This window comes from Arthrobacter sp. FW305-BF8 (assembly GCF_021789315.1).
Classification (GTDB): domain Bacteria; phylum Actinomycetota; class Actinomycetes; order Actinomycetales; family Micrococcaceae; genus Arthrobacter.
The window spans coordinates 457,640-513,432 of record NZ_CP084561.1; the positions used below are offsets into that span (position 1 = coordinate 457,640).

General features: G+C 66.0%; 54 protein-coding genes, 1 tRNA gene and 3 pseudogenes (2 of these 58 running past the window's edge). 32 read left to right on the forward strand and 26 right to left on the reverse strand.

Annotated elements, in window-relative coordinates:
- Positions 1-47, reverse strand: the beginning of a protein-coding gene (locus LFT45_RS02055) for a D-TA family PLP-dependent enzyme (RefSeq protein ID WP_236806294.1). Its footprint begins 1,081 nt before the window's first position; the window shows 47 of its 1,128 coding nt (coding positions 1-47); its start codon is at positions 45-47; its stop codon lies off the left edge, out of view.
- Positions 44-640 carry a TetR/AcrR family transcriptional regulator gene (locus LFT45_RS02060; RefSeq protein WP_236806295.1) on the reverse strand — a complete coding sequence of 199 codons (597 nt, stop codon included), beginning with the start codon at positions 638-640 and terminating at the stop codon, positions 44-46. Before LFT45_RS02060 ends, LFT45_RS02055 begins: the two co-directional genes overlap by 4 nt.
- Positions 641-761: 121 nt before the next feature.
- Between LFT45_RS02060 and LFT45_RS02065 the strand changes: the two genes are divergently transcribed.
- Both LFT45_RS02065 and LFT45_RS02070 read left to right on the forward strand, forming a co-directional pair.
- The gene (locus LFT45_RS02065; protein ID WP_236806296.1) at positions 762-2,711 is read left to right on the forward strand and encodes a primary-amine oxidase; all 1,950 of its coding nucleotides are present in this window, start codon (positions 762-764) and stop codon (positions 2,709-2,711) included.
- Between the two features lie 10 nt (positions 2,712-2,721).
- Complete coding sequence (locus LFT45_RS02070; RefSeq protein ID WP_236806297.1) at positions 2,722-3,156, forward strand: hypothetical protein; 435 nt, start codon at positions 2,722-2,724, stop codon at positions 3,154-3,156.
- A gap of 66 nt (positions 3,157-3,222) precedes the next feature.
- Here the strand turns inward: LFT45_RS02070 and LFT45_RS02075 are convergent, their stop codons facing one another.
- Complete coding sequence (locus LFT45_RS02075; protein ID WP_236806298.1) at positions 3,223-3,774, reverse strand: flavin reductase family protein; 552 nt, start codon at positions 3,772-3,774, stop codon at positions 3,223-3,225.
- A 260-nt stretch (positions 3,775-4,034) separates the two neighbouring features.
- Between LFT45_RS02075 and pstS the strand changes: the two genes are divergently transcribed.
- From pstS to pstB, 4 genes are all read left to right on the forward strand, one after another.
- On the forward strand, positions 4,035-5,156 hold the full coding sequence (pstS, locus tag LFT45_RS02080; protein ID WP_236806299.1) for a phosphate ABC transporter substrate-binding protein PstS: 1,122 nt from the start codon (positions 4,035-4,037) through the stop codon (positions 5,154-5,156).
- Between the two features lie 121 nt (positions 5,157-5,277).
- Complete coding sequence (gene pstC / locus LFT45_RS02085; RefSeq protein WP_236806300.1) at positions 5,278-6,210, forward strand: phosphate ABC transporter permease subunit PstC; 933 nt, start codon at positions 5,278-5,280, stop codon at positions 6,208-6,210.
- Positions 6,211-7,323 carry a phosphate ABC transporter permease PstA gene (pstA, locus tag LFT45_RS02090; RefSeq protein ID WP_236806301.1) on the forward strand — a complete coding sequence of 371 codons (1,113 nt, stop codon included), beginning with the start codon at positions 6,211-6,213 and terminating at the stop codon, positions 7,321-7,323.
- A gap of 99 nt (positions 7,324-7,422) precedes the next feature.
- A complete protein-coding gene (gene pstB / locus LFT45_RS02095) occupies positions 7,423-8,202 on the forward strand; it encodes a phosphate ABC transporter ATP-binding protein PstB (protein WP_236806302.1) in 780 nt (259 codons plus the stop codon).
- Between the two features lie 148 nt (positions 8,203-8,350).
- On the opposite strand, the gene LFT45_RS02100 is transcribed toward pstB, so the two are convergent.
- From LFT45_RS02100 to LFT45_RS02115, 4 genes are all read right to left on the reverse strand, one after another.
- On the reverse strand, positions 8,351-9,367 hold the full coding sequence (locus LFT45_RS02100) for an inorganic phosphate transporter (RefSeq protein WP_236806303.1): 1,017 nt from the start codon (positions 9,365-9,367) through the stop codon (positions 8,351-8,353).
- Between the two features lies 1 nt (position 9,368).
- Positions 9,369-9,986, reverse strand: a complete 618-nt coding sequence (locus LFT45_RS02105) for a DUF47 domain-containing protein (RefSeq protein ID WP_236806304.1) — start codon at positions 9,984-9,986, stop codon at positions 9,369-9,371.
- Between the two features lie 256 nt (positions 9,987-10,242).
- Positions 10,243-10,902: a hypothetical protein gene (locus tag LFT45_RS02110; RefSeq protein ID WP_102972823.1), complete on the reverse strand. Its 660-nt coding sequence runs from the start codon at positions 10,900-10,902 to the stop codon at positions 10,243-10,245.
- Positions 10,903-10,911: 9 nt separating this feature from the next.
- Positions 10,912-11,058, reverse strand: coding sequence for a hypothetical protein (locus tag LFT45_RS02115; RefSeq protein WP_236806305.1), 147 nt, complete (start codon positions 11,056-11,058; stop codon positions 10,912-10,914).
- Between the two features lie 90 nt (positions 11,059-11,148).
- Between LFT45_RS02115 and LFT45_RS02120 the strand changes: the two genes are divergently transcribed.
- Positions 11,149-11,221: transfer RNA gene (locus tag LFT45_RS02120), tRNA-Lys, on the forward strand.
- A 102-nt stretch (positions 11,222-11,323) separates the two neighbouring features.
- Here the strand turns inward: LFT45_RS02120 and LFT45_RS02125 are convergent.
- Complete coding sequence (locus tag LFT45_RS02125) at positions 11,324-12,661, reverse strand: glutamyl-tRNA reductase (RefSeq protein WP_336885610.1); 1,338 nt, start codon at positions 12,659-12,661, stop codon at positions 11,324-11,326.
- Between the two features lie 500 nt (positions 12,662-13,161).
- Here LFT45_RS02125 and LFT45_RS02130 point away from each other — a divergent pair, with 500 nt between their 5' ends.
- The 10 genes from LFT45_RS02130 to LFT45_RS02175 all read left to right on the forward strand — a co-directional run bounded on the left by LFT45_RS02130 (position 13,162) and on the right by LFT45_RS02175 (position 21,204).
- Positions 13,162-14,181, forward strand: coding sequence for a LacI family DNA-binding transcriptional regulator (locus LFT45_RS02130; RefSeq protein ID WP_236806307.1), 1,020 nt, complete (start codon positions 13,162-13,164; stop codon positions 14,179-14,181).
- Between the two features lie 77 nt (positions 14,182-14,258).
- On the forward strand, positions 14,259-14,828 hold the full coding sequence (locus LFT45_RS02135) for a cysteine hydrolase family protein (RefSeq protein WP_236806308.1): 570 nt from the start codon (positions 14,259-14,261) through the stop codon (positions 14,826-14,828).
- A 78-nt stretch (positions 14,829-14,906) separates the two neighbouring features.
- Positions 14,907-15,209 (forward strand): urease subunit gamma, encoded by a 303-nt coding sequence (locus LFT45_RS02140; protein WP_214857918.1) that lies wholly within the window; start codon positions 14,907-14,909, stop codon positions 15,207-15,209.
- A gap of 9 nt (positions 15,210-15,218) precedes the next feature.
- Positions 15,219-15,572 (forward strand): urease subunit beta, encoded by a 354-nt coding sequence (locus tag LFT45_RS02145; protein WP_236806309.1) that lies wholly within the window; start codon positions 15,219-15,221, stop codon positions 15,570-15,572.
- Complete coding sequence (gene ureC, locus LFT45_RS02150) at positions 15,569-17,326, forward strand: urease subunit alpha (RefSeq protein ID WP_236806310.1); 1,758 nt, start codon at positions 15,569-15,571, stop codon at positions 17,324-17,326. Before LFT45_RS02145 ends, ureC begins: the two co-directional genes overlap by 4 nt.
- A gap of 8 nt (positions 17,327-17,334) precedes the next feature.
- Complete coding sequence (ureE, locus tag LFT45_RS02155; RefSeq protein WP_236806311.1) at positions 17,335-17,811, forward strand: urease accessory protein UreE; 477 nt, start codon at positions 17,335-17,337, stop codon at positions 17,809-17,811.
- On the forward strand, positions 17,792-18,475 hold the full coding sequence (locus tag LFT45_RS02160) for an urease accessory protein UreF (protein ID WP_236806312.1): 684 nt from the start codon (positions 17,792-17,794) through the stop codon (positions 18,473-18,475). Before ureE ends, LFT45_RS02160 begins: the two co-directional genes overlap by 20 nt.
- A 46-nt stretch (positions 18,476-18,521) precedes the next feature.
- Positions 18,522-19,139, forward strand: a complete 618-nt coding sequence (gene ureG / locus LFT45_RS02165; protein WP_236806313.1) for an urease accessory protein UreG — start codon at positions 18,522-18,524, stop codon at positions 19,137-19,139.
- A 185-nt stretch (positions 19,140-19,324) separates the two neighbouring features.
- Complete coding sequence (locus tag LFT45_RS02170; RefSeq protein WP_336885599.1) at positions 19,325-20,149, forward strand: urease accessory protein UreD; 825 nt, start codon at positions 19,325-19,327, stop codon at positions 20,147-20,149.
- The gene (locus LFT45_RS02175; protein ID WP_236806314.1) at positions 20,149-21,204 is read left to right on the forward strand and encodes a HoxN/HupN/NixA family nickel/cobalt transporter; all 1,056 of its coding nucleotides are present in this window, start codon (positions 20,149-20,151) and stop codon (positions 21,202-21,204) included. The genes LFT45_RS02170 and LFT45_RS02175 overlap by 1 nt, the downstream gene beginning before the upstream one ends.
- A gap of 53 nt (positions 21,205-21,257) precedes the next feature.
- Here the strand turns inward: LFT45_RS02175 and LFT45_RS02180 are convergent, their stop codons facing one another.
- From LFT45_RS02180 to LFT45_RS02195, 4 genes are all read right to left on the reverse strand, one after another.
- Positions 21,258-22,232: a carbohydrate kinase family protein gene (locus LFT45_RS02180; RefSeq protein ID WP_236808863.1), complete on the reverse strand. Its 975-nt coding sequence runs from the start codon at positions 22,230-22,232 to the stop codon at positions 21,258-21,260.
- Between the two features lie 160 nt (positions 22,233-22,392).
- Entirely contained in the window at positions 22,393-23,187 is a 795-nt protein-coding gene (locus LFT45_RS02185) for an ATP-binding cassette domain-containing protein (RefSeq protein WP_236806315.1), read from the reverse strand.
- Positions 23,184-24,230, reverse strand: coding sequence for an ABC transporter permease (locus tag LFT45_RS02190; protein WP_236806316.1), 1,047 nt, complete (start codon positions 24,228-24,230; stop codon positions 23,184-23,186). The genes LFT45_RS02185 and LFT45_RS02190 overlap by 4 nt, the downstream gene beginning before the upstream one ends.
- Positions 24,231-24,251: 21 nt before the next feature.
- Positions 24,252-25,370 carry a substrate-binding domain-containing protein gene (locus LFT45_RS02195; RefSeq protein WP_111903268.1) on the reverse strand — a complete coding sequence of 373 codons (1,119 nt, stop codon included), beginning with the start codon at positions 25,368-25,370 and terminating at the stop codon, positions 24,252-24,254.
- A 165-nt stretch (positions 25,371-25,535) separates the two neighbouring features.
- Here LFT45_RS02195 and LFT45_RS02200 point away from each other — a divergent pair, with 165 nt between their 5' ends.
- Complete coding sequence (locus LFT45_RS02200; protein WP_236808865.1) at positions 25,536-26,534, forward strand: LacI family DNA-binding transcriptional regulator; 999 nt, start codon at positions 25,536-25,538, stop codon at positions 26,532-26,534.
- Between the two features lie 45 nt (positions 26,535-26,579).
- The gene (locus LFT45_RS02205) at positions 26,580-26,873 is read left to right on the forward strand and encodes a putative quinol monooxygenase (RefSeq protein WP_236806317.1); all 294 of its coding nucleotides are present in this window, start codon (positions 26,580-26,582) and stop codon (positions 26,871-26,873) included.
- 100 nt (positions 26,874-26,973) lie between these two features.
- On the opposite strand, the gene LFT45_RS02210 is transcribed toward LFT45_RS02205, so the two are convergent.
- Positions 26,974-29,616 carry a GH32 C-terminal domain-containing protein gene (locus LFT45_RS02210; RefSeq protein ID WP_236806318.1) on the reverse strand — a complete coding sequence of 881 codons (2,643 nt, stop codon included), beginning with the start codon at positions 29,614-29,616 and terminating at the stop codon, positions 26,974-26,976.
- Positions 29,617-29,971: 355 nt separating this feature from the next.
- On the opposite strand from LFT45_RS02210, the gene LFT45_RS02215 reads away from it, so the two are divergent.
- Together LFT45_RS02215 and malQ are read left to right on the forward strand one after the other, a co-directional pair.
- Complete coding sequence (locus LFT45_RS02215; protein WP_236806319.1) at positions 29,972-30,310, forward strand: hypothetical protein; 339 nt, start codon at positions 29,972-29,974, stop codon at positions 30,308-30,310.
- 157 nt (positions 30,311-30,467) lie between these two features.
- Positions 30,468-32,696, forward strand: a complete 2,229-nt coding sequence (malQ, locus tag LFT45_RS02220; RefSeq protein WP_236806320.1) for a 4-alpha-glucanotransferase — start codon at positions 30,468-30,470, stop codon at positions 32,694-32,696.
- An 84-nt stretch (positions 32,697-32,780) separates the two neighbouring features.
- Here malQ and LFT45_RS02225 read toward each other — a convergent pair whose 3' ends face one another.
- Positions 32,781-35,660: an alpha-amylase family glycosyl hydrolase gene (locus LFT45_RS02225; protein ID WP_236806321.1), complete on the reverse strand. Its 2,880-nt coding sequence runs from the start codon at positions 35,658-35,660 to the stop codon at positions 32,781-32,783.
- Between the two features lie 156 nt (positions 35,661-35,816).
- The gene (locus tag LFT45_RS02230) at positions 35,817-36,860 is read right to left on the reverse strand and encodes a lactonase family protein (RefSeq protein WP_236806322.1); all 1,044 of its coding nucleotides are present in this window, start codon (positions 36,858-36,860) and stop codon (positions 35,817-35,819) included.
- Between the two features lie 211 nt (positions 36,861-37,071).
- On the opposite strand from LFT45_RS02230, the gene LFT45_RS02235 reads away from it, so the two are divergent.
- Complete coding sequence (locus LFT45_RS02235; RefSeq protein ID WP_236806323.1) at positions 37,072-37,893, forward strand: putative protein N(5)-glutamine methyltransferase; 822 nt, start codon at positions 37,072-37,074, stop codon at positions 37,891-37,893.
- 56 nt (positions 37,894-37,949) lie between these two features.
- On the opposite strand, the pseudogene LFT45_RS23410 reads toward LFT45_RS02235, so the two are convergent.
- The 5 genes and pseudogenes from LFT45_RS23410 to LFT45_RS02260 form a co-directional block, all read right to left on the reverse strand.
- Positions 37,950-39,089, reverse strand: a pseudogene (locus LFT45_RS23410) (DUF222 domain-containing protein); the annotation flags it as partial.
- 98 nt (positions 39,090-39,187) lie between these two features.
- Positions 39,188-40,039, reverse strand: a pseudogene (locus tag LFT45_RS23415) (DUF222 domain-containing protein); the annotation flags it as partial.
- Between the two features lie 385 nt (positions 40,040-40,424).
- Positions 40,425-40,838, reverse strand: coding sequence for a hypothetical protein (locus LFT45_RS02250; RefSeq protein ID WP_236806324.1), 414 nt, complete (start codon positions 40,836-40,838; stop codon positions 40,425-40,427).
- Positions 40,839-40,951: 113 nt separating this feature from the next.
- Positions 40,952-41,215: a GlsB/YeaQ/YmgE family stress response membrane protein gene (locus LFT45_RS02255; RefSeq protein ID WP_236806325.1), complete on the reverse strand. Its 264-nt coding sequence runs from the start codon at positions 41,213-41,215 to the stop codon at positions 40,952-40,954.
- Positions 41,216-41,362: 147 nt separating this feature from the next.
- A complete protein-coding gene (locus LFT45_RS02260; protein WP_236806326.1) occupies positions 41,363-42,193 on the reverse strand; it encodes an aldo/keto reductase in 831 nt (276 codons plus the stop codon).
- Positions 42,194-42,361: 168 nt separating this feature from the next.
- Between LFT45_RS02260 and LFT45_RS02265 the strand changes: the two genes are divergently transcribed.
- Entirely contained in the window at positions 42,362-43,078 is a 717-nt protein-coding gene (locus LFT45_RS02265; protein ID WP_236806327.1) for a CDP-alcohol phosphatidyltransferase family protein, read from the forward strand.
- A gap of 137 nt (positions 43,079-43,215) precedes the next feature.
- Positions 43,216-43,461 (forward strand): hypothetical protein, encoded by a 246-nt coding sequence (locus tag LFT45_RS02270; protein ID WP_236806328.1) that lies wholly within the window; start codon positions 43,216-43,218, stop codon positions 43,459-43,461.
- A 27-nt stretch (positions 43,462-43,488) separates the two neighbouring features.
- On the opposite strand, the gene LFT45_RS02275 is transcribed toward LFT45_RS02270, so the two are convergent.
- The 3 genes from LFT45_RS02275 to LFT45_RS02285 are packed head-to-tail and all read right to left on the reverse strand — an operon-like array spanning position 43,489 to position 46,342.
- On the reverse strand, positions 43,489-44,478 hold the full coding sequence (locus tag LFT45_RS02275; RefSeq protein WP_236808867.1) for an NAD-dependent epimerase/dehydratase family protein: 990 nt from the start codon (positions 44,476-44,478) through the stop codon (positions 43,489-43,491).
- A gap of 53 nt (positions 44,479-44,531) precedes the next feature.
- Positions 44,532-45,503: an aldo/keto reductase gene (locus LFT45_RS02280; RefSeq protein WP_236806329.1), complete on the reverse strand. Its 972-nt coding sequence runs from the start codon at positions 45,501-45,503 to the stop codon at positions 44,532-44,534.
- 17 nt (positions 45,504-45,520) lie between these two features.
- Positions 45,521-46,342: an aldo/keto reductase gene (locus LFT45_RS02285; protein ID WP_236808873.1), complete on the reverse strand. Its 822-nt coding sequence runs from the start codon at positions 46,340-46,342 to the stop codon at positions 45,521-45,523.
- Positions 46,343-46,561: 219 nt separating this feature from the next.
- Between LFT45_RS02285 and LFT45_RS02290 the strand changes: the two genes are divergently transcribed.
- A complete protein-coding gene (locus LFT45_RS02290) occupies positions 46,562-47,506 on the forward strand; it encodes a helix-turn-helix transcriptional regulator (protein ID WP_236806330.1) in 945 nt (314 codons plus the stop codon).
- Between the two features lie 459 nt (positions 47,507-47,965).
- Here the strand turns inward: LFT45_RS02290 and LFT45_RS02295 are convergent, their stop codons facing one another.
- Complete coding sequence (locus tag LFT45_RS02295) at positions 47,966-48,178, reverse strand: dodecin (protein ID WP_111903282.1); 213 nt, start codon at positions 48,176-48,178, stop codon at positions 47,966-47,968.
- A 75-nt stretch (positions 48,179-48,253) separates the two neighbouring features.
- Entirely contained in the window at positions 48,254-48,955 is a 702-nt protein-coding gene (locus tag LFT45_RS02300; protein ID WP_236806331.1) for a FadR/GntR family transcriptional regulator, read from the reverse strand.
- Between the two features lie 153 nt (positions 48,956-49,108).
- On the opposite strand from LFT45_RS02300, the gene LFT45_RS02305 reads away from it, so the two are divergent.
- From LFT45_RS02305 to LFT45_RS02330, 6 genes are all read left to right on the forward strand, one after another.
- Positions 49,109-50,584, forward strand: coding sequence for a four-carbon acid sugar kinase family protein (locus tag LFT45_RS02305; RefSeq protein WP_236806332.1), 1,476 nt, complete (start codon positions 49,109-49,111; stop codon positions 50,582-50,584).
- Positions 50,585-50,667: 83 nt separating this feature from the next.
- A complete protein-coding gene (locus tag LFT45_RS02310; RefSeq protein ID WP_236806333.1) occupies positions 50,668-51,576 on the forward strand; it encodes an NAD(P)-dependent oxidoreductase in 909 nt (302 codons plus the stop codon).
- Complete coding sequence (locus LFT45_RS02315; RefSeq protein ID WP_236806334.1) at positions 51,576-52,445, forward strand: class II fructose-bisphosphate aldolase; 870 nt, start codon at positions 51,576-51,578, stop codon at positions 52,443-52,445. The genes LFT45_RS02310 and LFT45_RS02315 overlap by 1 nt, the downstream gene beginning before the upstream one ends.
- Before the next feature lie 142 nt (positions 52,446-52,587).
- The gene (locus tag LFT45_RS02320) at positions 52,588-53,901 is read left to right on the forward strand and encodes an acyltransferase family protein (RefSeq protein ID WP_236808875.1); all 1,314 of its coding nucleotides are present in this window, start codon (positions 52,588-52,590) and stop codon (positions 53,899-53,901) included.
- The gene (locus LFT45_RS02325) at positions 53,898-54,251 is read left to right on the forward strand and encodes a GNAT family N-acetyltransferase (RefSeq protein ID WP_236806335.1); all 354 of its coding nucleotides are present in this window, start codon (positions 53,898-53,900) and stop codon (positions 54,249-54,251) included. The genes LFT45_RS02320 and LFT45_RS02325 overlap by 4 nt, the downstream gene beginning before the upstream one ends.
- A gap of 168 nt (positions 54,252-54,419) precedes the next feature.
- Positions 54,420-54,746 (forward strand): hypothetical protein, encoded by a 327-nt coding sequence (locus LFT45_RS02330; protein WP_236806336.1) that lies wholly within the window; start codon positions 54,420-54,422, stop codon positions 54,744-54,746.
- A 68-nt stretch (positions 54,747-54,814) separates the two neighbouring features.
- Here LFT45_RS02330 and LFT45_RS02335 read toward each other — a convergent pair whose 3' ends face one another.
- Positions 54,815-55,327 carry a hypothetical protein gene (locus LFT45_RS02335; RefSeq protein WP_236806337.1) on the reverse strand — a complete coding sequence of 171 codons (513 nt, stop codon included), beginning with the start codon at positions 55,325-55,327 and terminating at the stop codon, positions 54,815-54,817.
- Between the two features lie 300 nt (positions 55,328-55,627).
- Here LFT45_RS02335 and LFT45_RS02340 point away from each other — a divergent pair.
- A pseudogene (locus LFT45_RS02340) lies at positions 55,628-55,793 on the forward strand (pyridoxal phosphate-dependent decarboxylase family protein); it runs 1,502 nt beyond the window's last position.

A 55,793-nucleotide genomic window follows, 5' to 3' on the forward strand; every position in this document is an offset into this window, starting at 1 on the left:
TCGTGCGGGATGGTCACTGCCGGCGTCTCCTGGTTGTTCTCGCTCAATGCTGGCCCGTCAGCAGGGCAAGGAATCCCTCGAGCTGCCCGTCCAGGCCGAGCTCCGTCTCGCCCTCCGGAAGCAGCGCGGCCGCGATCTGGGCGCCCAGCAGCATGTTGAGCAGCTGCCCGGCCAGGCTGTCGTCGTCGACGGCGGTACTCACGTCGCCGCTGTCCCGGGCCTCCCCGAGATAGCGCCGGATGGCATCCCGCCACTGCTGCATCGATTCCCGGTGGATCTGCGCCTTGCCGGGGTCGTTGATGGCCTTCTGCCAGAAGGGGATGACGATCCGGGCTTCGTTGATCCGTTCCTCATCGAGCGGGAGCACTTCGACGCAGAAGGCCCGCAGGGCCGCCAGTCCCGAAAGTCCCGCGGTGACTTCGGCGATGCGTTCGTTGGTCCGGTTGAAGACGTGGCCGAAGGCGAAGGTCAGCAGCGTGTCCTTGGTGGGAAAGTACGGTTTCAGGGCCCCGTTGGCGAAGCCCGCCTCCGTGGCGATTTCCCGCATCGTGGCGCTCTCAATGCCCATCCGGGCGATGATCCGCCAAGTCGCATCCACCAGTTCCAGGCGGCGCTCATCGTGGTCAACAATCTTTGGCACGCGGCCACTCCCAGTAAATATTTTTCGCCCAGACTCTTGTGAGCCATCTTACGTTCGCTTATTCTCTACAACTATAGAAAAATAAACATCCGACCCGCCAGGGTCATGGACAAAGGCCGCTATGACGCTCTCCACCACAGAAACAGCCAGCCCGTTCCGCCTTGCCTCAGCCGCGGAGATCAGCGAGGTGCAGGGCATTCTCCGCTCGGGGGGTCTCCTTGGTCCGGAGAAGCGCATCGCCTACCTGGGCCTCCTTGACCCTGCCCGGGGAACCGGCCCTGACCGGGGAACCGGCCCTGCCCGGGGAACCGGAACAGAGTCGGACCGCCGTTTCCGGGCCTTCATCCACGACGTTTCGGGCGGCCGGCCCCAGGACGTCACCGTCTCGGTCACCAGCGGCACGGTTATCTCCGTCGTCGAACTCGACACTGCTGCCACCGGCGAACTGCCGGTCCTCGAAGAGGAGTTCGAGGTGGTGGAGCAGCTGCTGGCCACCGACGGGCGGTGGCTGAAAGCCCTTGCCGCACGGAACCCGGACGTCAGCAAGGTGCGCGTCGCACCGCTGTCCGCCGGCGTCTTCGAATACGCGGAGGAGAAGGGCCGCCGGATCCTGCGCGGGCTCGCCTTCGTGCAGGAGTTTCCGGAGGACAGCGCCTGGGCCCACCCGGTTGACGGGCTCGTGGCCTACGTGGACGTGGTCAGCAAGGAAGTCACCCAGGTGATCGACACGGGCGTGTTCCCCATCCCGGCAGAGCACGGCAACTACACCGATCCCGAGCTCACGGGCCCGCTCCGCACCACCCAGAAGCCCATCAGCATCACCCAGCCCGAAGGCCCCAGCTTCACGGTGACCGGCGGCAACCACATCGAGTGGGAGAAATGGAGCCTGGATGTTGGATTCGACGTCCGCGAGGGCGTGGTGCTGCACAACATCGGCTTCCGGGACGGGGACCGGCTACGGCCCATCATCAACCGCGCGTCGATCGCCGAGATGGTGGTCCCGTACGGTGACCCGTCCCCGATCAGGTCCTGGCAGAACTACTTCGATACGGGGGAGTACCTCGTGGGCCAGTTCGCCAACTCCCTCGAACTCGGCTGCGACTGCCTCGGCGACATCACCTACCTGAGCCCCGTCATCAGCGATGCCTTCGGCAACCCCCGCGAGATCCGCAACGGCATCTGCATGCACGAGGAGGACTGGGGCATCCTGGCCAAGCACAGCGACCTCTGGTCCGGCATCAACTACACCCGGCGGAACCGCCGCATGGTGATCTCCTTCTTCACCACCATCGGCAACTACGACTACGGCTTCTACTGGTACCTCTACCTCGACGGCACTATCGAATTCGAAGCCAAGGCCACCGGCATCGTCTTCACGTCCGCATTCCCGGAAGGCGGCTCGGACAACATCTCCCAGCTCGCACCGGGGCTCGGGGCCCCGTTCCACCAGCACATCTTCAGCGCCCGCCTCGACATGGCCATCGACGGCTTCACGAACCGGGTGGAGGAAGAGGACGTGGTCCGGCAGGCCATGGGCCCGGGCAACGAGCGCGGCAACGCCTTCTCCCGGAAGCGCACCCTGCTGACCCGCGAGTCCGAGGCTGTCCGCGAAGCTGACGCCCGCACCGGGCGTAGCTGGATCATCTCCAACCCCGAATCGCGGAACCGCCTGGGCGAGCCGGTGGGCTACAAGCTGCACTCCTCCAACCAGCCCACGCTGATGGCGGACCCAGAATCCTCCATTTCCCGGCGGGCCGCCTTTGCCACCAAGGACCTGTGGGTCACCCGCTACGCCGAGGACGAGCGCTACCCGACCGGAGACTTCGTCAACCAGCACGCCGGCGGCGCGGGCCTGCCCGCCTACATCGCCCAGGACCGCGACATCGACGGCCAGGACATCGTGGTGTGGCACACCTTCGGCCTGACCCACTTCCCGCGGGTGGAGGACTGGCCCATCATGCCGGTGGACACCGTCGGCTTCAAGCTCCGCCCCGAAGGCTTCTTCGACCGCAGCCCGGTCCTGGACGTCCCGGCCAACGCCAGCCAGTCCGGCCCTCACTGCCACGGCTAGGTTCCCCGCCGTGACCGCTGTGCAGCTCCACTCCCGCACGGTCTCTGCGGTGACCGCCGCGTCCTGCGTGGTCCACCTGTGGCTTGTGGCCGGAAACCACCACGGCCCGTGGTTAAACATCATGATGCTCGCGATGGTCGGGGTCTGCCTGCCGTGCGCTGGGCACCTGTGGCGCGGCAGCCGGGAGCGTGCCCTGCGTCAGGTGATGGGCTGCGCCCTGGCAATGACGGCATTACATGCGGTCCTGCTGCTGGGGGCGCAAGCCTTCGCCGGGGGCGGTGCGCCCGGCCACACACATTCCGGAGCAGCGGCGACGGCGCCTGGCACGGGCTTGTTTGGATCGGACGCTGAAGGCCTGCTGGCCGTCGTCGTCCTGGAAATTACGACGGCGTTCCTCGCCGCGACGCTGCTCGCCCGCCTTCGTTCGGTCGCAAATCCCAAGTGAGTAGCAGCACAGGGCGTTCCCAGCGCTGGGAACGCCCTGTGCTGCTACTGAGTTGGGGGCGGAGGCTTACGGCGCCAGCCGGCGGAACTCCGAGCCGAAATGCACCAGCGGATCCGGAACCTCGGACGGTGCGGCCCCACTACCCATCGCCACCACCTCGCCCACAACAAGCAGGTGGGTGGCGGCAGGATGGACAGAAACGGTGCGCAGCTCAAAATAGGCCAGGCAGCCGTCAATGATCGCCGATCCCGTGGCCGGCCCGCGCCGGAAAGGCACCTGCGCGAGCAGTCCGTGCAGCGGCGTCCCCGGACTCGCCAGCCACGTCGCCGTGCCCTGGTGCTTGCCGGACAGCACGCTGAGTGCCCACGTCCCCGCTTCCTCCACCGCTTCACCAATGCGGGATTCCGCGAACAGGCTGACCAGCATGGTGGGCGGGTCGTAGGACACCGAGAGGAAGCCGCTGACCGTCGCGGCGTAGTCCCTGTTCCGCAGCCGGGTGGAAACCACGGCGACGCCGGCGGTGAGGTCCGAACTCAGCCTGCGGTACAGGTCCACGTCGGAATCCGACGGCGGCCCCTCGCCCAATTGCCGCGCGTCCAGCGGCCCCGAAGTTTCCATGACGCCAATCGTGCCACGTGGGGCCACTGTTATCCCTGTTGACCATGTGGCGGATCCACTACGGCTGTGGCGGAGCTAACGCAATGGCAACCCAGCATCTGTAAGCCAATGGCCCGCCGTCGTTAACCCTGCGTTCACCTCCGACCCCAAAACTTGTTACCTGCGGCCCATAACTTCATTGAAGGTACAAAAAGTACGAATCTCCCGTACGGACGTCTCCGGTCCGCACCGCATCAGAAACCCTGGAAGGGGTACACCCAGTGAAGGCACTCCGCTTCGGCCGCCACGCGGCAATCGCTGTCATCGCCGCTGGCGCACTCGCGCTCACCGCCTGTGGTTCAGACAACGCCACGAACACCGCCCCGGCAGGCAGTTCCTCCGCCGCCGGCACCAAGGTCACCGGCACCCTGACCGGCATCGGCTCCTCCGCGCAGGGCGCGGCCATGGACGTGTGGAAGACCAACTTCGCCTCCGCGAACCAGGGCGCCACCGTGCAGTACTCCCCGGACGGCTCCGGCGCCGGGCGCAAGGCCATCGTCGACGGTTCGGCTCAGTTCGCCGGTTCCGACGCCTACCTGAAGGACGAGGAACTGGCTGCGGCCAAGAAGGTGTGCGGTCCCGCGGGTGCCATCGAGATCCCCGTCTACATCTCGCCGATCGCCATTGCCTTCAACCTGCCGGACATCACAGAGCTGAAGCTGGACGCCCCCACCGCGGCCAAGATCTTCCGTGGCGAGATTGCCAAGTGGAACGACCCCGCCATTGTGGCCCTGAACCCGGACGCCAAGCTCCCGGACCTCGCCGTCACCCCGGTGAGCCGCTCTGACGACTCCGGCACCACCAAGAACTTCACCGAGTACCTCTCCGCCGCGGCTCCCGATGTCTGGAAGGACAAGGCCGACGGCATCTGGCCTGCATCCCTCAAGGGCGAGAACGCCAAGGGCACGTCCGGCGTCGTCAAGACCGTCACCGACACCCCGGGCGCCGTGGCCTACGCCGACGACTCCGCCGTTGGCGGCAAGCTGGGCATCGCCCAGATCAAGGTCGGTTCCGAGTTCGTCAAGATCTCCCCGGAAGCTGCTTCCAAGGCAGTCGACGCCGGCAAGCCCGTTGAAGGCCGCGCCGACACCAGCGGCGCCATCAAGCTCGACCGCACCACCACCGAGGCCGGTGCCTACCCGGTGGTCCTGGTTTCCTACCACATCGTCTGCTCCACCTACGACAAGCAGGAAACCGTGGACCTGGTCAAGGCTTTCGAGACCTACGTAGTGTCCGAAGAGGGCCAGAAGGCTGCCGCCGAGTCCGCCAAGTCGGCTCCGATCTCCGCCACGCTGGCCGAGAAGGCTGTCAAGGCCATCGAAACCATCAAGGTCAAGTCTTAACGACTCGCCTGTTAGCCGAGGTTCCCCGCCCAGCCGCCAGGCAGGGCGGGGAACTTAGCCGTGTAAAGCGCGGTTTCAGCACGATCCACATTTCTGCACCACCAACACCGAAGGGCCGGGTATGACCACCACCTCCCTGACCAGTTCCCGAGGCGCCGGCCGCGCCGGGGACAAAGTCTTCTCCGGAGCGGCCCTGGCGGCAGGCTGCCTGATCCTTGCCGTTCTTTTCGGCGTGGCGCTCTTCCTTGTCATCCAGGCGATTCCCGCCTTCACCGCCCCCGCCGCGGACATCCAAGGCGGGGAAGGCTTCTTCGCCTACATCTGGCCAATCGTCGTCGGCACCCTCATTGCTGCCATCATCGCCCTGGCCATCGCCACGCCGGTGTCCATCGGAGTTGCCCTCTTCATCTCTCACTTCGCCCCTCGCGGCCTCGCGTCCGGCCTCGGCTACGTCATTGACCTGCTCGCCGCGATCCCCTCCGTGGTTTACGGTGCCTGGGGCGCGGCCTTCCTGGCCCCCCAGATTTCGCCCGCGTACGGCTGGCTCGCCACCAACATGGGCTGGCTGCCCATCTTCCAGGGACCTGCCTCCGCCACCGGCAAAACCATCCTGACAGCCGGCATCGTGCTGTCCGTCATGGTCATCCCCATCATCACGTCGCTGTCCCGCGAGATCTTCCTGCAGACCCCCAAGCTTCACGAGGAAGCGGCCCTCGCACTGGGCGCCACGCGCTGGGAAATGATCAAGATGTCGGTGCTGCCCTTCGCGCGACCGGGCATCATCAGTGCCGTCATGCTGGGCCTCGGCCGCGCCCTGGGCGAAACCATGGCAGTGGCGCTCGTGCTGTCCTCCGGCGCACTCACCGCCAGCCTGATCCAGTCCGGCAACCAGACCATCGCCGCCGAGATCGCCCTGAACTTCCCCGAGGCCAGCGGCCTCAAGGTGAGCACCCTGATCGCCGCGGGCCTGGTTCTGTTCGTGATCACCCTCGCCGTCAACATGCTCGCCCGGTGGATCATCAGCCGGCACAAAGAATTCTCGGGAGCCAATTAAATGACCTCCACCCTGACCCCGGTCCGCAAGCGGTCAGCCCTGACCAAGGGCCAACTGCCCAAGTACGCCCCTTACGTGGTCCTGGGCGTCGCGTTGGTCCTCGGAGCGGCCATCCTCGCCCTGATCGGCTTCAATGCCTTCGGCTGGGGAGTGGTCTCCGCCATCCTGTTCGCCGCAGGACTCGTCGCCTGGAGCGCCGCGGTTGAGGGGTCGCGCAAGGCCAAGGACAAGCTAGCCACCTGCCTCGTGGTGGGCGCATTCCTGATCGCCCTGCTGCCGCTGATCTCCGTCATTTGGACCGTCATGGTCAACGGCATCCCGGGCCTGCTCAACCCCGGCTTCCTGGGGACGTCGATGAACGGCGTCACCGGCGTGTACGACAACAGGGCGGCTGAAGGCACCGGGCCCGTTATCGGCGGCATCTACCACGCCCTCATCGGCACCCTGCAGATCACCCTGCTGGCCACCGTCATCTCCGTTCCGGTGGGCCTCCTGACGGCGATTTACCTCGTCGAGTACGGCAACGACCGGCCGCTGGCCCGCGCCATCACGTTCTTCGTGGACGTCATGACAGGCATCCCGTCCATCGTCGCCGGCCTCTTCGCTGCCGCGTTCTTCTTCGCGGTGGTGGGTCCCGGCACCAAGACCGGCGCCGTCGCCGCCGTCGCGCTGTCCGTGCTGATGATCCCGGTGGTGGTCCGCTCCAGCGAGGAAATGCTGAAGATCGTGCCCAACGAGCTCCGCGAGGCGGCCTACGCCCTGGGCGTCCGCAAGTGGCGGACCATCCTCAAGGTGGTCATTCCGACGGCGATCTCCGGCATTGCGTCCGGCGTCACCCTGGCGATCGCCCGGGTCATCGGCGAGACCGCGCCCATCCTGGTGACCGCAGGGTTTGCGACGAGCATCAACAACAACGTGTTCGGCGGGTGGATGGCGTCCCTGCCCACGTTCATCTACACGCAGATCCTGAACCCCACCTCCCCGTCCAACCCCGATCCGTCGTCGCAACGGGCATGGGGTGCGGCCCTGGTCCTCATCATCCTGGTGATGCTGCTCAACCTCGGCGCCCGCCTCATTGCCCGGGTCTTCGCCCCGAAGACAGGCCGCCGCTAGTACGGACCGGCTATACCGGACCGGCCATACCGGACCGTATTTCGGCTCGAGAAGCCGAGATCTAGACTTCATTTCATACCAGCAAGTTAAAGGAACATCATGTCCAAGCGCATCGACGTCAAAGACCTGAACGTGTACTACGGCAATTTCCTGGCCGTGGAAGACGTCAGCATCAACATCGAGGCCAAGTCCGTCACGGCTTTCATCGGTCCCTCGGGCTGCGGCAAGTCCACCTTCCTGCGCACGCTCAACCGCATGCACGAGGTGCTGCCCGGCGCACGCGTCGAAGGTGAGGTCCTGCTCGACGGCGACAACCTGTACGGACCCGGCGTGGACCCGGTGACCGTGCGCTCCCAGATTGGCATGGTGTTCCAGCGGCCCAACCCGTTCCCCACCATGTCCATCCGGGACAACGTCCTGGCCGGCGTGAAACTGAACAACCAGAAGATCTCCAAGGGCGAGGCCGATGCCCTGGTGGAGCGCTCTCTCCTCGGCGCCAACCTCTGGAACGAGGTAAAGGACCGCCTGGACAAGCCGGGCTCGGGACTGTCAGGCGGCCAGCAGCAGCGCCTCTGCATCGCCCGCGCCATTGCCGTGGAGCCGCAGGTGATCCTCATGGATGAGCCGTGTTCCGCCCTGGACCCGATCTCCACCCTGGCCGTTGAGGACCTCATCAACGAGCTCAAGGACCAGTACACCGTGGTGATCGTGACCCACAACATGCAGCAGGCGGCCCGCGTCTCGGACAAGACGGCGTTCTTCAACATCGCCGGCACCGGCAAGCCGGGCAAGCTCATCGAGTTCGCCGAGACCAGCACCATCTTCAACAACCCGAGCCAGAAGGCCACCGAGGACTACGTCTCCGGCCGCTTCGGATAGTCCCCACCGACCGGTTCTCTACACCAACGCGGGGTCACTTATCGCCCTATTCGGACCTCCGAATGGGCGCTAAGTGTCCCCACCCGCTCCCTAGCCTCGCAAGCTCAGCCAGGGAACCCTGCGGGCGTGGGCCCCCCGCGTTGCTGTTTCAGACGCCGATCAGTGGGGAGAGCGCCAGCTCCAGGACGAAGGCGCCCGCGGCGGTGGCTGCCGGCGTCAGGACCCACAGCGACAGGATCCGGGTGACCAGCTTGCGGTGGCTGGTGGCGAACTGCTGGTTTTCCCCCGCGCCGAGCACGGCGGACGTGACCGTGTGGGTAGTGGAAACCGGCCAGTGGAGCCCGATGGCGCCAATAAACAGCAGGAGCGCGCTGAAGCCCTGGGCCACCACGCCGCGCAGCGGATCGATGCGCGTGAGCCGGTAGCCAATGGTGTGCGAGATGCGCCAGCCGCCGAACAGCGTGCCCACCGTGATCATCACTGCGGAGAGCAGGGCCACCCACATCGGAAGCGAGCCGCCGTCGGAATAGCCGGCCGCCAGCAGTGCCAGGATGAGCACTGCGCTGACCCGCTGGCCGTCCTGCAGGCCGTGGCCAAAGGCCACGGCGCCGGCGGCGATCGACTGCGCAGCCCGGAAACGCTTGTTGACCACGCTCGGCTGGGTGTAGCGCGCGGCCCAGGTCACGGGAAAGACCAGCAGGTAGGCGGCGATGAAGGCTACAACCGGCGAGAGGGCCAAGGGGAGGATCACTTGGAAGAGGAGTGACTGGTCCACCCCGCCCACGGAGTTGCCGCCCACCACCGCGCTGGCGGTTCCGGCACCCGCAAGTCCGCCCACCAGGGCATGCGTGGAGGAGGACGGAACGCCACGCCACCACAGGAAAATACCCCAGGCACACGCACTGGCGAGGCCGGCGGCGATGATGGTCAGGCCGCTGTTCCCGGGAGGAAGGGCCACCCAGTTCTGGCTAATCGCCACGGCCAGTCCGGCGCTGAGCAAGGCGCCTATGAGGTTGAAAAGGGCGGCCAGCAGGACGGCGATGGTGGGGGTCAGGGCACGCGTCCGCACGGCCAGGGCAACGGACGTGGACACATCCCGGAAGCCGTTGATGAAGGCAAATGCCGCGCTGAGGAGAACCACCAGGACGAAGATGAACAGCGTCACCTCAGGATTCCTTGACGATGATGCTGCCCACCTGAGTGGCGATCCGGCGCATGTCCTTGGTGACGTCGACCAGCTGGTTGGCGATGTCCCGGTTGCGGGCATACTGAGCTGATTTCATTTCCTTGAGCATGTCCGCGACCCAGACACGGTGCGTGCGTTCGGCCCGCTTGGCCAGACGAAGGACCTCGATCCAGTAGTCCTCAAGGTCGTCCAGATTGTTCAGGCGGCGCATTGCGTCAGCCGTCAGCTCGGCCTGGCGGCTGATGATTTCAAGCTGGTCGGCCGCGCGTTTCGGCAGCCGGTCCAGGTTGTAGAGCGCCACCAGCTCGGCGGCGGCGTCCAGCTTTTCAATGGCTTCGTTCAGGCTTTGCGAGAGGGCATACATGTCCTCGCGGGGGAGCGGATTCACAAAGCTGGTGCGCATGTGCGTCAGGAGGGCGAAGTGCAGCTCGGCCGACTTTGCCTCGTGGTTGTGCATGTCCTCCACCAGCCGGTGGTGCTCGGTGGCCGGCGCGCCGAGGATTTCCGCCATGGTGGCGCTGGCGAAAACTATCTGCCGGGCCAGCTGCGAAAGTAGGTTCAGGCCTGCGGGCTCCTGGGGAAAAAGGCGCAGCTTCATCAGTACCGGTCTCCGGAGGATCGTCAGGGCGGGACGCCGCGGGAGTTTTTGACTTGACGTCCGAGCCGCAGCTAGTCAGTACTTTACCGGCACCTGCGTTGGGGCATAAAAATGGTGCCGAACCGGATACGCCTCTCGGCGGTAGGCCGCTCTAGGCGGCTAAATGTTGAAGCCCGGGGGTTTCGCGGTTCGGCACCTATTTCAGTGTTCTACTTTGGCTGGGCCAAGTCAACATTGACAGATTGGGCCTGATGGGTCAGTCAAGCTCGCCCAGCCGCCAGGCGTTGGCGGCGTGTTCCAGGTCCTCTGCGGTCTTCACGAGCAGGTGCGAGTTGCGCGTCAGCTTGCGCGCGTGGCTCTCGTTGGAATGCTCCGCGCCGTCCGCCAGCGTGGCCTGGCCGAGTGCCACCACGCGGCAGAAAGCGGCAGAGCGCTCCAGCGCAACATCGAACTCTCCGTCGAAGGCCCCGGACAGGATCGCGTCCGCCATTGTCTTCATTTCATCGGCGCCCGGCGGTTCGGCCGCGCCGGCCACCACATGGGAGACCTGGGCGGTGTCCTTGCCGGCCTTGAAATAGACGGAGATGCGCTCGGGATCCTGCACAGTTGCCGCACGAAGTGCGTACAGCCGCCACAGTGCGCCGGGCAGCGAGCGAGCCGGGCTTTCCGCCCACATCTCCGCTATTGCCTCAAGGCCCTGCTCATCGGCCAGCTTCACGAGCCGTTTGGTGATGACGGGATCATCGCTGTCCCGCCCGTGGCGCACAAGGGCCTGGGCGGCCAGGTGCGCAGCTTCTGAGACGCGCGCCGGATCGGCACCGCCTGCAAAAGGTTCGAAATCAATGGGCGCAAAAGGCTTCGGTTTGTGGTGCCGCTCCGCCCCGCCCGGGCCGCTGGTTCCTGCGTTCTGGCTCATGGTCCCACGCTACTCCTGCAGGGAACCGGAATCGAGCGTCCCTTCCAGTGCCTGCATTTCCCGGAAGCGGCATCCATCGGGCACCTGAAGCCCTTGCTGGCGGCCGTCAAAGACACGTTCGACGGCGTCGGCGGGGCGCCGTGCTGAAGTCGCCACCGTCTGGGGTACAGTATTAAACGTTCAGAAATGGACTGGAACTGTTTCGCGTTTGCAGGCTTTTGTGGCCCGCATTCCAGCAGGCAGTTTGGGCCTTTAGCTCAGTTGGTAGAGCATCGGACTTTTAATCCGTGGGTCGTGGGTTCGATCCCCACAGGGCCCACTCTTTTAGCGAAGAGTGGAAAGTCCCCGGCTTCCTGGCAACAGGAAGCCGGGGATTTTTTATGTGCGGGATTATCGGAAACGGATCAATAGGAAACGGCGGCTAGCTTGCTGCCGGCAGGGCGTCCTCCGTGGCCACAATGCCTTGATGCTCCCGTGCCGGGCAGCCCAGCGTGCCCGTTTTCACTTCCGGGAAGGCGCCCTTTGCTGCGGCCTGCGCTTCCGCCCCTGCCGTCAGGTCGAGCCCGAACAGCGTTTCGAGGGCAGCCATGTACTCGTCCTGCCTGCCGGCTGCCGCCAGTTCGCGCCCCCGCGAGGTTGGCACATGCAGGAGCTGCCGCACTACCCGCCGGAGGGCGAATTCGACCGCTTCCGCCGTGGCCGTGCAGCCGTGCTGGTTCTTCACCCGCGCCACTTCATCAGCCAGTACCGACTGCATGTGTCCACGCAGCGCTACGATCGCGGGATCCAGAAGCCGCGCCTGCCGGTCCTCCTCAAACCTCATGGCGGCCTGCCGGACAAGCTCACCGGCCTGGTGGACGACGTCGGTTTGTTCACGCGGCGAGGCCAGCCGCACATGCTCCAGCGTGATGAGGTCTAGCCCGGGCAGTTCGCCTACTTTCGGCTCAAAGTCCCGGCTCAGGGCGAGATCGACGACGACGAGCGGGGCGGGAACGCCCTGCCGGAAGCTCCGAAAGTCCTCCGGGCTGAGCCTGGGGCCGCGGCCGCTGCAGCCGATCACCACATCCGCTCCACGGACGGCAGCGGGCAGATCCTCGGGGGCCAGGCCGGTGGCGCCCCGGGCTGACGCGAAGGCCTCGGCCCGTCCGGACCAGGAAAACACGGAGACCGCAGAACACGCCCTTGCCGCCAGGAGCGCAAGGGTAGAGCCGGCGTAGGCCCCGGTGCCGATGACCACCACGGACAGTCCGGAAAGGCCCTGGCGTTCGAGCTTGGATTGGGTGAGGTCCAGTGCAACGGACACCATGGAGCGGCCTGCCTCACCCAGGGCCGTCAGCGAGCCAACTTCGCGGGCGGCGCGGGAGGCCGCCTGGAAGAGCCGGACCAGGGCGCCGCTGGCCGCTCCGTCCTCCTGTGCGGAGGCCAGGGAGCGGCGCAGTTGGCCGGCGATTTCGCGTTCGCCCACTACTGCCGAATCGAGGCCGGCGCCCACCGAGAAGAGATGCTCGGTCATGGCGGTGCCGGTCAGGCAGTCAAGGGACCGCTCGAGTTCCACGGGCGAAATGCCTGAACATGTGCTGATGACACCCAACACGCGCTTCCTGGTGATGTCCGGATCCGCGGCCGGAGCGACGTCGCAATAGACTTCGAACCGGTTGCACGTGGCGAGCACCACTGCTCCCGCAACGCCGTCCACGTCCGCAATAGCGCCGGAAGTAATACGGACGGGTCCCGAACCGAGCCGGGCCAGGAACTCCAGGCCGGATCCCCGGCCTTCCTCGCCGCCAACCGGTCCGGGACCCCCGTCTCCGTACCGGGGCAATGAACCCCGGTACGGTGTGCGGGCATGACGGGAAACCACAAGACCAAACTGCCGTTCTGTCGGGGGTAATCCTTCTATGGACCCCCCTGCACCCTGCAACAATTCGGCCCCCTTCTGCCGCAACGTTCCCCACCCTGTCCTGCCGCGGACGCTTGGTTGCCGCCCCGGGTGGTGGCCGCCGCTTAACGCCTAAGAGGCCACCGTTTGCCGGACCGGTCCCGCCAGTGGCCGCCGCTTAGAGGACACTGCCAGTTTGTCGCTGGGGCCAGGCGCCGTTGCCTGGCCCCAGAGCCAAGAGACCTTGCAGAAAGGATGGGGTACCCACCTTGGAAAATTCTTGGCGGGCGGGGCGCCCTGCATTCTGCAACGATGTAGCAAAGAGGAATGTAGCTGAGAGATATACCCGGGGGAAAAGTGTGCCGTGAAAGGGGCTTTGCATGGCCGTGACAATGAACGAGGTTGCCCGCGCGGCCGGAGTTTCCCTGAAAACTGTGTCGAACGTGCTCAACAACTATGAGTTCATCAGGCCAGCCACACGGCAGAAAGTGCTGGACGCCATCGCCGAGCTCGGGTACGAGGCTAACCTGACCGCGCGGAGCCTAAGGTCCGGAAAGTCCCGCATGCTGGGCCTGGTGGTGTCCGACCTTTCCGTGCCCTATTACGCGGAGCTCGCTTCCCGGCTGATGACGGTGGCAGCAGCCCGGGATTACCGCGTGCTGGTGGAGCAGTCGGCGGCGGCTCGGGCCAACGAGCTGAGTGCCCTGCAGGGATCCCTCAGCCAGCTGACGGACGGGCTCCTGTTCACTCCGTTGGTGCTCGACGCGGACGCTGTGGCCGCGGCCCGGCGCGGCACCAAGCCCCTCGTGATGCTGGGCGAACACATCGACGACCCCCGGTTCGACCAAGTCACCATGAAGAACGTGGGAGCGGCAAGGGCCATGACTGCACACCTGCTGGCGGGGGGCCGGCGTCGTATTGCGGTGATAGGTGCTTCCCCTGGGGACCGTGCCGGTTCGCCCGGCCTTCGGCTGGCCGGATACCGGGAGGCGCTGGCCGAGGCTGGAGTCGACTTTGACCCGGCCCTGATTGTGCCTGCCGAGTGGCGCCGTGACGGGGGCGCATCCGCGGTGGCCAGGCTGCTCGAAGGCGGCCAGCCGTTCGACGCCGTCTTTGGACTCAACGACGCCCTGGCCCTGGGTGCGATGCACGAACTGCTGCTCCGCGGCGTGAGGGTGCCCGAGGACGCCGCCGTGGCCGGGTTCGACGACATCGATGAGGCGCGGTTCTCGTCCCCGTCGCTGACCACTGTTGCTCCCGGCATGAACGAGATCGCTGAGCGGTCCGTGCAGCTGCTGATCGACCGGATCGAGGGGACCGAGAAGGCCGCCGGGGGCGTGCACGCGGAAGCGGAATTCGAATTGCGAATCCGGGCCTCGGCCCCCCTAGAGCCGCGGTAGGGTTTCGCATTCCGGGTTTCACAGGCTCCGCGAACGGGTACGTCACCGTCACCGGCACAGTGAAGGGAAGGTGCACCATGATTGCTCTGCTCGTTATTGACATGCAGAACGCGTACTTCGAAGCGCCGGAACTGGCAGCCCAGCAGGAGCGGCTGGTCACCTCATGCAACAGGCTGCTGGAGGGCTTCACCTCCAGCGGACACAAGGCGCTGCTGGTTGGCACCGAACACGAGCGGGACAAGTCAACGTGGACGCTGAGCATGCTCGACGACGACCAGGGCTTCATTTTCCGCGGCAGCGAGCAGGCAGAGGCTGTGCCAGGCCTGGCCACAGACGGCCTGCCCCAGCTGAGCAAAACGCGGGACAGCGCCTTTGTTGGCACCAACCTGCTGTCCCGGCTGCGGAACTGGGGCGCCGACGAAGTGGTGCTGGCCGGGGTCTCCACGCACAACTGCATCGCCCAGACCGGAGCGGACGCTTTCGCCCACAACATCCGGGTTACGTACGCGGAGGACGCCATGGCGTCGGAGGACAGCCAGGACGCCAAGGACATGCTGCGCATCCTGTCCACCACGTATCGCCAGCCGGTCCGGTCGAGCGACGAGATCCTTGCCCGGCTCAGCGGCACCGCTAAGAGCCGGACCTGACTCTGCCGAAACGTGGTGGAAACGTAGGGGGCCTACTCTGGGTCCCACGCAGACCCGCCGGCCGTCGAAGGGATCCTCATGCATCTGCTGCCCCGTGAGCAGGAAAAGCTCATGATCGTGGTCGCCGCCGACCTCGCCCGCAGGCGCCAGGGGCGCGGGCTCAAACTGAATTACCCGGAGGCCGTGGCCATCATCAGCTACGAGCTGATCGAGGGTGCCCGGGACGGCCGCACCGTGGCCGAGCTCATGAGCTACGGCACCACGCTGCTCAGCCGCGACGACGTCATGGAGGGCGTGCCGGAGATGATCCACGATGTCCAGATCGAGGCCACTTTTCCTGATGGCACGAAGCTCGTCACAGTCCACAACCCCATCCGATAGGGGTGCGCCATGATTCCCGGAGAGTACGTCCTGCGTCCTGAACCGCTGGTGGTTAACGCGGGCCGCGAGGCGGTCGACGTCGTTGTCCTCAACACCGGTGACCGGCCCGTGCAGGTGGGCTCGCACTACCACTTCGCGGAGGCGAACCCGGCGCTGGAATTCGACCGCGACGCCGCCTACGGGCGGCGCCTGGACATTCCTGCCGGCACCGCAGCGCGGTTCGAACCGGGCGACGGGAAGACTGTCCGGCTGATCAGGCTGGCCGGAAGCCGGGAGGTCTACGGCCTGAGCAACGCGGTGAACGGCAGCCTCGGCGACGGCGCTGGCCATGCCGGCATTGACCGGGACGGGGGAGACCGATGAGTTTCGAGTTGTCCCGCAGGCAGTACGCGGACCTTTACGGCCCGACGACGGGAGATGCCATCCGTCTCGCCGACACCGATCTGTTCCTGGAGATCGAGAAGGACCTCACGAACTATGGCGAGGAAGTGGTCTTCGGCGGCGGCAAGGTCATTCGGGATGGCATGGGCCAGAACGGCCAGTCCACCCGGGACGGAGGCATTGACGGTGGCGTGCCGGATACCGTCATCACCAACGTCGTGGTGCTGGATTACACGGGCATCTACAAGGCGGACGTGGCCCTGAAGGACGGCCACATCTTCCGCATCGGCAAGGCCGGAAACCCGCAGATTGCCGACGGCGTGGACATCATCATCGGCGCCAGTACGGAGATCATCGCGGGGGAACGCAAGATCCTCACCGCCGGGGGAGTGGACTCGCACATCCACTTTATTTCGGCGGACCAGGTGGCCACCGCCCTATGCAGCGGCGTGACCACCATGGTGGGCGGCGGCACCGGACCCGCCGAAGGCACCAAGGCCACCACCGTCACCCCGGGAAAATGGCACATCCACCGCATGCTGCAGGCAGCCGAGGGTTTTCCGGTCAACATCGGGCTCCTGGGCAAGGGGCACGCCTCCGCCGTCGAACCGTTGGCCGAGCAGATCCGCGCGGGCGCGGTGGGCCTGAAAGTCCACGAGGACTGGGGTTCCACCACGTCATCGATCGACACCTCACTAAAGGTTGCGGATGAGTATGACGTCCAGGTGGCCATCCACACGGACACGCTGAACGAATGCGGCTTCGTGGAGGACACCATCCGGGCCATCGACGGGCGCGTCATCCACACGTTCCACACCGAAGGCGCCGGAGGCGGGCACGCGCCGGACATCATCAAGATCGCCGGCCTGCCGAACGTGCTTCCCGCCTCCACGAATCCCACGCTGCCCTACACTCGGAACACCATCGAAGAGCACTTGGACATGCTCATGGTGTGCCACCACCTCAATCCGGACATCCCGGAGGATGTGGCCTTCGCAGATTCCCGCATCCGCGCCGAGACCATCGCGGCGGAGGACGTCCTGCAGGACCTCGGGGTCTTCGCCATCACGTCGTCGGACTCCCAGGCCATGGGGCGCGTGGGCGAGGTGATCACCCGTACCTGGCAGGTGGCGGACAAGATGAAGAAGCAGCGCGGCGTCCTGAAGGACCCCGACGGCGGGACGCACGGCTCCGCTGCGGGTTCGGGTGCGGAGAGCGACAACTTCCGGCTGAAGCGCTACGTGGCGAAGTACACCATCAACCCGGCCATCGCCCAGGGCATGGCTGGTTCCATCGGCTCCGTTGAGGAGGGCAAGTTCGCCGACCTGGTGCTCTGGGATCCGGCGTTCTTCGGTGTGAAGCCCGAACTGGTCATCAAGGGAGGCCAAATTGCCTATGCCCTGATGGGCGACGCCAACGCCTCCATCCCCACACCCCAGCCGCGCACCATGCGGCCCATGTTCGCTGCCCACGGGAAGGCCCTGCAGGAGTCGTCCATCACCTTTCTGTCCCAGGCGGCCATCGACGCCGGCGTGCCGGAGGATCTGGGCCTGGAGAAGGTCATCCGGCCCGTCACCGGCATCCGGACCCTGACCAAGGCCGACCTCAAATACAACGACGCCACGCCTGACATCCAGGTGGACCCGGAAACGTACGCGGTGACCGTGGACGGGGAAGAGGTCACCTGCGAGCCATCGGACGTATTGCCCATGGCGCAGCGCTACTTCCTCTTTTAGGAGTTCAGATGATCATCGAGAAAGTCCTCGGCAACCTGCACGACCAGCCTGCCGAATCCTACTCCGGCCTGCACCGGGAGAAGGTGGTGCTGCCGAGTGCCCAACTGGTCAAACGGATCCAGCGCGTCACCACCGACCACGGCAAGGAGATCGGCATCAGGCTTCCTGCCGGATCGGCTGACCTCCGCGATGGCGACGTGCTGCACGTGGCTGAGACGAACATGATCGTGGTCTCCGTGCTGCCCACCGACGTCCTGGTGATCGCACCACGGAGCATCCACGAGATGGGCATAGTGGCGCATTCCCTCGGCAACCGGCACCTGCAGGCACAGTTTTTCGACGCATCGTCCGAGTACGGCGCCGAAGTCATGGTGTGCGCCTACGACCACACCGTCGAGGACTACCTCAAACACGTAGGAGCGCCCTACGACCGCCAGGAACGCGTCATGCCAGTGCCTTTCCGCCATGCCGAACACTCGCACTGACACCTATCAGCTGGCGCTTCGGCAGCTGACTGATTCCTCGCTTCCTACTGGGGCGTTTGCTCACTCGTTGGGGTTTGAGACCTATATCGAGCGGGGGGCCGTTCGGGATGAGGAGTCCTTTGGGGTGTGGCTGGCTGCTTTTCTGGGGCAGCAGCTGACTTATTCGGATGCCTTGGCTATCCGGTTTTTGTACGAAGGTGTTCCCGTCCTTGAGCTGGATGAGTTGCTTACTGCGCAGCTTTTGCCTCGGCAGGTGCGGGAGGCGAGCGTCAAGATGGGCGGGCGGTTGATTGAGATCGGTGCGGGGGTTTTCCCCTCTCTTGAACTGTCGGAGTACCGGGCGCTGGTGAGCGGGGGCCGGGCCGCCGGCCATCAGCCGCTGGCGTTCGCCGTCGTCGCCCGTTCACTGGGGGTTCCGCAGGCGGAGGCGACCGCCGCCTACCTTTTCGCCGCCGTCACATCGCTGACGCAGAACGCCGTCCGGGCCATCCCGCTCGGGCAGAACGCCGGCCAGCGGGTGCTGCGGAAAGCGCACGACGGCGTTGCTTCCGCGGTCGAGCGGGCCGCCCGCCTGACGCCGGACGACTTCGGGGCGGTCAGCCCCGGACTGGAGATATCGCAGATGAGGCATGAGCGCCAGCGTGCCCGCATGTTCATGAGCTAACTGTGCTTTTGATTTAGAACTGTGCTTTTTGACTTAGGAGGACAACATGACTGAGCCCATCAAGATCGGCATCGGCGGCCCCGTCGGCGCCGGAAAGACCCAGCTTGTGGAACGGCTCACGCGCCACATGAGCGCGGAAATCTCCATGGCCGCCATCACCAATGACATCTACACTATCGAGGACGCCAAGATCCTGGCAGCCAACGGCATCCTGCCCGAGGACCGCATCATCGGCGTCGAAACCGGTGGCTGCCCGCACACCGCCATCCGTGAGGACACATCCATGAACACGGCCGCCATCGAGGAACTCAAGCAGCGGCACCCAGACCTGCAGGTGATCTTTGTGGAGTCCGGCGGCGACAACCTGTCCGCCACCTTCAGCCCCGAACTGGTGGACTTCTCGATCTACATCATCGATGTGGCGCAGGGCGAGAAGATCCCCCGCAAAGCCGGCCAGGGCATGATCAAGTCCGACCTCTTCATCATCAACAAGACAGACCTCGCCCCGCACGTCGGCGCCGACCTCGCCGTCATGGAACGCGACTCCAAGGAATTCCGCGGTGCCAAGCCGTTCTGCTTCACGAACCTCAAGACGGACGAAGGCCTCGAGCACGTCATCGAATGGATCCGCCGCGATGTCCTGATGCTCGACTTAACGCAATGAGCACGACGACGGCAGTGCCACCGGCGGCTTCACCGGATGTAAGGGGCCGTGCCCGTCCCCAGGCGCTCCCAACCCTCGCAAGCTCGGGTTGGGGCCCTCGCGCCAGTGGGCCCCCCGCGCGGCCCGCCACGCCGCGGCCCTTAACATCCGGCTCCGCCGCCTCTGCGGTCAGGTCGCCTCGCGGTGTGCTTGAGCTGGTCATCAGCGAACGCGGAGGGCGTTCCATTGCGTCCCGGCAATTTCATGAAGGTGCGCTTCGCGTACTGCGACCTCATTATTTGGATGACTCGGGGCAGGTTTGCTATGTCGTCGTCAATCCTGGCGGGGCATATTTGGGGGCCGACCTTTACGTCCTGGACGTGGAGGTGGGGGACGGGGCCGACCTGCTGCTCACCACTCAGTCCGCGACGAAGATCTACCGGACCCCGGAATCGTTTGCCGAGCAGCGGATGACCGTCCGGCTCGGGGAAGGGTCACGGCTGGAGCTGGCGCCGGACCAGGTCATCGCCTACCGGGACGCCAGCTACCGGCAGAACACCCACATCACGGTGCGGCCGACGTCGAGCCTGGTGATGGCCGAGGTGATCACGCCCGGCTGGTCACCCGACGGGGCCTCATTCCGGTACGAGGAGTTGCGGCTCCGCAACGAGATCCACGTGCAGACGGACGGCGGCACCCGGCTGCTCGCCCTGGACAACCTGCTGATCCGCCCGCCCCTCGACGACATCACCGGCACGGGCTTCATGGAGGGCTACAGCCACCTGGGTTCGCTGGTGGTGGCGGACGCGCGGGTGGACCAGGCGCTCGCCGATGAGCTGCACCAGCTCGCGGAAAAGTTCGACGCCTACACAGGAATCTCGCTCAGTGCCACAATGGACGGCATCACGGCACTGGTGCTCCGGTCCCTGTCGAACAGCACCGAAAAACTCAATACGCTACTGGGTGGCTGCAGTGGCCTTCTCCGTCAACGCTGGTACGGCCAGGCGCCCCTGAACCTGAGGAAGTACTAATGACTACCTTGACCCAGTTCGCCGCCATGTACCGCGAGCGGGAGCAGTTACCGCTCCGGACACGCCTGCTGGCCACCTTTTCCGCGGTGGGCATCCTGCACCTTGCCGCCGTCGTTCTTCTGGTCGCCGGTACCGCGGCGTCGGGGCAGCCGCTGGCGTTCGGGCTGGTGCTTACGGCGTACCTGGCGGGCATCAAGCACAGTTACGACTGGGACCACATCGCCGCGATCGACAACTCCACCCGGAAGTTCGTGGCGCAGCGGCAGGATCCCACCAGTGTGGGATTCGCCTTCAGCCTGGGGCACAGTTCGGTGGTGATCCTGGCCGGCGCCCTGGTGGTCTCCGGGGTATCGCTGGTGGGCAGGTTCATGACCGAGGGCAGCACCGGAAACTTGGTCCTGGGGCTGATCGGCAGCGGGGTTTCCGGCCTCTTCCTGCTGGCCATGGGGCTCTTCAACGGGTCGGCGTTTCTCGGTGCGGCCCGGCACTACCGCAGGGTCCGCGGCGGCGGCACGGTGCTGCCGGAGGATCTCGAAGCCAAGGGCTTTGTGGCCCGCCTTCTGGCCCGGCCGCTGTCAAAGGTGCGGCGGCCCAGGAACGTGTACGTGATCGGCTTCCTGTTCGGGCTCGGTTTTGATACCGCCACCACCATTGGGCTCCTGGTCATGACGACGGCGGCCTCCTTGGCGGGCGTTTCGCCGGTCGCGCTGCTGGCTCTGCCACTCGCGTTCACCGCCGCCATGACGCTGTGCGACACCACGAACGGCGTTGCCATGATGCGGATGTACAAGTCGGCCATCCACGACCCCCTGCGCAAACTTGGTTTCAACGCGGTTATCACGGGGCTCTCGGCCCTCTCCGCGCTGTTCGTTGCCGTGATAACCCTTGGCGGTTTCCTCAACGCGGCGTTCGGGCTGAAGGACCCGCTCACCGCCTGGCTGGGCGCCATCGATCTGGGCGATGCCGGACTGCTGCTGGTTGCTGCATTCCTGGCGCTGTGGGGTGCGGCGTCGTTGCGTGGGCGCCGGCGGGCTGTTTCCCAAGCCCGCGCCTAGCCGCGCAAGCTCCGCGGCCAGGCGTACGCCCCAGCTGTCATAGCCGCGATCTCTCAGGCGATCGCGGCGGCCGGCACATCCTCAGGCGCCGCCGCGTCCTCCGGCAGGTCCGCGAGGAGTTCGGCCGCCGTGGGCGGGTTGGCTCCCGGGCGGCGCACGGTGATCGCGGCGGCCTTCGAGGCAGTGCGTCCCACGGTTTCCAACACGGCCGGTGCCAGGCCGTCCGCTCCGCGCGCAAGCAGCCCGTAGATCAGCGCCGCCATGTACGAATCCCCGGCGCCGATGGTGTCCGCCACTGCGGACCGGACGGCCGGTACCACCAGCTGCAGCTCCGGGGTGGCCAGCAGTGACCCCTCGGAACCGCGGGTGACCACCGCGAGCCCCGCACCCAGCTCGAGGATCCGCGCCGCGGCGTCCTCCAGCCGCAGGCCGGGATAGAGCCAGCGGGCATCCTCGTCGCTCAGCTTGACCACGTCGGTGAGCGGTACCAGCTCCTCGAAGATGCTCCGGGCCTCGGCATGGCTGCCGAGGAGTGCCGGGCGGATGTTGGGATCGTAGGTGACCACGCATTCGCGGTGCGACTGCTCCAGGAGGGTCCTGACAGCTGCTGCGCCCGGAGCCAGGAAGGTCGCGATGGAGCCGGTGTGGAGCACCTTGGGAAGGGATGCCGGTGCCACCGGCGGCAGTTCCCAGCGGATGTCGAAGTCGTAGGTGGCGGAACCGTCGGCGGCCAGCGTCGCCGTGGCCGTCGCCGTCCTGCCCGGTGTCCTCGAACCGGGCAGGAGCGCGACGCCGGCACGCTGCAGGTGCGCCTCGATGGCCCGCCCGCGGTCGTCGTCGCCGATCGAGGTGAGGAGCGCGGTCCGGATGCCGAGCCGGCCCAGCCCGTAGGCGACGTTCGCCGGCGATCCGCCGGGGTGCTCGACGGTTCCGTGTGCGGACGCGACGACGTCCACCAGGGCTTCACCGATGACGATGACTTCCGGGCTTGCCGCGCTGGATCCGCAGCTGGCAGGTCCTGTGTTCACGGTGCCGGGGGTGCCGGTGCCTGCGTTCGGGGTGCCGGGGGTGGAGGTTGGATTCACGGTGGGGCCTTTCATGGAGCCGTCCGCGGGCCGGTTTCGGCCCGCGGACGGATGTGGGGAGTGCTGTGTTGCTGGTGGTGCTGGTTCTGGGAGGCGTGCCCGGTCAGGCCGTGGCGGCACCGGTCATGATCGCCACAGCATCGGTCATGCTGTGCGACTGCGGCGTGATGGTGGCCGCGCACTTTCCGAGCCGCTGGATGTGGATCCGGTCCGCCACGTCAAACACATGCGGCATGTTGTGGCTGATCAGGATCACCGGCAGCCCCCGGTCCCGGAGGTCGCGGACCAGTTGCAGGACCTGGTTCGATTCCCGGACGCCGAGTGCGGCCGTCGGCTCATCGAGGACGACCACCTTGGAGCCGAATGCCGCGGCGCGGGCCACAGCCACCGCCTGGCGCTGGCCGCCGGACAGGTTCTCCACCGGCACTGTCACGTCCTGGAGTGTCGAGATGCCCAGCCGGGTCAGCTCTTCCTTGGCCTTGCGGCGCATTCCCTTGGTGTCCAAGACGCGGAAGAGTTTGCCCAGCGGGCCGGCAAGCCGTTCTTCACGGCCCAGGAACAGGTTGGAAGCAACGTCCAGCGCGGGTGAGACCGCAAGGTTCTGGTAGACGGTTTCGATGCCGTGGGCGCGGGCGTCCTGCGGCCGCTTGAAGTGCACGGTCTGCCCGGACACCTTCAGCTCGCCGGAGTCCGGCACCTCGGCGCCGGTGAGGCACTTGATCAGGGTGGACTTGCCTGCGCCGTTGTCGCCGATGACGGCGAGGACTTCACCCGGGTAGAGGTCCAGGCCGACGCCATCGAGGCCCACTACGCGTCCGAAGGTCTTGACGAGGTTCCTGGCCTGCAGGATCGGCTGCCGCACCGCCGTGCCGGACGGCTGCATTTCAGTGGCGGTCATGATTTCACCTTTCGGATCCACTGGTCGATGGACACAGCGAGGATGATGAGGACGCCCACGGCGAGGGTCTGGTACAGCACGTCGAGTCCCGCCAGGGACAGGCCGTTGCGGAACACGCCCACGATCAGCGCACCGAGGAGGGAACCCCAGACGGAGCCGCGGCCGCCGAAGAGGCTGGTTCCGCCAATCACGACGGCGGTGATGGAGTCGAGGTTGAGGTCCACGCCGGCGTTGGGGCTGGCTGCGTTGGTGCGGCCGATCTGGAGCCAGGCACCCATGGCTAGGACAGCCCCGGCGGCCAGGTAGACGCTCATGAGGACGCGGTTAACGGGAATGCCGGCTAGGCGGGCGGCTTCCTTGTCATCCCCGACGGCGTAGACGTGCCGGCCCCAGGCTGTCTTGCCCAGGATGAACGCCACGGCGCCGTAGAGCAGGAGCATCATGATCACGCCGGTGGAGATGCGCACGGGGCCCAGCGGGAAGGTGCTTCCGGTCCAGGTGAGCAGGCCCGGCATGCTGGAGCCGCGGACGGTGGAACCGCCGGAGTACAGCAGCGTGACGGCGATGAAGATGTTCAGGGTTCCGAGCGTGACGATGAACGGCGGGAGTTTGAACCTGGTGACGAGGAAGCCGTTGAGGGCGCCTGCCCCAAGGCCCACCACGAGGCCGGCCAGCAACGCCAGCGGGCCGGGAATGCCGCTGCTCACGGCCAGCTGCGCCACCACCATGGACGAGAGGATCATGACAGCGCCGACGGAGAGGTCGATGCCCGCGGTGAGGATGATGAGTGTCTGCGCGATCGCCAGGGTTCCCACCACGGAGACCTGCTGGGTGATCAGCGAGAGGTTTTCGAACCGCAGGAACCGGTCGTTGAGGAGCCCGAAGACCACCACCGCCACGAGCAGCACAATCGCCGGGCTGAGCGCCGGGTACCGGTGCAGGATGTTGCGGATGCGGCTGAGCGGTGTCTGGCGGTCGAGGAATTCCCCGGCCAGGTCGGCGTGCCCGGTGGCGGGCGGGCCGGCTGTCTGTTGCTGGGCCATGTTTGCTCCTGTCATGTCCGGTTACTTGCCCCAGCAGATCTGGGAGGCGTCCGACGTCGTGATGCTCTTGACGCCGTCGGCGGCCTTGTCCGTGACGAGTTCCACGCCGGTGTTGAAGAAGTCCAGGCCCTCGGAGTTGGACGGCTTCTGGCCGGTCTTGGCGAGGTCGACGATCGCCTTGACTCCGAGCTCGGCCATCTTCACCGGGTACTGCTGGGCGGTGGCGCCGATGATGCCGGACTTGACGTTGTCAACGCCGGTGCAGCCGCCGTCCACCGATACCACCAGGACGTCCTTCTCCTTGCCGGCGGACTTCAGGGCTTCGAAGGCACCGGCCGCGGCGGGCTCGTTGATGGTGTAGACAACGTTGATGTTCGGGTTCTTGGCGAGCAGGGTCTCCATGGCCGTGCGTCCGCCGTCCTCGGCGCCCTGCGAAGCCTGGCTGCCGACGATTTCGTAGTCGCCGCCCTTGCCGCCCGTGTACTTGCCGGTCTTGGCTTCGTCGCCGTTCTTCTTCTTGTCCGCGGTGTCGATGCCGAGACCGGTGAGGAAGCCCTGGTCGCGGTTGTAGTCCACCGAGACCACCTTGTCGTCGAACAGGTCCACGAGGGCAATGGTGGCCTTCTTGCCGTTCAGCTGGGCGGCCGTCCACTTGCCGATCAGCTCACCGGCCGCGAAGTTGTCCGTGGCGAACGTGATGTCCGCGGCGTCTGCGGGGTCCGGCGGGGTGTCGAGCGCGATGACGAACAGCCCCGCGTCCTTGGCCTTCTTCAGCGCGTCGACCACTGACGGGCCGTTGGGGGTGATCAGGATTCCCTTGTCGCCCTTGGAGATGGCATTTTCGATGGCCTGGATCTGGGTGTCCTCATCGCCGTCGGCTTTGCCGGCCGCGAGCTTCAGGTCGACGCCGTCGGCCTCGGCAGCTTTCTTGGCTCCGTCCTGCATGGAAACGAAGAACGGGTTGGACGTGGTCTTCACGATCAGGGAGACGCCGACCTTTTCGGACGAGGAGCCGCCGGTGGTGGAGGTGGCGGTGGAACTTCCGCCGCAGGCGGTGAGGCTGAGCGTGCCGAGGGTCAGGACTGCGCCGATGGCGAGCAGGCGGTGGGTGACTGTCCGCGGGGCTTTGGAACTCAACATTGAATCTCCTGGGTTTCAGGGCATCTGGTGTGCCTGACAACGATGTCAGGCATCATGTAATCAGCGTCACAGGGTAGAGTCAAGGCAAATGCAAAGATGAAGGACGGATTAATGACAACGATGTCTAATCGTTACCAGGCCGAGGGGGCCAAGAGCCGGCCCACCATGCGCCATGTGGCGGCGCTGGCCGGCGTGGGGATCAAGACGGTGTCGCGCGTCATGAACGACGAGCCCGGCGTCTCGGAAGCCACACGGCAGCGTGTGCTTGGTGCCTCACAGCAGCTGAACTACCAGCTGGACATGGCGGCGGGAAGCCTTAGGCGCGCCGGCCGGCAGACACTCTCGGTTGGGCTCCTGCTGCCGAGTGTTGCCAACCCGTTCAGCAGCGAGATCCACCGCGCCATGGAGGATGCCCTGGCTGCCCGCGGAATCGCGGTCTTCGCAGCCAGCCTGGACGACGACGCCGAGCGCGAGAAGGCCCTGGTGACTGCCTTCCTCGGCAGGCGCGTGGACGGACTGGTGCTCACTCCCATCGCCAAGAGCCAGGCATACGTCATTCCCGAACATTCCCGCGACCTGCCCATCGTGTTCATTGACCGCGAGCCCGTGGGCATCGAAGCGGACGCGGTGGTGACGGACAACGCCGTCGGCGCCGCAAAGGCGGCGGCACACCTGATTTCGCACGGCCACACCCGGATCGCGTACATGGGCGACCGCACCGACATCCAGACGGCCCGGGAACGGCGCCGCGGGTTTACCGAGGAACTTGGCCGGGCGGGCATAGCGACCTCCACGGTTCCGGTCCGCGAGGGGCTCCATGATGAGGAGTCGGCGCGTCTGGCCACCCTGGAGCTGCTCCGGGCTGAAGAGCCGCCCACAGCTATTTTTTCCAGCCAAAACCTGGTGACCTTCGGCGTCATGCGGGCCCTGAAGGAGCTGGGCCTGAACAAGCGCGTCGCCCTCGTGGGCTTCGACGACTTCACCCTGGCGGACATGATGGAACCGGGTGTGACCGTCATCGCGCAGCACCCGGACCGGATTGGAAAACTGGCCGCCGAGCGCCTGCTGGCCCGGATCGACGGCGACCACGGCGCGGCGCAGACCTACGTTGTCCCCTCCGAGCTCATCACCCGCGGCTCCGGCGAGCTCCGCCCGCCTGAATAATCCCCCAACTACCGACCCCTCACAACCCACCCCGACAGGAGAACCATGACCAAGACGCTTTACGCCGAATTCACCGTTAAGCCCGGCAGTGAGGCCCGCGTTGCCGAAATGATGCGTGAACTCACCGAGCAGGTGCGCAGCGAGCCCGGCAACCAGCTGTTCCTGCCGTACACCCGGGAAAATAATCCCCGCGAGTACTTCGTGTTCGAGGTGTACCGGGACGCGGAGGCCTTCCAGGAACACATCACGGCGGACTACGGTGCCGTGTTCAACGGCGAGCTCGCGGAGCACATTGAGGAGGAAGGCTCGGTGCTGACCTGGCTGCAGCCGGTCCACTAGGCCAGATCCAGCGCCGCATTCAGCACGAAAGAAGGCCGGTGGCCGCAGCATCTGCGGCCACCGGCCTTTCCCTCCGTCTGCCTTGTCCCGACGCCCGCCCTTACTTCCTGTTCTTGGCCGGCACCTGCGCGGCCTGGAACATGGACTGGCTGAGCGGCCTGACCGTCAGCGACTTCAGCCGGGCGGTACCACCTTCGGCGAAGAGCGCCACCTGGTTGGCGCCCTGCTCCGGGAAGACCTGGTCCGTGATGGTCCGCAGGCCGTTCTGCGCGAACACCTCCACCGAGGACCTGTCGACGTAGATGCGCAAAGTCACGTTGCCGCTGGCATCCACGGCCACGGGTGCGGAGTCAACCGAGGCGAAGAGCGGGTGGAAGTCAGTCATGCCGGAGTTGCTCCGGTCGACGTACACCTCGCCCGAGGCCTTGTCGTAGCCGATGACTGTCGACTTGCTGCCGTTCCCCAGTACGGTGATTCCGGCCTTGGTTGCTGAACCGGGGGCGAAAGTCACGTCGATCCGCTGCGCGTCGCCCGCGGCCGTGGACGGCAGAACGTGGGTGCCGGCCGGAATGTTCCGCACCCGCTTTTCGGCGTAGCTTTCCTTCCCGGCGAGGCCATCCACCTGCTGGGCGGCCTTTTGCGTCAGCCGAGGACCGCTGGCCGTCTGCGTCAGGGCCACTTCGCGCGGCAGGGACATTGCGCCGCGCCAGGGAGAAGTAGGAATGTTGTTGGCGTAGTCCCAGTTGTTCATCCAGCCGAGCATGATCCGCTTGTTCTGCGGCATGTTGCTGAAGGATACGGACGCGTAGTAGTCCCGGCCGTAATCCAGCCAGTCGTACGTCTGCACCCGGGGGGTCGCCGGACGCGGTGAGGCGACGAACTCGTCCGCCAGGATGTGGCCCCAGCCAAAGCGGTTGTTGTCCACCACGCGGATGCTGGCCTGCTGCCCCTTGAACTCGGAGACGTTCCACGACGCCCAGTCCAGGACCTCGCTGTTGGCCCCGGTGGCCGTCCTGACCACCTTGCCGTCCACCACGAGATTGACGGTGGTCTCATCGGAACGCGGCACGGCGGCCTGGTCGGTCAGCATGACGTGGTCCAGAGTGAGGTGACCCCAGCCGCCGGTGGCCTGGTCCACGACCCGCAGCTGTGCCTGCTGCCCCGCGAACTCGGACACGTCCCAGCCCTTCCAGTTCAGGGCGCCCGCGTCGTCCCCGGCGAGGCTGCGTACAACGTTTCCGTTCACCAGCAGCTGGACTTCCAGCGTCTGCCCGGAGCCCGCTGTGCGGTGTCCGCCGCCCACCAGCATGCTCATGAAGTTCCGGTTCACCGTGAACGACGGCGACGTCAGGCTTCCCTGCCTGTCGTCGCCCGGCGCTCCTCCCGTATCGAACGTGTTAATCCGCTTGGCGCCGATATAGAAGTCGCCGCCGGAGGTTGCGGGCTGGAACACCGGTGCCAGATCCCCGGTTCCTGTCCACCCGGCGTCGGCCATGCTGGAGCCGTCGGGTACCTCAAAGCCGTTGAACAGCAGGTCCCCGGCCGGAGGGGTGTTGTCCAGCTTGTCCGAAACCCGCGGATGCTGTCCGCCGCCCACCAGGAAGTTGAGGTAATCGCTGGCCACGGTGAACTGCGGCGAGTTCATCGAGCCCACCGGCCAGTCGCCGTCGTTGAAGGAATTGATCAGGCCGGCGCCGGCAAAGCCGGTGACGCCGTTCTGGCCGGGGAGGGTGCCGGCCGCGGGTGCCCCGGCGAAGGGCCCGTCCTTCGGGTTGCCGGGTTCGTTGTTTACCGTCCAGCCGCTGTATGTGCCGTCGTTGAAGCCTGCCAGGGGAGTGCCCGCGGGCAGGGCGTCGCTGGCCTTCGTGGTTTCTGATGTGAAGGTGGTGCCGTCAAAGTCGCCCACGAAATACTGCCCGGCCGAGCCTCCCGCCACGCCTCCTGGGTTGATGTTGACCACCATCACCCATTTGGCGTTCGCGGGGTCGCCGTCGACCGCAAGCGGGAACAGGTCGGGGCATTCCCAGAGCCCGCCCGTGGCATTCGCCGGGCCGAACTCGCTGAGCTGCGTCCAGTCCTTGAGGTTGCCGGACTTGTACAGCACCACCTTGTGCTCGGTGGCCTCGACGGCGGCCATCACCCAGTAGCCGCCCCCGCCGGGGGAGTCGTACCAGAACACCTTCGGGTCGCGGAAGTTTGCCGAGTTGCGGTTGAGCACCGGGTTGCCGCTGTACTTGGTCCAGGTTTTGCCCTCGTCCAGGCTGTACGCGAGGGATTGGGCCTGCAGTCCCTTATAGGGCGAGGCGTCCTTGTAGGCACTGGTGAAGATGGCCACCAGCGGAGGGTTCTCTGGCGTGCCGAGGCCGGAGCTGTTGTTCTTGTCCACCACCACGCTGCCGGAGAAGATGTCCTGCTGGTCGTCAGTGGCGATGGCCAGCGGCTGCTCCTTCCAGTGCACCAGGTCTGTTGAGGTGGCATGGCCCCAGGACATGTTGCCCCACTGATTGCCGGACGGATTGTGCTGGTAGTAGAGGTGGTAGACGCCCTTGTAGAACACCATTCCGTTGGGATCGTTCATCCAGTTCTGCTGTGGCGTGTAATGGTAGGCCGGCCGGAACTGCTCGTCGCCGGAGGTCCCGGCAGCCGTCGCTGTTCCGGTTCCGGCCAGAACCGAGGCCAGGCTGAGACCTGCCACGGTCAGCGCAGTGCATAGCTGGAGCCTGCTGAATTTTCTCTGGTGCATAGTGCTGGTATCGCCCTTCATCGCGCGTGCCTTCTGCCCTCCCCCAAACCGGCGGGCAGGTAGACAACGTTGTCAGTGACTGGAACGCTAGGGGATGTCCACAAGACAAGTCAACGGATTCGACGGCAGTGCCTGGATCCTGTGTTTTGACCCTGCGGCCTCCGTGAACTGCCGCTTGGATCCCGCCTGTCAGCCCCGGGTTGAGGTGCGTTGACCATGCGGGGTTGGCGGTACTTCGCTGTGGGAGGAGGTTGAGACACCGTTGTCAGCGTCTAACGAGCCCTGAGCGTGGCGGGCGCCGAGCGCAGCAGTCGGCCGTCGGAGTTCCCCCGGGCACCGTTGCTAGGCTGGGATCATGAAACGCACCTTCCTCGCCATGTCCATGCTTCCTGTTGTTGTCCTGCTGGCGGGCTGCGCCCAGGCCGAGGAGGCAGCCCAGAACGCGGCGAGCTCGGCGGTCTCCCAGGTTGCCAATGCCGCGGCCGAGCAGGTGAAGGGCCAGATCTGCAACTTGATCGAAGACGGCCTAGTCAGCGCCTCGGACAAGGCAGCACTCGGGGGCCTCGTGGCCGGCGCCGAGACCGCTGGCGTCCCCGCCGAAATCACCGGGTCCCTGAAAGCGATCGCGCAGGCCGGTGACCAGGTCCCCAGCGATTCTGTCCGCGAACTTCAGAAGGCGTGCACTGCCGCTTGAGGCCTGGCCCCCACGACACCCACCAGGCTCTCTGCCCGGGACAGCCAACGTAGCCTGCAATAATCGGAACCAGCAGTTGCGGGGGTTGCTGAAAACGGCCGGCCGCGACGGGCAGCAGCGTTAGTTTCGGGCCGATTACAGCAGACGAGGCGGATATATGAAGGCTCCCAGCCAGCAGCACGCGACTTCCCCTGAAGCCTCCCCTGAGCCCTCTCCCTCCGAAACGCCGGCGGGCAGCGGAGCGCCGGTAACCAACACCGCGGTCAATCCCGAGCTGCTGCGATGGCTGGCGGAGGCGTACGGCGTTGGCACGTCCTACCAGGGGTGGGACGGGGAGCCGCATGACGTAGCGGCCGGCACCCTGATCCGCGTCCTGGCCGCGCTGGGCGTCGACGCCCATACGGACCAGCTGATCGAGCACGAACTGGCCGAGGCAGAATTGGCGCCGTGGCGCCGGATGCTGCCGCCCGCCGTCGTGATCCAGGATGGGACTCCGGGGCAGGTGAGCGTCCATGTTCCGCACGGTGCGCCAGTCCGGATGTGGGCCGTCACGGAGGACGGGCGAGAGCTGGAGGCCGTCCAGGAGGACGTCTGGGTGGAACCCCGCGAGGTCGACGGCACCCTGACCGGCCGGGCCACATTCGCTGTGCCCCAAAACACCGGCCTGGGATGGCATACCCTGCGCGCCGAGGCAGCCGGAGTGGTTGCGGAGGCCACACTGGTGGTGACTCCAGCCAGGCTGTCCACAGCGGCCGACCTTGAGCAGCGCCGGGGCTGGGGACTGGCGACGCAGCTTTACTCCGTCCGTTCCAAGCGGTCCTGGGGCGTGGGCGATTTTGCCGATCTGGCCGAGCTCGCGGCGGTGGCCGGAGCGCGCGGGGCCGACTACGTGCTGGTCAATCCGCTACATGCGGCCGATCCCGTGCCGCCCCTGGAGCCGTCCCCGTATTCGCCGTCGACCCGCCGGTTCTTCAACCCGCTCTACCTGCGGATCGAGGCCATTCCGGAGCTGGCGTACCTGAAGCCGAAGAAGCAGTCCCTGGTCCACAGCCTCATGAAGCAGGCGCGGAAGCTGAACAAGGACGCCATCAGGCTTGACCGGGACAAGGTCTACTCCGCCAAGCTGGCCGCGCTGGAGCTGATCTTTGCTGTCCGCCGTTCGCCGTCGCGGCAGCTCGCGTTTGAGGACTACTGCCGCCGGGCCGGCGCCGGCCTGGATGACTTTGCCCTCTGGTGCGCGATCCGTGAGGATCTCGACGCCGATGACCCGTTTTGGGCCGACCCAACGGCTGCGCTCGGCTCGCCTTTGGCGGAGAAGCTCAGGGGCGAGCTGGCGGAACGGATTGAGTTCCACCGCTGGCTGCAGTGGCTCTGCGATGAGCAGCTCGAATCCGCCCAGCATGCGGCGCGCAACGCCGGCATGCGCCTGGGCGTGGTGAACGACCTTGCCGTCGGCGTGGACCTTCAGAGTTCCGATGCCTGGACGCTGCAGGGCGTCCTCGCACCCGGCGTCAGCGTCGGAGCGCCGCCGGACATGTACAACCAGCTGGGCCAGGACTGGCACCAGCCGCCATGGCACCCCACCCGACTTGCCGAGGCCGGCTACAAGCCGTTCCGGGAGATGCTCGCAACGGTGCTGCGGCATTCGGGCGGCATCCGGGTGGACCACATCCTCGGCTTCTTCCGGCTCTGGTGGGTGCCGGAAGGGAACTCGCCGGCGGACGGCGCCTACGTCCGGTTCGACCACGATGCCATGATCGGCATCCTCGCCCTGGAAGCGCACCGTGCCGGCGCCGTGGTGATCGGTGAGGACCTTGGCACCTTCGAGCCGTGGGTCCGCGATTACCTCGCAGCGCGGGGCATCCTAGGCACCTCGATCCTGTGGTTTGAGAACGACGGCGACGCCCCGCTGCCGCCCGAACGGTACCGGCTGCAGGCCCTCTCCAGCGTGAACACGCACGACCTGCCGCCTACCGCCGGCTACCTCGCCGGCGACCACGTGACGCTGCGCAACGCTCTGGGGCTGCTGGAACGTTCTGCCGAGGACGAGCGCCTGGAGCACAATGCCAAGCTGGAAAAAATGATGGACCTGCTCCGGCAGCGCGGCCTCCTTTCGGCCGGCGACGCCGGCTCGGAACAGGAACGGATCGAGGCGCTGCACCGACTGCTCGCGCAGACCCCGTCCGTCCTTCTTGGGGTGGCCCTCGTGGACGCGGTCGGCGAACGGAGGGTCCAGAACCAGCCCGGAACCACCTCGGCCCAGTACCCCAACTGGCAGGTGCCACTTGCCAACTCCGACGGCGACTCCGTGCTGATCGACAGCCTTGAGGGTGACGACCGGTTCAACTCCCTGCTCGCGGCGGTCGAGAAGGCCATGCGCGCCTGAGCCTGAGCCGCCCTGCAGGGTGTGAACCTGGGCCTGAGCCCGGGGCTACTGCCTGGCTGGCAGTAGCCCCGGGCGGTGGGCAAGCTAGCTGGCCGTGATGACGTGGGTGGTATGGCTGTACCGGAAGGTGACCGGGCCGCCGTCGTGATTCAGCACGATATTGGAACCGTTCGGCGCGCCGTCCTGGCCGTAGTTTTCATCCCAGGAGCCGTTGATGGCTGCCTTGAATTCATACTGCCCGGCCGGAAGCTCTGCCGTGAGTTTCCACTGGCGGTCCGCCGCATCAAAGGTCATGAACGCCGCCTGACACGCCGGCTGCCAGTCATCCGCGCAGCCCATCTCGCTGTTCAGGCTTCCCGCCACCGTGACCGAGTCGGGCTGTGGTGCGGCGCCCACCACCACCGTCCGGACATTGCTCACCACATTTGATCCGTCCAGCCTTGCCCGGTACTTCACGTCGGTGCCGTCGTCGAGGCCCAGGGCGCCCAGGTCGTCCGCCACCGTGTAGGCGGGCGACGAATCATCGGCTGAGCCGATGGCTGTCCACGCCCCGCCCGCGACGCTGCGCTCAAACCGCACCACGTGGCTGGCCTTCTCCGGGTCCGCCGTGGCAACCACTTCCACGTTCCCCTGGACGGTGCTGCCCTCGGCCGGCTGCTGGATGGTCAGCGCCGGGTCCGGTACCACGGCGGACCGGGAGGCGCTGACAGACGTGCGGCCGGCGTTGTTCAGGACGACGGCCCGGTACTCCACGGCAGTGCCGGCGTTCAGTCCCGAAACGTCGTGGAAGACCCGGTAGGGTGCGGTGTCGTCGGTGCCCACACGCCCCCATTTGCCGCCCGGCGTCCGGGCCTCAAAGGTGACCTCGTAGAACGAGCTGCCGTCGACGTCGGCCGCCACCTGGATGCGGCCGTTATCCCCGGCGGATGTGGCCGTAGCCGCAGCCGAAACGGGAGCTTGCAGCTCGACGGCCGGTGCCGCCTTCTCGCGGGGGATCCGGCCCGAGGACCGGTAGACGACGGCGGACAGTGGCGGCACCGTGACGGTCAGCTTGCCGTCGGCTGAGGTCTTGGAGTTTTCGGCGGCGTCGCCATAGATGAGGTTGTAATTGCGCTTGGCGATGTAGGTGGGAACTGCGGCGGTCTGCGGTTCCTCGCTGTTGTTCAGCACCACCACGTACTCACGCTGGTCCTTGGCGCCGGTGCGCGAGAACGCGTAGATGCCGGGCCCGTCCGACGCGTAGCGGTGCTGGTGGGCGCCGTTGCGCAGGGCGGGGTGCTCCCTGGTCAGCTGCGCGAGTTCGCGGATCTTGGCGTAGAGGGGATGCCCGGTGTTGAAGTTGTCCGTGGCGTGGGTGGCGTCCGTGCCGAGGAGATCGTCGTCGAGATAGTCGGGTACCTTGCTGGCGAACAGGGTCTGGCGGGCGTCCTGGTCCCCGCCGGGCCCCGTGAAGCCCTGCTCGTCGCCGTAGTAGACCACGGGGTTTCCGCGGGAAAAGTACATGAGCTCGTGGGCGAGTTCGTCGCGGGCCACGCGTTCGGCGTCGTCCGCGTCCGGGTTGTCGGTGCTGATGAAGCTGCCGATCCGGCCCATGTCGTGGTTCCCCAGGAACGTCGGCAGCTGGTAGACGTTGGAATCCGCGTCCGTGTACCAGTCGTCGGCGGCGAAGAAGGTTTCCAGCGCTTTGGCGTTCTGGCTTTTCGAGGCGAAATTGCGCGCGGCGTCCTGGAACGGGAAGTCGAGGACCGCCTGCATCCTGTTGCGGGTGGTGAACTGGCTCGTGAAGCTCTTGGAAGTGTCGAAGACTTCGCCGAACATGAAGAACTCGTCCTTGCCGTGCTCCTTGGCGTAGGCGAGAACGTCCGGCCCGAACTGCTGCCAGAATTCGTCATTGACGTGCTTCATCGTGTCGATGCGGAACCCGTCCACGCCGAAGTCCCGGAGCCACGTCTCGTAGATGTCCGTCATGCCGGCCACGACCGTCGGGTGTTCGGTGAACAGGTCGTCCAGGCCGAAGAAGTCGCCGTAGAAGGAGTTTTCGCCTGCGAAGGTGGTGTCGCCGCGGTTGTGGTAGAGCGTTGGGTCGTTGAGCCAGTCCGGGACCTTGAGGTTCTGTTCCGCCGGGTCAAGCACCGGTGTATACGGGAAAGAGGTCCCGGCGTCGAGCTTCGGGAAGTCCGCGCGGCCGGCGAAATCCCGGTCATCGAAAGCGTTGCCCGCGGCGGTGCGGTACGGCTCCTTGTCCTTGGAGACGTAGCCGGTGCGGGCACCCTCCTTGTAGCCGATGACGTCGGCGGTGTGGTTGGTGATGATGTCGAAGTACACCTTCATCCCTCGCGAGTGGGCCTCGTCGATCAGCGCTTTCAGTTCGGCGTTCGTGCCCAGGTGCGGATCGATCTGGGTGAAGTCCGTGACCCAGTAGCCGTGGTAACCGGCGGAACTGTCCTCGGGCTGGACCGCCTTGTTCTTGAAGCTCGGGGTCAGCCAGATCGCCGTGGTCCCGAGCCCCTGGATGTAGTCGATCTTGTCCAGGAGGCCGTTCAGGTCTCCGCCGTTGTAGAAGCCCTTGCGGGTGGGGTCGAAGCCGGAGACCATCGGGTCCGGTCCGAGGCCGCCCTGGTCGTTGCCGGCGTCGCCGTTGCTGAATCTGTCCGCCATGACGAAGTAGAAGTTCTCGCCGGTGACGGGAGTTCGCAGCGAATGGCCCCCTGTTCCCGATTTAGTGTCCGACGGCGGGTCCGGGCTTTTGTTGGCGGCCGCGGCTTGGGCGGATGCTTGCGTTCGCAAGTCTGCTGCGGTTGGCAAAGCGGCCGTGGTTGGTGTGGCCTGCGCGGGTACGGCCGACGCAGCCAGCAGGAGGAGTGCGCTCGCTGCCGCCAGAGTTGTTCGGGCGGACTTGGTGGGAACGCTGGCGCGGCGCGTGGACGTCAGGCGCAGGGAATTCAGGCGAGGAACGGTGAGCATGTTGGACCTTCCGCGAAGCAACGCTGCTTGTCCAGGCGGGGATGCCCGGAATCCGTTGAATGCCGACGCGTCCAAGACAAGCGCATTCACCGCCATAGCCTGTGATGCGGCCGTATTGGCAATGACTAATCTTGTATTGGCTTTGTCGATTGCCGTTTAGCTTGCCACAATCAGGGCCGTGGGGGAACCCGCCACGAGGCGGTCGATGGGGCCCTGCGGAAGGCCGGTCTGGGGGTCCAGTCGGAAGGTGGTGATGTCGTGGGAGCGCTCGTGGGCTACATGCAGCCATTCGCCGTGGACCAGGTGGTGGCGGGGCCAGTCGCCGCCGCTGGCGAAGTCGCGGACCGGGCTAGGCAGACTGCCCTCGGCCGACGGAGTCACTTCCAGCACGCTGATCCGGTTGGATCCTCGTACGCCGACATAAGCGAAGCGCCCGTCCGCCGACAAGGCAATTTCGGCGGCAGAGTCCCCGTCCTTCGCGCCGTCGGAGGTGGCGGCACCCTGGCTGACCAGTTCGAATTTCCCTGATGATGAGGCCGCCCGGGCCGCAAAGACCTCGATGGAATACTCGGAAACCACGAACACCGTTCCATCGGAGTGCTGCACCAGGTGGCGGGGACCGCTGTCCTTCGGAAGCACCACCTCGTGGTCCAGCGCTAGGCCCGTAGCGGGGACGTGGGTCCACACGCGGAGGAGGTCGTGGCCGAGGTCGGTGGTCATGATGCGGCCGTCAGCGAGTACCAGGCTCGCGTGGGCCCGGCTGGGGCGGTTGTCCAGGTGCGGATCGCTGGATGGTGCCGCCGGAAGGCGGCTGGTGATGCCGCCGTCGTCCGCCAGTTCGTACAGCAACACCTGGCCGTCACCCCAGCAGGCAACGATCAGGAACTTGCCCTGTGGATCGACAGTGACGTGGCAGGCGGCTTCGCCTGCCGCCCAGGGCTCGCCGACGGCTTCGAGGCCGAACTCTCCCCGCCGCCGGTACGCCTGAACGGTTTTGGTGTTCTCGCCGACGGCGTAAAGCATCGGGAGTTGCCGGTGCACAGCGACGAACGACGGCGAGTCAGCCTTTGCGGCCGTACCGCGCCAGGTTAGCGTCCCGTCGGGGTTGGCCGATACGGCCCCGATCCCTGCACCGTGGCCGGCGCTGTCCGCGGTGTAGGAGCCGGTCCAGATGAGTGTGTGGGCTTCGCTGTGGGTCATCATCCCATCCTGCCAATAATTGCCGGATTGGGTGTCGGATAACATGGAATTTTCAAAGCCAGTTTCAGAACTGGGAACGTTTGAGATTACCGGAGGTGAGAACAATTCACGCAATTCCAGCCTGGGTTCTTTCTACCGGCCGCCGTACGGACCGCCAAGGCTAGTCGGACATATGCACGGAGCGCCCATCATTCAACCGAAGGACGCATCCATGCCTGTTCGATCATTGCTCTCGCGTTCCACGGTCATCGGCAGGCTGCGCGCCGCCGGCTGTGTTTTCGCCGAAGACGAAGCGGACCTCCTCCTTTCCGCAGGCCTTGCCCCCAATGAGCTGACCAACGCCGTGCAGCGGCGGGTCGAGGGGTTTCCTCTTGAGCATATTCTCGGCTGGGCAGAGTTTTGCGGCCTGCGGATCAGGGTGGGGGCCGGAGTATTTGTGCCGCGACGCCGGACGGAACTGCTGGTCCGCGAGGCAGCTGCACTCCTGAGCGCCGCGGGGGCAGGGCCCGCGGAGAGATTGCCCTCGAGCAAGCCAGTTGTTGTTGACCTGTGCTGTGGCTCCGGAGCCGTAGGCACCGCGTTGGCGGTGCTGGCGCCCGTCATCGAGCTACATGCTTCCGACGTCGACCCTGCTGCCGTGCGTTGTGCCCGCCTCAACGTCCTGCCCGTGGGCGGCGCAGTCCATGAGGGCGATCTCTACTCGGCACTGCCGGCCCACCGTCGAGGCAACGTTGACCTTCTGGCGGTCAATGCGCCGTACGTGCCCACGGCGTCCATCAGCAGCATGCCTCACGAGGCCCGAGTTCACGAGCCCCGGGTGTCGCTCGACGGCGGGCCCGACGGCCTCGACATCCAGCGCCGGGTGATTGCGGGAGCGGGTGCCTGGCTCAGGCAAGGTGGGCACCTCCTTATCGAAACGAGCCGGCTGCAGGCTCCGCATACAGCCACGGCCATGGTCAGTGCAGGCTTGAGCCCTCGGATCGCCACGTCAGCCGAACTGGACGCCACAGCAGTGATCGGGAAGCTGCTCTAAGTCTGGAACCTGCTGTCACTCTTGCGCGGGCTGACTCTCGTGAAGCTGCCGTCACTTCATGTTTTGTGGTGGTGGTTTTGTCGGGGTTGTTGGCGGGGGTCGATGTGTGGTGGCGGGATGAACCATGGGATTCCGTTTTTGACGTGGATTTTCCACAGTTCTTTGTGGATGAGGTGGTGGTGGTGGGTGCAGAGGAGGACGCCGTTGTCGGTGCTGGTGGTTCCGCCTTGTGACCAGTAGGTGATGTGGTGGGCTTCGCACCAGGATGCGGGGATGGTGCAGTTGGGGAAGGCGCAGCCTTGGTCTCGGGCGTTGAGGGCTTTGCGGATGTGGGGCGGGAAGACCCGGGTGGCGCGGCCGATGTCGAGGATGCGTCCTTGGGAGCCGAGGAGGACGGGGATGATGTCGGCGTCGCAGGCGATTTTTCGGATGGTGGAGGCGGTGACGGGGCCGGTGTAGGTGAAGGTCCCGCTGCCGGTGGGTGTGTTGGCGGGCCCGGTGCCCGGCTGCGCGCGGAAGAGGAGTGTGCCGGCCCAGTTGATGCCGGGCAAGCTGGTGACGGGCCGGCTGCCTGTCAGGGGTTCGGGTTCGAAGGCCTGCCGAGTGCCTGGTGGGAGCTCGGCTTCGCTGGCTGGCTGCGTGTCTGGACCGGCTGGCTGTTCGGTGCTCCGACCGCTGTCTGTTGTCGCGGTGTCCGGGCGGGTTTGCCCGTTGGTGCGGTGGTTTTTGTTGTAGCGCGGGCCGTGGGCGGCGGTGGTTTTGATGCTGTTGAGGAGGTCTTGGTAGCCGATGGTGACCATGACTTGGGGGCGGAGTCCTCCGGTGGTGGGCAGGGTGCCGGCGGCGAGGGCTGCCTTGGTCGCGCCGACGAGGCCGTCGAGGCGTTGTTGGGCGGGGGTGCGGCGGTCCAGGTCCGGTTCCGGGGCGGGGGCGTTGAAGGCCGTGTCGAGGTCGATAGCGGCGCTGTCAGTGTTGGTGGCGTCGCTGTTGGTGGTGTCGGGGGTGGTGGTGCGGGGGTTGGTGGCGGTGTTCATGACGGTGGTGAGGACTTCGTATTGGTCGGTGGTGGCTCGGATTTCGAGGTGGTGCAGGCCGCCGCGTTTGTGGTGGATGAAGACGCCTTGGCGGTGCCGGAGGTTTTCTTCGGATGGTTCGGTGCCGTCCTGGTCGAGGGCGTCGATGCAGCGGTGGGCGATGCGGGTGAGGAAGTCGTGGTCGTTTTCGATCGCGGTTTGGTGAGGGTGTGTTCCATGTGGGCGATCGCGTCGGGGTCGGGGATGTGGCGGACTTTGTCCAGGGCGGTGGTGATGATGGTTGCGGCGCGGGAGGAGATGGTTCCGGCGGTGAGGGCGGCGGCGGTTTCTTCGCAGGCGGGCGGCATGGGCCGGCCGGCGAGTCCGGTGCGGGGGAGTGTGGCGTCGGCGAGGGCGAGGCGGCGGCGTGCTTCGGAGGAGCTGATCCGTAGCCGGGTGCGGAGGAACTCGGCGGTGTTCCGGGATCCGTCATCGGCCGGGGACCAGGTGGTCGCCGCGCGGACTGGAACCGACTGGGCCGTCATGGCAGCCGAAGCCGGGGTCTTGGCGGGGACGTCGACGGCGGCAGTTGTGGTGCTCCAAGAGGTAGCGGCGGTGGTGGATGCGGAGGTGGCGACGGAAGCGCCGGAGGGCTGAGCGCCGGGCGCCGTGGCAGGTTCAGGTTCGGGTTTGCCCCAGCCGGTGGTCCAGCCGGCCGCGCGGCTGGCGGTCTCTGCAGCGTTGATCGCCTCCGTGCGCGTCAGTTCCACAGCCGCGGCAGCCTGGAGCTGAAGGTACTCGACGCGGCGGGAGAGTTCCTCGGTGAGCTCCGCGAAATCGGCCGCGTCCTGGAAGCTCGCCGCGGCGAGTTCCGCCGGCGCCGCGGTGATTGCGGTGTCCAGCGCCGCTAGGGACGCCTTCAAATCAGCAGTTGCTGGGCGCAACGCAGGCACGGCGGCTGTGAAGCTGGCGGCAGCACCGCCGTCGGCCGTGTCCTCAGTAGAGGCGTCAGAAAGGAAACCGGCGGAGGGAACGCTGCGGAACCCGGGGCCGCGGATCAGAGCGGCGGCGCTGAAGCCGGAGACGTCAGTCCCGGCTGCGGTATCCGCTCGATCTTCCCCAATGGCTTCCATAGGAAAACTATCTCAACAGGGTCTGACATTTTTGGATGTGACCGGGGACGCTGCAGGCCACGAAGCGGGCGGCAGCACCGCCGTCGGACGATGATGTGTCCGCAACGGCGGTGCCGGACCCGGCAGAAGCCGGTCGCCCGAAAGCGGGCACGCAAGGCGGCCGGGCAGCAGCCAGGCCGGGCACTGCTGCCCGGCCTGGCATACCGTCCACGCCTTCCCCGATGGCTTCCATAGGAAGACACTGTCAGAGGGCTCTGACATTTTTAGTTCTTACCCACACCGCCCAGGGTGCAGGCTCAAGCGGGCAAACCTGAAGCTACCGCTTGTCCGGATTGCCATTCGTGGCAGCCCCGGCGGGAGTCACTCCGCCCCTGTCGGACCAGTCCTAACTCTTGCTGTCGTTTAGTGCCGGATCGGATTCAGCATCGGAGGTTCCGAGGTTGACGGTCTCCGGATGCGTGCTGTGGGCGGGCACGTGCCCGCTGTCTCCGGATGTGCCCGCTGCAGACGCAGTGCCGGCAGAAGCGGTGCCAGCGTCACCCGGCTTCGGTGCATCACGATGCATGGCCGAGCCGAGCACGGTTCCTGCCCGGCGCGCGGCTTCCGCCAGTTGGTCGCCAACTTCAGGAGCCTTTTCCTTGACGGCTTCGGTTGCTGCCGTGACCTTGTCCTGGACCGGCTTGCTGTCCCAGATGCCTGCGGCGCGCGCTTTGAGCTTGTCGTACGCTGCCCGGCCGGACCTGGATCCGAGTACGTAGCCTGCAGCGATTCCGGCGCCGAAGAGAAGTTTGGATTTCATGATGATCTCCTACTCTTGAGGGGGATCTGTACGATTTGGTTCGGCCCGGCAGGGCCTGGGGTAGGAAACCGGCCCCGGGAGTTTTCCCGGAGCCGGTTCCGGCACTGCCCTGTCTAGCGGGCCGTGCGCTTGGTGATCATGCCGTAAACGAGCAGCACGATAAGTGCGCCTCCGATCGCCAGCAGCCAGGTGGACAGCGAGAAGAACTCGTTGATACCGACATTAAAGAGCGCGCTGCCGATGAAGCCGCCGAGAATTGCGCCAACCACACCGAGCAGAAGCGTGATGAAAATGCCGCCGCCCTGCCGGCCGGGGAGGATGGCTTTAGCAATGGCTCCAGCAATGAGGCCAAGAATCAGAAATGCGAAAAAACCCATCTTTTATCGTTCCTTCTTCATCTAGAGGAGTTACCCGGATTGCCGGGTACGCTTCGTCCTTCTGCTCAATACTAATCATGCTTACTATTTTTTTGCCAGTCGCTATCTGGTGAGGGGCTAGGGGCAGCGCGCTCCGGGTGCCGGGGGCTAGTGGCCTTGGACGTCGGAATTTACCCCTGCCTCGGGGCCTTCATCGAGGGTGCTGATGGCAGTCAGGTCCTCCTCATCCAGGGCGAAGTCGAAGACGTCAATGTTCTCTTTCATCCGCTGGGGATCGGAGGACTTGGGGATGGCCACCAACCCCTGCTGGACGTGCCAGCGCAACACCACCTGGCTCGCCGTTTTGCCATGCTTGCCGGCGATTCGTGTCAGGACTGGCGCGGACAGCAGCCCCGACCCGGCACCTAGCGGGCTGTACGATTCTGTGGCGATCCCGTGCCGCTCGTTGTACGCGCAGTCCGCGGAGCGGTTTATGGAGGGGTTGAGTTGGATCTGGTTGACGGCCGGCACCACGTCGGTTTCCCACATGAGCTTTTCAAGATGAGCGGGCTTGAAGTTTGATACGCCGATCGACCGGACTTTCCCTTCGCCCTGCAGCCGCTCAAAGGTCTTCCAGGTGGAGATGAAATCGCCGCGGCGGGGGAGCGGCCAGTGGATCAGCAGTAAGTCCACATAGTCCAGGTTGAGCCGCCTGAGCGAGCCTTCGAGGCCTGCCACAGCCAGATCCCCACCCTGGAATTCGCCGTCCAGCTTGGTGGTGATGAAAAACTCCGTCCGGTCCAGGCCGCTCTCGCGGATCCCGGATCCGACGCCGGTCTCATTCCCGTACCGGACGGCTGTATCGATATGCCGGTACCCGGCTTCCGCAGCCCGTACGACGGCGTCACTCACCTCCCGGTCGTTCAGTGGCCAGGTGCCAAGGCCGATCTGAGGTATCCGGTTGCCGTCATTCAGCGTGATGACTGGTGCTTGTGCCATGCGGAAGAGTCTTTCCTATCGGCGGCAGTTTGCCCAGACCCCGTTTGCTGCCTCGAGTGTCCTAGTCTTGCTATCTTCCGAGGTCAGCCCTCGAATGCTCGTGGACCTCCTGTTGTTACGATGAGCGCAAGGAGGCATATGCAGGTCTTGCTCGCTAGGCGTGCTCTGGTGGACGTAGCCGTTGCCATGGCTGCTTTCCTTGTGTCCGGCAGCTGGATCCTGACCGCGGCAGGTGCTGAAGTGACGTACTTCCTTGCCGCCATGAGTGCCGGACTGGCGGTGGTGGGAAATGCCGCGGCCTCTGTCCTCAGCCGCAAGCCCCTGCTGACGACGGCCGCGGATCGCGTTACCCTGACTCGCGCTGTGTTGATTTCGTGTTGCGCGGCAATAGCGGTTCCAGCGTTGTTGGGCGGAAGCGGGCCCGGCGTGGCGGTGGTGGTGCTGGGTGCGGCGGCTTTCCTTCTTGATGCGGTGGACGGGGCCGTTGCGCGGCGATTTGCCTGTGAGAGCCCGGCGGGAGGCCGGCTGGACGTCCAGACTGACGCGGCGCTGGTCCTCGTACTGTCGTGCGCGGCAGTACCCATCGTCGGTCCCTGGGTCCTGGCCGTCGGACTCATGTGGTACGCCTTCGTGGCAGCGGGGTGGTTCCGGCCTGAACTGAAACGAACTCTGCCCGTTAAGAGGCTGCGCAAGGTAATAGGTGCCTACCAGCCCTGCGCCTTGCTGCTGGCACTCACGCCGGGGTTGCCAGGTGGAATCACCGCTGCTGCCGTTGTCCTGGCGCTTGTGGCGCTGCTGGCTTCGTTTGGCCGGGACGTCGTCGAGCTCGAGCAAGGCTATCGGAAGTGGACCGGCCGGCACTCCAGCACCGAACTGGTGAACTGATGGTCTCGGCTGAACTGACTCTTCCGCCACTTCTCGCAGGGCTTCGTGCTCTGGACTAACCGAGGTCCCGCTGGTAATCCTTGGAGTGGCCCGGCAGGAGGAAATCCTGGCCCTTCCAGCAGCTAAGGATCCAGACCATGAGCGAGACGCACGCAGATCCGGAGCAGAACCCGACTGACCAGAACGAAGACCAGGACCAGAACGAGGACCAGGACCAGAACGAGAGCGGTTCACCCCAAGGCTTCCCCTTTGACCCCAACCAGGACCCGCCCCAGGAGGAACCCGAAGTTCCCCACCAGGACAACCCGGGGCCACCCACCGGCCCGGACGGCGAGCCTGACGAGCCGGCGCTGGAGGATCCCCAGCGGCCGCCCGCCCGGTAAGAACCCGGTAAGAAGCTGTCGGTTGTCCTAGAAGGGCCGCCGGACCCAGTCGATGAGTTTGTCGCTCATGTCCATGAACCCGTCGTCCACCACCTGCAGCTCCGGCCAGGAGTCGTGCCACTGCACCACTTCCCGCGCACCAAAGGAAAATGGGATGGTTGCCGAGAACTGTGGAACCAGGGCCTTGATCTTGGAATTGTCGAACACCACCGAGTGCGACCGGTCGCCCAGCAGCCAGGGACCGCGGACCGGATCGATGGCCGCGATAGTTTCCGATGGCACATGGACCAGTTCCGGCCCGGCAACCCCGGCCGCCTGCGCGAACTGGCGGTAGATCGCGTCCCACGTGAGGAACTCGTCCGAGGTGATGGTGTAGCTTTCACCCACCGCTTGATAGCGGCCCATGAGCCCCACGAAAGCCTTGGCGAAATCACTGCTGTGCGTAACAGTCCACAGCGAAGCCCCGTCGCCATGCACAACAACTGGCAGGCCCGCCCGCATCCGGTGGATGTCCGTCCAGCCTCCCAGCAGCACGATCTTGGTCCGGTCGTAAGTATGAGACGGCCGCACCACCGTGACCGGAAAGTCCTCCTCGCGGTACGCCTGCAGCAGGACATCCTCGCAGGCAATTTTGTCCCGTGAATACTGCCAGTAGGGATTCCGCAGGGGGGTCGATTCCAGGATGGGGAGCCGGGCCGGCGGCTTTTGGTACGCCGAGGCTGAGCTGATGAACACGAACTGTCCGGTGCGGCCGCGGAACTGCTCCACAGCGGCGACGGCGTGCTCTGGAGTGAAGGAGATGAAGTCCGCGACGGCGTCGAACTCGCGTCCGCCCAGAACGTTCCGGACTGCTGCGGGATCGCGGACGTCTGCCCGCAGGATCTCCGTGCCGGCGGGCGTAGGACGGTCCACCGATCTTCCCCTATTAAGCACGGTGACCCGGTGGCCAAGCTCCGCCGCACGCGCCACCGCCGCAGCGCTGATCGCGCCGGTTCCACCGATGAACAGCAGCTTCAGCCGTGAGCCGTCCGGAAACTGCGGCTGCGGGGGCGCAGCATTGGCCGGGCCGCTCACCAGGCGTAGTCCTCCGGGGCGGTGCGATGTCCCGGGAAGATGGCATCGAGGCGCTTGAGCGCATCCTCATTCAGCGGGACGTCCAGGGCCCGGATGGCTGCATCCAGCTGTTCCTGCGTGCGCGGACCGACGATCGGGGCGGTGACAGCCGGCTGGTGAAGCAGCCACGCGAGGGCGACGTCTCCGGGCTCATGGCCCAGTTCCTCGGCGAAGTCCTCATATTCCCGGATCTGGTCGTGGTGCTTCTTGAGTGTTTCCGCCGCCCGCCCCTCAAGGCGCCGGACGCCGTCGCGCTCCTTTTTCAGTACCCCGCCCAGGAGCCCGCCGTGCAGCGGCGACCACGGGATGATGCCCAGGCCGTACTGCTGGGCGGCGGGGATGACCTCCAGCTCTACGTTCCGGGTCAGCAGGTTGTAGATGGACTGCTCGCTTATGAGGCCCGTGTAGTTCCGGCGGGTGGCGGCTTCCTGCGCCTGCGCTATGTGCCAGCCGGCGAAGTTGCTGCTGCCCGAGTAGAGGATTTTGCCCTGCTGGACGGCCACTTCGATGGCTTGCCAGATCTCATCCCACGGCGTGTTCCGGTCCACGTGATGGAACTGGTAGATGTCGATGTAATCAGTCTGGAGCCGCTTGAGGCTGGCATCGAGTGCCCGCCGGATGTTCAGGGCGGAAAGCTTGGACTCGTTGGGGCGGTCCGTCATACTGCCATAAAGCTTGGTGGCGAGCACGGTGCGCTCGCGGCGCTCGCCGCCCTTGGCGAACCAGCGGCCGATGATTTCCTCGGTCCAGCCGCGGTGCTCGGTTCCGCCATAGACGTTGGCGGTGTCAAAGAAATTGATGCCCGCCCCGTGGGCGGAATCCATGATCGAGTGCGCGGCGGATTCGTCGGTCTGCGGGCCGAAGTTCATGGTGCCCAGGCAAAGCCGGGAAACCTTCAGGCCCGAACGGCCCAGATGCGTGTACTGCATGGATGGTTGTCCTTCGCTTATAGCTGGGAAAAAGCGGCGACGGCGGGATCCGCGCCGATGCGCGACCCGGCCTCCAGCGCGTTGATTGACTCCGCTTCCGCGGCGGTCAGTTGGATCGCCGCTGCCGCCAAATTCTCCCGCATACGGGAGGAGTCGGCGGACTTGGGGATGACGATGTTACCGGCGGCCAGGTGCCACGCGAGGACAATCTGCGCTGGGGTGGCCCCGCGGTCCTCGGCAAGGCCGGTGACGGCAGCCGCGTCCAGGTCCGCGCCCTGCCCCAGCGGGCTATAGGCTTCCACCGCGATTCCGTGGGACCGGCTCTTGGCAGCGAGCGGGGCCTGCTGGAATGTGGGGTGCAGTTCGAACTGGTTAACGGCCGGAACCACCCCGGCGCCTGCCAGGACCGTGTCCAGGTGCTCCTCCAGGAAATTCGAAACGCCGATGGCGCGTGCCTCGCCGGTGGCGTAAATCTTTTCCAGTTCCTTCCACGCCTCGGCATAGAGACCCTGCGACGGCACCGGCCAGTGGATCAGGTAGAGGTCAATGAAGTCCAGCCCGAGGGCCTTCCTGCTGTTCTGGAACGCCTCCTGTGCGTTGCCCTGCTCGCCGTTGCGCAACTTGGTGGTGATGAAGAGTTCCTCGCGGGGTATCCCGGAGGCGGCAATGGCTGCGCCCACTCCCGCCTCATTCCGGTACGCCGCTGCGGTGTCGATGTGGCGATATCCGGCTTCGAGGGCATCCTCGACAATGCGCTGGGTCTCCTCGGGCGGCACCTGGAACACGCCGAATCCCAGCTGGGGGATGGAGACACCGTTGTTGAGGGTGAGGTGCGGGATCTCCAAGCCTTGCGGCGCGGGACCCTGCCCGGAGGCGTGGATGGCGGATTCCGGGGTCTGGGACATGTGAATTCTCCTTGCATCAGGGGCTGGCTCCATACGAGCCTATGCATCCCGAGCTCACGAGTCAGCAGCTGTGGCTGTCCCTGTTTTTCCTAGGATTGCCAGTCCTACCTTCGTTGTAGAAACTGCGCCCTAGGGACGGGCAGAATGGAATTCATGGGTCAGAGCGCCGAGTTCGGCAAATTCCTCAAAGCAATGCGGTCCCGGCTGAAACCGGAAGAAGCCGGCATCACGGACGGCGCCGGTGCCAGGCGGGTCCCGGGGCTGCGGCGGGAGGAAATCGCCCGCCTGGCAGGTGTCAGCACGGACTACTACACCCGGCTGGAACAGGGCCGTAATATCCACCCGTCGCGGGCGGTGCTGGATTCGGTGGCGCGCGCACTCAGGCTCGACGCCGGAGAGCAGGCCCACATGATGAACCTCATGGAACACTGCGCAGAATCGGCGCGGGCCCCGCTTCCGGTCCAGGCGGTCCGGCCCGCACTGCACCAGCTGCTGGAGGCAGTGGGTGACGTGCCTGCGCTGGTCCTGGGACGCCGCACGGACGTCCTGGCGGGTAACCGCATGGCCTTCCTGCTGTTCGCGGACTTCCCCGAGCTGCCGCCCGGGAAGCGGAACCTGACGCGCTGGCTCATCCTCGATTTGCGGGCCCGTGAGCTCTTCCGGGACTGGAAAAGCGTGGCGGCGGAGGCTGCCGGGGCGCTGCGGGTGGACGTGGGGCGGCATCCCAACGATGCGCAGGCCAACCAGCTGGTGGGGGAGCTTGCCGTGCACAGTGAGCATTTCCGTCAATGGTGGGCGGGCCACCGGGTGGGCACCCGCTCGTCAGGCGTCGTGCGGCTCCATCACCCCGCCGTGGGCGACCTGGAACTGAACTTTGAAAATCTTGTCCTTCCGGACGACGCCGACCAGATGCTACGGGTCTATTCGGCCCGGCCCGGCTCCCCGTCCGCGGATGCACTCACGCTGCTGGGCAGCCTCGGCGCGGGCACTGCCGCTGGCAGCGGGGCTGGAAGTACGACGACGGAGGGAAAGGCCGCTTCCGGCCCGCCGGACACGGCGGCCAAGGCGGAAGTGAGGCGGAACTCGAACGGCCCCTGACGGCTGCCTGGGCGGCCGGTGCTGCCCGCCGCTGCCGGCAACCCGGCTCGTGGCCGCTTCCTGTGCTGTTGCCCAGCCCGAGGGGCTGATTCTATTCACTCGCACATTGGGCCGGTGTGGTCCGTTTCATAGCCTTGGAGGAGGAACTCCTACCAGCCCTCAGACCCCAAGGATGACATTCAACGATGAAACGCATCGCACTGCTTCGGGAACGCCAGACACCTTCCGCTTCGACCGGAACCCACTGCCCGGCGTCGGGAATGTGGGCCCCTGCCGACGCGCCGGACGAGGCGCATGCTTTCTTTGAAGGGCAGGTATTTCCCGCGTTCCAGGGGATTCCGACAGTGTGGCGCCGGCGAGCAACCGGCCAGGATTAGGCAAGTGATGCGGCGCCGGCTGAACCTCAGCCGGCGCCGCATTACTGGTTCGCTACGCCCGGTGAAACCGGGTATTGCTATGTCAGTCCCGCTCCAGGCGGAACCCGAGCTTGAGGGTGACCTGCCAGTCCGCCACTTGGCCGTTCTCGAGGTGGCCGCGGACCTCCTTGACTTCGAACCAGTCCAGGTTGCGCAGCGTCTTTGCGGCGTCGGAAATGCCGTTGCGGACGGCCGCATCGATGCCTTCAGTCGAGGTTCCGACAATTTCAGAAATGCTGTAGGTGTTATTAGACAACTTCGCTCCTCGTGATCGCCATCGATACCCGGCTGCGGGCCGTTCCTGCAGAGTATCGGACGCGGCGCCCGGGGACTAGGTTTCCAGCACGTAGCTTCTGAGGTCGCTGAGGGTCTGCTGCATGTGGGCGTCCATGGCATCGCGTGCCTGCTGTGGATCGCGGGCAGCCAGAGCCTCGTAGATGCTCTGGTGGTGCCCGATCGCATGCTCCTGGATATCCGGCACCTTCGAGGTTTCGGTCCGTCCCTTTTCGAGAACGCGGTGCAGCGGTTCAAAGAGGACGGCCACAAAGACGTTTTCAGACGCCTGCAGTATCTGGTCATGGAAAGCCAGGTCGGCGGCAACAAAGCTCGCCACATCATTGTTCTGGTGGGCCTTCCGCATGTCCGCCACGCAGTCCCGAAGGCCTTCAAGCTCCGCTTCGGTAATGCGCTGTGCAGCGAGCTCGCAGGCACCCGTTTCCAGCATCCGGCGCAACTCGATCAGCTGAATGGCGGCGGCCGGGCCGTTCTGCCCCTCGGAGGTGGCCCGCAGCACTGCCTCGAGAGACGACCAGCGGTTCAGGGGGTTCACGAACGTGCCGCGGCCCCGTTCCACGCTAAGGATGCGCTGCGCCTCGAGGGTCTTCATCGCCTCCCGCACTGTCATCCGGCTGACGTCGTGCCGTGCGCTGAGTTCCAGTTCTCCTGGCACGCTGCTGCCCGGCGGAAACTCGCCGGAGATGATGCGGTCAAGGAGTTCGTCGGCGACGACGCCCACCAATGATTTGCGTGCCATTTCTTCCGTTCAGCGTCTATGGCCTTTTAGCCGGGGTACCTGCAAAGTGTACTTGCGCACGGGCTGTGCGTTATGCCACACTAGCACCAAACACCAGATGTCTGACATCTGACAAATGATCCCCAAGACAGTCTCAACACAACGGAGTGCACAGTGCCCCTCGAATCAGACGTTCTGGCCGCCTTTCCCGCCGAGCTCCAGATCCCTGCCAGCCAGGTGGCCGACGCTGTCGCGGCGACGGCTGCCACGTCCCCGCGCGTCCTCGTGGTGCTCGACGACGATCCCACCGGCACGCAGTCGGTGGCGGATCTTCCTGTGCTCACCCGCTGGGAAGTCGAGGACTTCCAGTGGGCTCTGCATCAGGGTAAGCCAGCCGTCTACGTGCTGACGAACACCCGCAGCCTTGACCCGGCAGAAGCGGCTGAGCGCAATGAAGAAGTGGTGCGCAACGCCCTCGCTGCTGCCCGCAACGGCGAAGGCGAGGTAAAGCTCGGCTTCGTGAGCCGCAGCGACTCGACCCTCCGCGGACACTTCCCCCTGGAACCGGACGTCATTGCTGCGACGGTGGCAGCCGAAAGCGGCGACTCAACGGACGGCGTCGTGATGGTTCCGGCATTTCCCGACGCCGGCCGCGTCACCATAGGCGGTGTGCACTACACGCGCGGGCCGGAGGCCGGCCAGCTGACGCCTGTTGCGGAGACCGAATTCGCGAAGGACGCCACCTTCGGCTTCGCCAATTCCGAGATGGCCCGGTACGTGGAAGAGAAGTCGCAGGGGCGGTTCGCCGCAGACTCCGTGATCGTGCTGGACCTGAACATCATCCGCGCCGGTTCCGCCACCGGGCAGGCTGAGGTGTCGGCCAAGGCAATCGCTGACGCGATCGAGCCGGCCACGCAGTCCACGCCCATCGTGGTGGACATTGTCACGGAAAACGACATGCGCGCCCTGGCCCTAGGTCTGGAGGAGGCCGAGCGCCGCGGCAAGAAGCTGCTGTACCGGGTTGGCCCGCCGTTCATGCGGGCCCGGATCGGCCAGGACATCAGGCCTGAACTCAGCGGCGAGGAAGCGTACGCGGGCAACACCCCATCCGAAGCCGGCGGCCTGATCGTCGTCGGCTCCCACGTGGGCGTGACCACCCGGCAGCTCAAGGTGCTCACGGACCGGCACGGCAGTGCGCGCATTGTGGAGATCGACGTCGAAAGGCTCCTCGGTGAGGAGGCAGCCGCGTACCTCGACCAGACGGTGGACACTGTCGTTGAGGCGCTGCGCGGCGGCGACGTCATTGTCCACACGAGCCGCCTGCTGATCAAGACCGACGACCCGGCTGAAAGCCTGCGGATCGCGCGCACCGTCTCCGCCGCCGTCGTCGCCGTGGTGAACCGGACGCTGAAAACCTTCCCGCCGCGGTTTGTCATCGCCAAGGGCGGCATCACGTCTTCGGATGTGGCGGCGCACGGTCTGGAGATCCGGCATGCGATCGTCCGCGGGCCCATGCTGCCTGGCATCGTGAGCCTGTGGGAGCCGGTTGACGGCCCGGCCAAGGGGATCCCGTACATCGTTTTTGCCGGCAACGTCGGTGACGACGAGTCGCTCGCCCAGGTCACCAGCAAGCTCAGCAACACGTTCTAGCATCCGTTGGTCGAGCTTGCCGAGACCGCGATTTCGACGAGCTCAATCACCGATCCCACACCTCGCACATAACGGAGAACACCATGACCTCGAATTACACAGTCACCGTCCTCGGACTGGGCGCCATGGGACTGCCCATGGCTACCCGTCTCGCCAGCCAGCTGACCGTCCACGGCTTCGACATCGCCGAACCGCGCCTGCGCCTCGCCGAGGAATCCGGCGTTAAGACCTTCGCTTCCGCCCGGGACGCAGCCCAGGACACCGACGCCCTGCTGCTCGCCGTGCGCAACAGTGAACAGCTCGACGACGTCCTGTTCGGCGGGAACGGCGTGGCCTCGGTGCTGAAGCCGGGTGCCGTCGTCATCCTGACCAGCACCGTGGGCACGGAGGCCATCCCGTCCACCGTCGCCCGCCTGGCAGAGTTCGGCGTCGGGCTCGTGGATGCGCCTCTCTCCGGCGGCCCCAAGCGTGCCGGCGAAGGCGACCTGCTGATCGTCGTCGGAGCCGAGCCCGCTGCCCTGGAAGGGGCACGTCCAGTCCTGGAACTGCTCGCCTCCACGCTGACCGTCGTCGGCGACAAGCCCGGTGACGGGCAGGCGCTGAAGACCGTCAACCAGCTGCTGTGCGGCATCCACATCGCTGCCGCCGCCGAGGCCATGGCGCTGGCCGACGCCCTGGGCCTGGACCAGGCGAAGACCCTGGCCGCCCTCGAGGCCGGTGCCGCGGGCTCCTTCATGCTGTCCAACCGCGGACCCCGCATCCTGGAGGCCTACACGGAGGAAGGCGCCGAGGTACTCAGCCGCCTGGACATCTTCGTCAAGGACATGGGCATCGTGGGCAAGGCCACGCGCAGTGCTGGCCTGGCGACCCCCGTTGCCGCCGCCGCCGAGCAGCTGTACCTGCTGGGCCAGGCGCACGGGCTCGCCGCCGCCGACGACTCCGCCGTCATCAAGGTGGTTGCCCCCACCAAGCGCACCGCCGGGGAAGGCTGATGCGGGCGCAGCTCGATGAGCTGGTGGTATCCGCCCTCAAGCGGGGGTCGGCCGTGCCGGCTTTCACCTGCTACGACTTCAACACGGCCCTTGCCGTGGTGAGCGCTGCGGAGGAAGCGAAACGCGGCGTCATCCTGCTGGTGGCGCCCAAGACCGCCGCCACAGCCAACGGGCTGAGGCTCATCTCTGCGCTCCGGGGCCTGGCGGACGCCGCGTCCGTGCCGGTTTCCTTGCAGCTCGACCACGCCTCAGACATCGGCGTCATCACCGCCGCCGTCACAGCCGGGGCGGACTCCGTCCTGGCAGACGGCTCGGCACTGCCATACGAAGACAACATCGCCTTGGTGAATGCAGTGCGCTCCGCACTCGAGGCCCAGGGTCACGCAGGCGTGGTCCTGGAGGCTGAACTGGGCGGCCTGGCCGGCGACGAGGACAAGGCCTTCGGCGCGGAGGGCGACGGGGCGGGCAACGAGGTTGCCGGGCTCACCGACTCCGCCCAGGTGGAGGACTTTGTGGCTCGGACGGGTGCGCAGCTGCTCGCCGTGGCCGTGGGCAACGTCCACGGAAAGTACAAGGGCGAGCCCCGGCTGCGCTGGGATGTCCTGCAGGACATCGCCGTGCGCACGCACATCCCGCTGGTGCTCCACGGCGCGTCCGGCATTCCGGGGGACGAACTGGCCAAGGCCCCGGCCATGAACGTGGGCAAGGTCAACTTCAACACCGAACTCCGCACCGGCGTCCTCGCCACGCTCGAGGAACAGCTTCCCGTGCACCGGGCCGACGGCGAAAACCTGCAGGGGCTGCTGGCCCGGTGGAACGCCGCCGCGAAGGACTTCAGCGCCGGAACGCTGGCGGTCCTCAGCCGCTGACGGGAGTTTTCGTCCACGTATCGCGACTTCGGGGGCCTTTAGCGGCCGATATGTGGACAAAAACTCCAGACCTCACATGAGGGCCAAGTTGGCGCACAATGGAAACTACAACGACGTAAGCGAGTTCCAGTGGTGGGGCGCCATGAAGAATTCCACGGAGCCTGCGGCGGGGACGGACATTGCCGAGCCCGCCCGGGACCTGGCCATCGATTTCGCGCGCTTAGTCTGCCTCGCCCTGGTGGTGGTGGGGCACTGCATGATGACCAGCCCGGTGCTGCACCCCGACGGCACCGTCACCACGGAAAACACCCTGGCCGAGCAGGACTGGTTCGAGCCGGTCATCTGGGTCTTCATGGTGATGCCGCTGTTCTTCGTGGCAGGAGGCATCACCGGGGCGCAATCCTGGCGGCGCATGCAGGCGCGCGGCGGCAGCGGCTTTGAGTTCGTCCAGTCCCGGCTGCTACGCCTGGTCCGTCCGGCGGCAGCACTGCTGGCGGTCATGTTCGTCGGCCTGTGGGGCGCGCTGCTGTCCGGCGTGGATCCGCAGGTGGTGCAGCTGCTGGCCAGCGGGGCCGGCATGCCGCTGTGGTTCCTCGCGGCCTACCTGGCGGCCCAGCTGAATATTCCGCTCCTGGTGGGACTGCACCGGCGTGCCCGGTGGCTGACTCTGCTGGGCCTGGTGGCGCTCGTGGTGACGGTTGACTGCTTCCGTGGGGCTTTCCCGACGCTCGCGTACATCAACATGGTGTTCGTGTGGTGCGCGGTGCAGCAACTCGGGTTCTTTGTGGCGGACGGCTGGCTGGACCGGTGCAGCAGGTCGGAGCTGGCAGGGCTGGTCGCCGCGAGCAACGTGCTGATGCTCATTTTGGTGGTGCTGGGCCTGTACCGGGACAACATGCTGGTGAACCTGAATCCGCCCAACCTCAGCCTGTTCCTGCTGGGCATCTCGCAGGCGGCGGTGCTGCAGCTTTCCCGGCCGCAGCTGTTCGCCCTCGCCGGCGTGCGCTGGATCCGCACCGTGATGGCCGTCGTTGGCCGGCATGCCATGACGGTCTACCTTTGGCACCTGCCGCTGCTGGCTGCCATGACCGGGCTGCTCCTGCTGACCGACTTTCCTAAGCCCGCCTCGGGCAGCGCGGAATGGTGGTGGTCACGCCCGCTCGTCTTCCTCGGAGTGGTCATCCTCCTGCTGCCGGCGGTTCTCCTGTTCGGTCGGCTTGAGGAACGGCCGACGCCGGCCATGCACTCACGGGGCCGGGCGCCGGGGGCTGTGGTGACCGCCGTCGTCGTCGTTTTTGTCCCGGTGGCTGACGCCGCCGTTAATGGCCTGACGTTGGGGCTCCTGGGCGGCGGTGCCGCCTGCTTCCTTCTGGCCGTGCTGTTGCTGGGGCGCGTTCCCGCACGCGGAATTCGACCATTGCCAGCACAGCCATTAAGTGCCAATGTCGAACCATGACCGAGAACACGACAGCCGCCGAGGACCAGTTCACCCCGGACGTCACCACCTTCCGGAACGATGCGCTCCACCGCTACGAACTGCACGTGGGCGGGAAGCTGGCGGTGGAAGTCAGGTTCGAAGACAAGCCTGGGCACGTGGACTTCATCCACACCCAGACGTCCGAGCAGTTCCAGGGCCATGGCCTGGCCAAGGTGCTGATCCACTTTGCCCTAGACGATGTTGTGGCGGCGGGCAAGAGGATCATCCCGCACTGCCCGTTTACGGCCCGTTACCTGCGCAAGCACGAGGTGTACACGCAGTGCATCGACTGGCCTGAGGCGGCCGCGCCCAAGCTTTTGGGTACCTGAAGCGTCCCCGCGCCGTAGGATCCCCACGGGCCGTTAACCGCGGTACTTGTGACTGCCGGGACATTTCCGTACGATCGGGCAGGGCTATGCAGTTGGCCTTCAGACTCTCTATTTTGGGGACTTCCTTGAACCACAACTGCGCGGGCCGGGGCGATGACTGACGCGGCGATGAACGAAGAAACTATTCCTGAAGACATAGCCGCCGGTCCCATGGCGGACGAAGAACTGTGCCGTCTTCTGGACGGATGCCTGAACGACGCCGTGGACCCCGGTGCAACGCTCGCCTCGATTCCGGATGCCGGGTTGGCCCGGCTGGCGGACGGGCTGTACCGGCACTTGGACACTCCCAGCCCTGCTTTTGGTGCGCGCTTCTGGTATCTCCAGGTCACCGACGAGCTCCGGCTGCGCCACCTTGGCTCGTCCCACCCGGCCGCCATTGTTCCGGGCACCATTGCTGCGGCCACCCCCGTGGCGAGCGAGGTCCCCGCCGGGTAGGCGCGGGAGCCCACGTGTCCGTTCGCGCTGGGTGCTTTCGCGCTGGGTGGGGATTACGACGGCGGGGGTTACCTTGCGCCGTTGCGTTGCCAATGCGTCCGCTGCCATTGCGCCGCGTGCCAGAAAAGCAGGCCAAGGGCCCCGACGAGCCCGGCGAAAAGGATCTGCGGCGCGAACGTGATCCACATGTAGCTGACGGGCATGACCTGCGGCTCGGTGCCTGAATTCAGTGATTCCTGCGCGAGCGTGAAGACCCCGAACGGCGACACCAGCAGGATCGCCACGAGAACCCACAACCCCGCGATGAACGGGTTCACGGCCAGTCGGCTCCGCTGCCCGATGTCCGACGCCTCGTAGGGTACGAAACCCGCTGGCCCGGAAGCGGTCGGGCCGGCGCCTTGATCCCCAGCGCCCGGTTGTCCCGGCCCGAGGCCCGGCTGCCCAAATTCTTGCCTGCCCTGGCCCGCCGCTGAAGGGCCGAGGCGGCCGTCACCGGAAGGCGTCAAGCGCCCGTATCCGGTGGGGTTTCCCTGTGGATCGACTTCCCGAAAATTTATCGGATCATGCTCACTGCCGGACATGCCCCCCTGCTTCCTGCTGCGGTCTACGCCTCGTGCCAGAAACTCTACTCCGCCCGTCCTGCCCTGTCCCCGGTGGCGACCGCCCCGGCGGCCCGCGCTCTCCCGGCTGGGCATTATGTGCCGTTCGGCCGCGTCGGGAAAGTCAATGACCCTTGATAACGAAGAAGAACCCCCGGATTGGGGTGGCCCGCAGAAATTACATCACGGAAGTTTGACTAAAAGGCTTACCTAAGTAAGGCTGTCCTTGCTTGGTGCCCATTGCTGGTACCTGGTGCTTATCCCACCGATAGAAGGATGACTATGACGCTGCTGCCCGACGTGGAAGAGCCACGCGCGGACTTCGATGCCGGAACCGGAGTTGAGGCTCGAAACCCCTACGCCCAAGACGCGGGCCCGGCTGCTTCCAGCCTGGACTTCGGGTCCGGTGTGGAACTCGCCCTCGCCGCCAGCAACCAGCTGTTCAATG

Bases quoted from the DNA above. Each gene is read 5' to 3' on its own strand.
- ureE (WP_236806311.1), top strand. From the start codon at position 17,335: ATGATCATCGAGAAAGTCCTCGGCAACCTGCACGACCAGCCTGCCGAA.
- LFT45_RS02130 (WP_236806307.1), top strand. From the start codon at position 13,162: ATGGCCGTGACAATGAACGAGGTTGCCCGCGCGGCCGGAGTTTCCCTG.
- pstB (WP_236806302.1), top strand. From the start codon at position 7,423: ATGTCCAAGCGCATCGACGTCAAAGACCTGAACGTGTACTACGGCAAT.
- LFT45_RS02225 (WP_236806321.1), bottom strand. From the start codon at position 35,660: ATGCTCACCGTTCCTCGCCTGAATTCCCTGCGCCTGACGTCCACGCGC.
- LFT45_RS02255 (WP_236806325.1), bottom strand. From the start codon at position 41,215: ATGGGTTTTTTCGCATTTCTGATTCTTGGCCTCATTGCTGGAGCCATT.
- LFT45_RS02205 (WP_236806317.1), top strand. From the start codon at position 26,580: ATGACCAAGACGCTTTACGCCGAATTCACCGTTAAGCCCGGCAGTGAG.
- LFT45_RS02065 (WP_236806296.1), top strand. From the start codon at position 762: ATGACGCTCTCCACCACAGAAACAGCCAGCCCGTTCCGCCTTGCCTCA.
- LFT45_RS02215 (WP_236806319.1), top strand. From the start codon at position 29,972: ATGAAACGCACCTTCCTCGCCATGTCCATGCTTCCTGTTGTTGTCCTG.
- ureG (WP_236806313.1), top strand. From the start codon at position 18,522: ATGACTGAGCCCATCAAGATCGGCATCGGCGGCCCCGTCGGCGCCGGA.
- LFT45_RS02250 (WP_236806324.1), bottom strand. From the start codon at position 40,838: ATGAAATCCAAACTTCTCTTCGGCGCCGGAATCGCTGCAGGCTACGTA.
- LFT45_RS02320 (WP_236808875.1), top strand. From the start codon at position 52,588: ATGAAGAATTCCACGGAGCCTGCGGCGGGGACGGACATTGCCGAGCCC.
- LFT45_RS02330 (WP_236806336.1), top strand. From the start codon at position 54,420: ATGAACGAAGAAACTATTCCTGAAGACATAGCCGCCGGTCCCATGGCG.
- pstC (WP_236806300.1), top strand. From the start codon at position 5,278: ATGACCACCACCTCCCTGACCAGTTCCCGAGGCGCCGGCCGCGCCGGG.
- LFT45_RS02325 (WP_236806335.1), top strand. From the start codon at position 53,898: ATGACCGAGAACACGACAGCCGCCGAGGACCAGTTCACCCCGGACGTC.
- LFT45_RS02160 (WP_236806312.1), top strand. From the start codon at position 17,792: ATGCCGAACACTCGCACTGACACCTATCAGCTGGCGCTTCGGCAGCTG.
- LFT45_RS02335 (WP_236806337.1), bottom strand. From the start codon at position 55,327: ATGTCCGGCAGTGAGCATGATCCGATAAATTTTCGGGAAGTCGATCCA.
- LFT45_RS02200 (WP_236808865.1), top strand. From the start codon at position 25,536: ATGCGCCATGTGGCGGCGCTGGCCGGCGTGGGGATCAAGACGGTGTCG.
- LFT45_RS02105 (WP_236806304.1), bottom strand. From the start codon at position 9,986: ATGAAGCTGCGCCTTTTTCCCCAGGAGCCCGCAGGCCTGAACCTACTT.
- LFT45_RS02315 (WP_236806334.1), top strand. From the start codon at position 51,576: ATGCGGGCGCAGCTCGATGAGCTGGTGGTATCCGCCCTCAAGCGGGGG.
- LFT45_RS02230 (WP_236806322.1), bottom strand. From the start codon at position 36,860: ATGACCCACAGCGAAGCCCACACACTCATCTGGACCGGCTCCTACACC.
- LFT45_RS02270 (WP_236806328.1), top strand. From the start codon at position 43,216: ATGAGCGAGACGCACGCAGATCCGGAGCAGAACCCGACTGACCAGAAC.
- LFT45_RS02175 (WP_236806314.1), top strand. From the start codon at position 20,149: ATGACTACCTTGACCCAGTTCGCCGCCATGTACCGCGAGCGGGAGCAG.
- LFT45_RS02185 (WP_236806315.1), bottom strand. From the start codon at position 23,187: ATGACCGCCACTGAAATGCAGCCGTCCGGCACGGCGGTGCGGCAGCCG.
- LFT45_RS02135 (WP_236806308.1), top strand. From the start codon at position 14,259: ATGATTGCTCTGCTCGTTATTGACATGCAGAACGCGTACTTCGAAGCG.
- LFT45_RS02210 (WP_236806318.1), bottom strand. From the start codon at position 29,616: ATGCACCAGAGAAAATTCAGCAGGCTCCAGCTATGCACTGCGCTGACC.
- LFT45_RS02300 (WP_236806331.1), bottom strand. From the start codon at position 48,955: ATGGCACGCAAATCATTGGTGGGCGTCGTCGCCGACGAACTCCTTGAC.
- LFT45_RS02190 (WP_236806316.1), bottom strand. From the start codon at position 24,230: ATGGCCCAGCAACAGACAGCCGGCCCGCCCGCCACCGGGCACGCCGAC.
- LFT45_RS02260 (WP_236806326.1), bottom strand. From the start codon at position 42,193: ATGGCACAAGCACCAGTCATCACGCTGAATGACGGCAACCGGATACCT.
- LFT45_RS02110 (WP_102972823.1), bottom strand. From the start codon at position 10,902: ATGAGCCAGAACGCAGGAACCAGCGGCCCGGGCGGGGCGGAGCGGCAC.
- LFT45_RS02235 (WP_236806323.1), top strand. From the start codon at position 37,072: ATGCCTGTTCGATCATTGCTCTCGCGTTCCACGGTCATCGGCAGGCTG.
- pstA (WP_236806301.1), top strand. From the start codon at position 6,211: ATGACCTCCACCCTGACCCCGGTCCGCAAGCGGTCAGCCCTGACCAAG.
- LFT45_RS02280 (WP_236806329.1), bottom strand. From the start codon at position 45,503: ATGCAGTACACGCATCTGGGCCGTTCGGGCCTGAAGGTTTCCCGGCTT.
- LFT45_RS02140 (WP_214857918.1), top strand. From the start codon at position 14,907: ATGCATCTGCTGCCCCGTGAGCAGGAAAAGCTCATGATCGTGGTCGCC.
- LFT45_RS02075 (WP_236806298.1), bottom strand. From the start codon at position 3,774: ATGGAAACTTCGGGGCCGCTGGACGCGCGGCAATTGGGCGAGGGGCCG.
- LFT45_RS02145 (WP_236806309.1), top strand. From the start codon at position 15,219: ATGATTCCCGGAGAGTACGTCCTGCGTCCTGAACCGCTGGTGGTTAAC.
- LFT45_RS02290 (WP_236806330.1), top strand. From the start codon at position 46,562: ATGGGTCAGAGCGCCGAGTTCGGCAAATTCCTCAAAGCAATGCGGTCC.
- ureC (WP_236806310.1), top strand. From the start codon at position 15,569: ATGAGTTTCGAGTTGTCCCGCAGGCAGTACGCGGACCTTTACGGCCCG.
- malQ (WP_236806320.1), top strand. From the start codon at position 30,468: ATGAAGGCTCCCAGCCAGCAGCACGCGACTTCCCCTGAAGCCTCCCCT.
- LFT45_RS02310 (WP_236806333.1), top strand. From the start codon at position 50,668: ATGACCTCGAATTACACAGTCACCGTCCTCGGACTGGGCGCCATGGGA.
- LFT45_RS02195 (WP_111903268.1), bottom strand. From the start codon at position 25,370: ATGTTGAGTTCCAAAGCCCCGCGGACAGTCACCCACCGCCTGCTCGCC.